Here is a 57,671-nt window from a genome sequence, read left to right on the forward strand (position 1 = left end):
TGAAGACAAAACGAGCGCAACCGATTGTCTTAGCGATGAGCGATTCTTGGGTTTTATTTGGATAGATACGAAAGTTATACGCTTTATGCCTCAACCTTTCCACCTCCTAATCAGGAACGTATGTTCTTACTTTAGGATATCACGGAAGGGAGAATATTCAAAGGCATTCGCCTTACGGCGACGGCATTCATCTCCCCCTTACCACCGGTCTTCGACACGGCGCTTGAAGAGGAAGTCTTCTGCCGATGAATGAAAAAATAAATACACCTAAAAAAAGGGTATCCACGAGCGATCGATGGATACCCTTACAAGAGAGAGGTTTTTTTATGGTTTTTGAAAATAGTTAGCATGCCTGGTGGTAAAACGACGATTACCTGGGAAGTGCCGGGCTAAGTCCACTTCCTTCAATTGTCTCCCACCGAATCTTAATTTATTGGGAAGAAAGTTTAAGATCTACTTTCATAGGTTCTCCGTCTCGGTAAACTGTCAATTCAACAGTTTCACCTTCTTTTACATCGTTATAAAGGATTTGACGCAGATCCATAAGTGATTCAATTTTGTTGCCATTGATTTCAGTAATTACATCGTATTTACTTAAGTTGGCTTTCTGGGCTGGAGATTTTTCAGCAACTGCCTGAACAATGACGCCTTTAGTTACATCAGAAGGCAGGTTTAAATCTCTCTGCAGAATAGAGCCAGGCACTTGACTGAGATCTTGAAGAGATACTCCCATGTAAGGGCGTTTTACTTCACCATTTGTCTCTAGATCTTTAATGACTGGTTTAGCTACATTCATTGGGATGGAGAAACCAATACCCTCGATTTCTTCTTTAGCGATTTTCATAGAATTGATGCCTATGACTTCGCCTTGAAGGTTGACCAGCGCGCCGCCGCTGTTTCCTGGGTTTATCGCTGCGTCTGTTTGAATAACCTCGGTCTGCCAGTCTGGCTGTTGGTCTCCGTTAATATCTACAGGGATATTGCGTTCAAGACCACTGACAATACCTTTTGTTGCAGAGCCTGCGAATTCCATGCCAAGTGGATTACCTATGGCTATGGCTGTTTGTCCGACCTCTACGTCTTCCGCTTTAGCTAAGTCGGCAACCTTATTGACATGTTCGCTATCTATTTGTAAAACGGCCAGGTCTGTTAATGGATCACTGCCTTTTAGTTCGGCTTCTACCTTCTTACCACCGCTTATGACAACTTCAAGACTGCTAGCCTTTTCTACCACATGGTGGTTCGTTACGACATAAGCTTGATCACCATCTTTTTTGTAAATGACCCCAGAACCTGTACCGGCTTTTTGAGTCCCTTGAGGTGTTTCTTGCATTTTACTAACTCCAACTACTGCTTCAGATGCTTCGTTGATCGCCTGGGTAGTAGCACTTTGAGATTCACCCAGATTTAATTCATCAGCTTGAGCGGTAGGCTCATTCGTATTAACGTTTATTGAAACGCCTTTCCATTGAAAAACTGTGGTCACAATGAAAACAGCTATTATAGCTCCTAATACACTAAATGCTAATCCTGTACGTTTATAACTACGCTTAGTTTGGTTTTTGTTTTCTTCGTCCAACATCTTATGCGGTGGCCTCCCTTTAAGGAATAAGTGTTGCTGACTGATCCTGCTGTGTTTTCTTTGTACAATTCTTATTCTACGACTCATATATGGAATGATTTTGGAGAAAATGTGGAAAAAGTGTGTAAAACGAGAGGAGAATAAAAAAATATGAGATGATAGAAAAAACCTGAGTTTTAGGAGGGCGATCCGATGAATCAATTCGTGGGATTGGTAGAAGATGATCCAAATATAAGAGATATCGTAGAAGGATATCTAAAAAAAGAAGGACTGAAAGTAACAGCAGTAGAAACAGCGGAGAAAGCATGGGAAATATTTGAAAGTGAATCACCTGATTTATGGGTGCTTGATATTATGCTTCCTGGAATGGATGGCTATGAATTTTGTAAAAAGGTAAGAGAGAGTTCCCAAGTTCCGATTATTATCATTTCAGCTAAGGATGAAGAGGTAGATAAAATCCTTGGGCTGGAGCTTGGCGGAGACGATTATTTGACGAAGCCTTTCAGTCCAAGGGAGCTTGTGGCACGAGTGAAGCGTCACTTGAAACGCTGGGAAGTGATGCAGCCAGAGCAGCATTCAAATGAAGATAGAATTGAAAGTGGAGAGCTCTTACTAAATGAAGGGGAGAGGAGAGCTTACTTTCAGGATGAAGAAGTAGAGGTCACCACAAAGGAATTTGAAATGCTGAAAATACTGGCAACGCAAGAAAACCGGGCATTTTCTCGTGAGGAATTATTAGTGAGAGTATGGGGAGAAGACTATTTTGGCAGTGACCGGGCCGTTGATGACCTTGTAAAGCGATTACGTAAAAAGATGAAGCAGCTTCCCCTCGAAACGGTATGGGGTTATGGCTATCGGCTGCGGGATAAAGGGCAGTCCTCATGAAACTTCTTTATCAATTGAATGCAGCATTTACCGCTTTAATTATCATCATCATGTCAATTACCGCCTTTTTCATCTACTCTCTTTTGATGGACATGCTTATTCAGGATGAACAAAGACAGCTAAAAGCGAGAGCTGAACTGTTGATTGATATTATTAACGAAGAAGATACTTCAAGGAGCCCGCAATTATCTCAACTGCTTCAGGATCGAAATTATCCCATTCTTTTGTTCAACCGGACTGAAAATACTATATTATTTCGTACGATGCCGTCTCAAATCGCGCGTACTTGGATGACCGAATACGAAAGTGAATTGAAAAACCAGGAAGTTTGGGAGAGCGGGGGAGAAAAATACGTCATCTATGACTTTCCATTATCAGAAGAAAATGATGAAGTTCTAGTGATGGCGACACCGCTCAATGATTTGCAGGCCGTTCAATCGGTATTTGCTTTTAGAATGGTGGTCGTTTTCTTAATTGGACTGGTTCTTGCCATTGTGGTCAGTTACTTCCTGACGCGTAGATTGGTGACACCTCTGACCAAATTAAAACAAGAAGTGAAAAAGATTGAGAAGCGGCAATTCAACGATGTGCGTCCTGTAGAATCTACCGGGGAAATTAAAGAAGTAGAACAAAGTGTACGTCACATGGCTGAGGAGCTGGCCCGCTATATTCACTCTCAAAAGCAATTTTTTCAAAATGCTTCTCATGAACTCAAAACGCCTTTGATGTCCATCCAAGGTTATGCAGAAGGGATCCGCGATGGTGTATTCGAAGGGGAAGCAGCTGAAAAAGGGTTGAGTGTGATGGTCAGTGAGACGGAGCGATTAAAAAAAATAGTGAATGAAATGATTCTGCTCGCCAAACTGGACAGTAGTGAAGATGTGTATCACCCTGAACGCACCGAAATTATCGAACTTGTGCATCAGGCGAAGGATCGGATCTTGCCATTAGCTCAGGAAAAGGGGGTGAAAATAGAGGTAGATACTAGTGATTCCTTTTACTCCAATGTAGATCAGGAGAGGGTACTGCAAGCCTTTATAAATATATTAAGTAATGCCATACGACATGCTGAAGATCAGATTGAAATTCATACGGTCTTAGACGATAAAGGTCTTCGAGTCCGCGTTAGTGATGATGGACAAGGAATTTCTGAGGATCTTCTGCCTCAATTATTTGAACGTTTCATTAAAGGAAAAGAAGGGGAAACAGGATTGGGTCTGGCTATTTCAAGAGCCATTATTGAACGAAGCGGCGGGAAAATAAGAGCCGCGAATAACCCGGAGCGGCCGGGGGCCTTATTCGAAATCCATTTGCCGCCTGCCGATTGATTTTAGACGTTCATGGTATACTATTATGAGAGAACGATTCCATAGAAAAGGAGAGACGAAACTAATGGACGCAAAACCATGTATCGATTCACTTACTGTTAAAAGCTCGCATGTACTCCCTCCTGACACGAATAGTCACGGAACTTTATTTGGAGGAAGGCTGATGGCCTACATTGATGATGTAGCTGCTATTGCTGCGGTGCGGCACTGCAGAAAGCCGGTGGTAACAGCTTCAACAGATTCTGTTGACTTTCTTCAGCCGGTTCAAGAAGGAGACACAATCTGTGTAGAGGCTTTTGTTACCTACACTCATAACACCTCTATGGAAGTGTTTGTCAAAGCGACAACAGAAAATTTACTATCAGGTGACCGTAAAGTTTGTACCACAGCCTTTCTCTCGATGGTTGCTGTTGACGAAAACAGCCAGCCATCTACTGTACCAGGGGTCTACCCGGAAACAGAAGAGGAACAGTGGCTGCATGATGGAGCAAAAAGGCGTCATGAATACCGTAAAGAGAGACGGAAAGAATCGAAAGAACTTGCGGAGAAGTTTGGTACCAAATTGCCTTGGAAACGAAAAAGATAAAAAAGCGCTGCTGCCCGCAGCGCTTTTTTATGGTCAGGAAAGATTGACGAACTCTTTCTCTTTCGTTTTTTGATCGTAACGTGAAGTACAAATGGAATCCCAATCATGAGCCGCTCCATTTCTCATCGTTATAATACGATCTGCTATAGCCCTTGAATCTTCACGGTCATGGGTTACAAAAATTGAAGTGATGCCTGTTTTTTTTATAATTTCTTTCAATTCATTGCGAATCTTGATTTGTAAATCCGCATCCAAGTTACTGAAAGGTTCATCCAGAAGCAATAAAGAAGGTTTAGGAGCAAGAGCTCGTGCCAGAGCAATTCGCTGCTGCTGTCCTCCGCTTAATTCATGCGGGTATCGCTTAGCAAAGCTTTCCATATTAACGAGCTTCAGAACTTCATGTACCCGCTGTTTCTTAGCTTTCCTCCCAAAACCTTTCAGTCCAAACTGAATATTTTCGCTCACGTTCATATGAGGAAAGAGAGCGTAGTCCTGGAACACCATCCCAATGCCGCGTTTCTCAGGTAATATAAAATGACGATCGTCTGTCATCACTTGATCATTAATCTCAATCTTTCCGCAGCTTGGGGTTTCCAGCCCGCAAAGTAATCGCAGTATAGTACTTTTACCGCTACCGCTCTCACCCAGAATCGAGATAATTTCACCCTGTTCAATCGTTAAATTGAAATTTTGGATGGTGTTATTTTTGGAATTTCCATAGCTAAAGCAAAGATCTTTGATTTGGACAAACATATCAATTCGGCTCCTTTTCTAATACTTGATGGAAAATATAGATTGCAATCCCGCTAATAAGAACAATGATAATGGAAGCAAGTGAAGCTTCATGGATTTGTTCGTCGCTTGCGTATTGAAAGGCTTTAGTGGATAAAGTATCAAAGTTAAATGGTCTTAAAATCAGAGTTAAAGGAAGTTCTTTTAGTATTTCAATAAAAGCAAGAATAAATCCACTGATCAATGGCCCTTTAACCATGCGCAGGTCTACTTTAAAGAAGGTTTTGGTTAAGTTCATTCCGAGCATTCTGGAAGCTTCCGTAAACTTGTTGCCGATTTTATCAAATCCAGATTCCATTGAGTTATATCCGACTGCCAGAAAGCGAATCACATAGGCTGAAACCAGCATGAATAAGCTGGTACTTAAGAAGAGGGTAGGTTCCATACCAATGGATTCATAGAAATTAAACAACACGTTATCAATCTGGATGAAAACAGTGCTAATTCCAACCGCAATAACTGCCCCAGGAATCGAGTATCCTAGTATGGTTACTCGTGCCGCTGACTTAGAAATAATACTTTGGTGCATACGTGAAAAATTCGCAATGATAACAGCAAAGATAATAATGACTGCTGCCCCTGTAAAGGATACGAGCAAAGAGTTCCAAATGAGCTGCATAAACTGAGGGGATGCAATTTTATCAAATGTTAAGAACATCCAATCTACTAATTGTATAAACGGGATCAAAAAACCGAGTAAGAATACGAGTAGACTGTAGCCGAAGGCGGACCAGGCTTTAGCTCCTTTTAATTTTATTGGAGTCAGCGGCCTTACTTTGGCTTGAGAATAGCTGTATTTCTTACGGCCTCTTAGCACTTTTTCGAGAATTAGGATACCAAACACAATAAACATTAGAGTAGCAGATAGTTTAATAGCTGAGTTTAAATCGTTCATTCCAAACCAAGTCTGGAAGATTGCCGTACTGAAAGTAGGGATTCCAAAGTATTGCACAACTCCGTAATCATTCAGCACTTCCAAGAGTACAAGACTTACACCTCCAACGACTGCACTACGTGAGATTGGCAGCACAACACGGAAATAAATTTCCCATGAATTCCTGCCGAGCAGCCTGGAATTCTCAACCAAAGAAGCTGATTGATTCATTAAGAACGCTCTTGTGATAGTGTAAACATAAGGAAACAGAAAGAGGGTGAAGATAAACACGGCACCTGGAAGGGTTAATATATCAAAGTAGGATTGGTTAACCTTCATTCCAAACTGATTGCGAAGGGTCGACTGGATGACTCCAGTATAATTCAGGATGCCATTATACGTGTAACCCGCAATATAAGGTGGAATAGCTAGGGGGAGAATAAGTCCCCATTTAAAGAATTTCTTCATGGGAAAATCATAGGCCGACACAAGCCACGCTAAACTCGTACCAATTAGAATCGTGAGAATGCCTGTAAATATGATTAGCAAACTTGTATTTTTAAGCAGGTCAGGAAGTATAAACTTCTGAATGTGAGCCCAGTTATCAGCTTCCTGAGTAAAGAAGTTGATTAATATGGTTATATTTGGAAGTAAGATGAGAATGACAATGATCAAACTAAACAAAGACCACACATTCATATATCCAGGCAGCTTACGGAACAGCTTCAATCGGAACACGTCCTTTAGGGCTTGGTTGCGTTCAGACCTCAATCAACCAGGCAGCAGGGTGTATGGTTGATTCAAGTTTGAACACTCATAAAGATGATAACAGTTCTCAATTGTTTTGTATATATACTAAATGCCGTACTCTTTCTCTAAGAGTACGGCATTTAGCCAATGGTTTTACTTCCAGCCTACTTCGTTCATAATTTTAACTGCTTTATCGTTGTTTTCACCTAGCTTAGAAAGATTAATGTCCTGCTCTTTGAAATCTCCCCAGCTATTAAGAAGCTCTGATGGCTCTACATCAGGATTCACAGGGTATTCATAATTCGCTTCTGCGAATTGTTTCTGCGCTTCTTCTGTGGTAAGGAATTCCATGAATTTCTGCGCGTTTTCTTTATTTTTACTGCTCGCGGTCATGCCGATCCCACTGATATTAACGTGAGTACCAGTTGAATCCTGGTTAGGGAAGATGACGCCAAGCTGTTCTCCAACTTTCACTTCTTCTGGATCTTCAGAGTTCAGAAGTTTACCAAGGTAATAGGTATTCATAACCGCTACGTCACCTTCTCCTGCTGCAACAGCTTTAGCTTGATCGCGGTCACCGCCTTTTGGTTCACGAGCCATGTTATCAAAGATTCCTTGGGCCCATTCTTTCGCTTTTTCTTCGCCTTCTAAGGCAATCATAGAAGCAAGAAGAGACTGGTTATAAATATTAGAAGAAGAGCGGATTAGCACTTTGTCCTGGAATTGATCTTTTGTAAGATCCATGTATGTTTGAATATCTTCTTCATTTACACGTTCTTTATGGTAGGCAATAACTCTAGCTCTTTTTGTAAGGCCAAACCATTGACCTTCTTGATCACGAAGTTTTTCGGGGATATTTTCATTTAGAATATCACTGTTTACTTCTTGAAGGAGGTCCTGAGATTTTGCTCTGTACAGACGGCCAGCATCAGCAGTCATTAACAAGTCAGCTTCAGAAGCCTTTCCTTCACGATCAAGTCGTGCGATCAGTTCATCGTCGTCGCCTTTAATAACATTCACCTTAATACCTGTTTGTTCTGTAAACGTATCATATAGCTCCTGATCGGTTTCGTAGTGACGACCCGTGTATAAATTAACTTCGCCACTTGATTCTTGAGAAGCGTTTTCTTCAGAAGAACCTTCCTCTGAAGAGTTCTCCTCAGTTCCTTCGCTTTCATTGGAAGAACCTTCATCGTTACCACTGCCACATGCAGCTAAAGCAAAGATTGATACAATCAACATTAGGCTTACTAAAAACCATTTGTTTTTCATTTCCTTCACCTCGTATGTAATAAATTATTACTTCCTTATTGAAAATGATTTTCAATCCCATTTACTATTCTAATGAAAATAATTCTCAAGTCAATAGATAATTTTTACATCTTAAAGTAGAATTTTCTTCTTAACTGCAAAATTCTCTATCTTAATTTCTGCAACTATGCTTCCAATAGAGCAACATTCCGATTTGATATTTGTAAAATATTTCATTTGAGTCTAACTGGGTTTATTGGTAGATTAATAAAGGTGATTTTAGCTAGAAAGCGGTTTAAATCTGCATGGAGTTGGGAAAAGTCCCATAATTGGCAATTATTTGAATAAAATATGGAGGTGGAAAAGCGTGGGTGCTTTACTTGAAACCTTGAATAATTACATGTGGGGTTACATACTTGTGGCTGCCCTGCTAGGTTGTGGGTTATGGTTTTCAATCAAACTTAATTTTGTGCAATTCCGCTATATTCCTGAAATGGTTAAGGTTCTTTTCGATAAGCGCTCAATCTCAGCAGAAGGGAAGAAAGGGACATCCCCATTCCAGGCGTTTGCTATTAGTACGGCTTCCAGGGTGGGAACAGGTAACTTAGCTGGTGTAGCTGCTGCAATAACGGTTGGTGGACCAGGCGCTGTGTTTTGGATGTGGCTTGTTGCGATACTCGGAGGAGCGTCCGCCTTTATTGAGAGTACATTAGCTCAAATATATAAGATCCCCGATAAAGATCAATACCGGGGCGGTCCGGCGTATTATATGGAAAGAGGGCTGAAGAACCGTAAGCTTGGTATTCTTTTTGCTATTACAATTACATTTACTTATGGGCTTGTGTTTAGTTCTGTTCAGTCGAATACAATCAGGCTTGCTTTTGAAAGGTCGTTTGATATCCAAAAGTGGGTAATGGGCGGAATCTTAACCTTGATTGTGGCTTTAATTATTTTTGGAGGCTTAAAACGTATAGCCCAGGTTACTCAGTACATTATTCCAATTATGGCAATCTTCTATATTATCCTTGCGGCTTATGTACTTTTCATCAATCTTGGTCAAGTTCCAACTATGATCGGGCAAATTTTCCAGGGAGCCTTCGGGTTTAGAGAAATAGCTGGTGGTACTTTTGGCGGTATGATTCTGATAGGGATTAAGCGCGGCCTGTTCTCAAACGAAGCAGGAATGGGTAGTGCCCCTAACGCGGCCGCTACCTCAGAGGTGACGCACCCTGTCAAACAGGGATTAATTCAAACCCTCGGGGTGTTTACAGATACTTTACTTATCTGTAGTGCTACTGCTGTTATTATTCTCTTTGCAGGGGATTATGTAGGTACCGACCTTGATGGGATCCAGCTCACTCAGTCGGCATTTGAATCTGAATTAGGAACATGGGCTTCGATCTTTATTGCGGTCGCTATATTCTTATTTGCTTTCAGTTCCATCATTGGAAATTATTATTATGGTGAAACAAATATTGAGTTTATTAAATCTAGTTCATCTAATATTTTCATCTATCGTATCGCTGTACTTTTCATGGTAATGTTTGGCGCTGTTGCAGAATTTGCTCTTGTCTGGTCGCTTGCAGATTTAACAATGGGTATTATGGCTTTAATTAACCTTTACGCCATTTTCCGATTATCCTCCGTGGCTTATGATGCACTTAAGGATTACAGGAAGCAGCGTATGGCGGGAGAAGATCCAGTCTTCTATCAGGATCACCTGCCAGGCGTCGAAGGAATGGAGTATTGGAGAAGGGATCAGCCGATTGAAGCAGAGGAAAAGGAAAGACAAGCTCAACAAAGGTAAGAATTGCCCCAGGACTTCAAGTCCTGGGGTTTTTAAGCTTTTACAAAGGAAACAGTTTCACACAGGAGCTTCACTCAGCACTCGGTTGAGCTCATGTGATATGATGGGAAAAGATTCGTGTGAAAAAGGATGAGCGTGATGAGTATTTTATCAATTGATCATATGAGCAAAAGTTTCGGAGATAAGGATTTATTTCAGGATATATCTTTTACTATAACCAACCAGCAGCGGATTGGCCTGATTGGAGTTAATGGTACAGGTAAATCTACCTTGCTGAAAATTCTAGCCAAACTGGAAACAGCGGACAGTGGCCAAATCGACCATGCTAAAGACTTTACGGTTGAATATTTACCTCAAGAGCCGGATCTGGCAGAGGATAAAACTGTGCTGGAACAGATCTATTACGGTGATTCAGACATAATGAGAGTGATGAGAAAGTATGAGCAGGTGATGCTTGAACTTTCTGAAACTCCTGAGAATCCTGAGGTGCAGCAGCGAATGTTGGACCTGCAGCAAAAAATGGAGGAGAAGAATGCCTGGGAAGCCAATACTGTGGCTAAGACTGTGCTCTCAAAGCTTGGAATTGAGTCGTATCAGAAAAAGGTGAAAGATTTATCCGGCGGCCAAAAAAAACGGGTGGCTATCGCAAAAGCTCTGATTCAGCCTGCGGATCTTTTACTGCTGGATGAACCGACCAACCACTTAGACAATGAAACCATTGAATGGCTGGAAGAATACTTGGCCTCCTATAAAGGTGCTTTAATGGTTATAACTCACGACCGATATTTCTTAAACCGAGTAACCAACTTAATCTATGAACTGGACAAAGGAAGTTTATATATTTATGAAGGAAACTACGAAACTTTCTTAGAGAAAAAAGCAGAGCGTGAAGAGTGGGAGCGTCAGGCTGAACAAAAGCACCGCAATACACTAAAAAGAGAGTTAGCCTGGCTTAAAAGTGGGGTGAAAGCCCGGACGACCAAACAGAAAGCTAGAAAACAGCGAGTGGAAGCAATGAAGGACGAGACGTTTGACACGCATAAAGAGCAGGTAGATATGGCCATCGGTTCGACAAGACTTGGAAATCAAGTCATTGAATTAGAGGATGTATCTCTCGCTTTTGGTTCCCAGCAAATTGTAAAGAACTTCGACTATCTCGTGGTACCAGGAGAACGCCTGGGCATTATAGGGGCTAACGGTTCCGGAAAAACGACACTGCTTAATATTATGGCAGAAAGAATTAGACCGGATGCTGGTGAGGTAAAGATTGGATCCACTGTAAAGATTGGTTATTATACTCAGGACCATGAGGAACTGGACGAATCCCTTAAAGTTATAGAGTATATTAAGGAAGTGGCCGAGGTTATTACCACGGCTGAGGGGGATGAAGTAACGGCAGAGCAGATGCTCGAACGTTTTCTATTCCCTAGACCCCAGCAGTGGACGTATATTAAGCGCCTATCTGGAGGGGAACGCCGCAGGCTTTACTTGCTGCGCGTACTCATGAGTGAACCGAACGTTCTGTTTCTGGATGAGCCTACGAACGACTTAGATACAGAAACACTTAGTGTACTTGAAGATTACCTCGACCAATTTCCTGGAGTCGTTATTACAGTTTCTCACGACCGCTACTTCCTTGACCGTACGATCGACAAGATCATTGCATTTGAAGGGGATAACATCCGGCGTTTTTATGGAAATTACTCAGAGTATTTAGAGGCGCGCCGTGAGGAAGCGAAGGAAGAGGATAGTAAAAGAAAGAGTACATCTACCCAGGAACAAACCAGAAGATCCAATAGGAAACGTAAGCTCACCTATCGTGAAAAACAAGAATGGGAAACCATTGAAGATGAAATTGCCACTTTAGAAACTCAGCTTGAGGAAACAGAAGAAGAAATTTCAGCTGCAGCTAGTGACTTTGATAAGGTGCAAGAGCTTTATAAAAAACAGGAAGAACTCGAAAACGAATTAGAAGCTAAGATGGAGCGTTGGGAAGAACTTTCATTAATTGTGGAAGAAATCGAAAACGATGGATAATACTAAGAGACCCGGAACGTCCCGGGTCTCTTATTGTGACACGAGAATGTAAATATGGAATAATGAATACGGATACAATTATTCGATAGGGAGGAAGTACAAGATGAGAATGCCAAGTCAAGATAAACTGGAAAAATATGCAGAACTGGCTTTAAGAACAGGAGTCAATTTACAAGAACAACAAAAATTGATGATCAACTCTACCATTGAAGGTGCTGAATTTACTCGTATCGTCGCAAAGAAGGCTTTCGAGATGGGAGCTGAAGATGTACATATTAATTGGAGTGACGATGAACTCACACGTATGAAATATGAGTATGCGTCACAAGAGACATTATCAGAGGTTCCAGAGTGGCAGCAGCAAAAGTTCACCTATTTTGCTGAACAAGGGGCGGCCATCCTTTCCATTCGTTCGACAGATCCTGATTTACTAAAAGGTATTGATGCAGGGAAAGTAGCAGCAGCTACTAAAGCAAGGTCAGAAGCCATGTCGACATTCAGAAATTACACTATGAATGACCGCATTCAGTGGTCGATTGTAAGCATTCCAATTCCTGCCTGGGCGCAAAAGATTTTCCCGGGAGAAAGCGAAGAAACGGCTCAGGATAAACTATGGGAGCAGATCTTCAGTATTGTGCGCGTCGATCAGAAAGATCCAGTAGCTGCGTGGGAAAAGCACAATAAAACTTTGATTAAAGCGCGTGAGTATTTGAATAAAAAACAATACAGCAAGCTAATCTATAAGGCGCCTGGCACTGATTTAGAGGTAGCACTTCCTAAAGGACATATCTGGAAAGGCGGACCTGCCACAACGGAGAAGGAAAACATTCAGTTCAATCCAAATATGCCTACAGAGGAAGTATTTACAGCTCCTCATAAATATGGAGTGAATGGTAAGGTAACATGTACGAAGCCTTTGAACTACGGTGGTAACGTAATCGATGGGTTTACTCTGACCTTTGAAGAAGGCAAAGTGACTGACTTTTCTGCCGAAGAAGGGGAAGAGACATTGAAGCATTTGCTTGATACGGATGAAGGCTCTCGTCGTTTGGGAGAATTGGCACTTGTACCTCATGAATCACCAATTTCGCAGTCCGGATTAATATTCTACAATACTTTGTATGATGAAAATGCTTCCTGTCACTTAGCACTTGGGAAAGCCTATCCGAATAATATGACAGGCGGATCTGATATGAGTGAAGAGGAACTTGATCAAAATGGAATTAACCATAGTTTGTCTCATGTTGATTTTATGATGGGGTCCGACAAACTAGATATCGATGGCATTATGGAAGACGGAAGTAAAGAAGCAGTAATGCGTCAAGGCAGCTGGGCTATATCATTCGAATAAAAAGAAGCAGAGAAGACGACCGGTAAAGAGCCAGGTCGTCTTCTTTTTTGATTGAGGTAATAACAGCTTTGTTAGAACGTGCTGATCTTAAAGATAAGCTCCCTTTTCTGTAAGACTTGATTTCGAGATAGTTAGGTCCGTTACGTAAGATGGACAAGGGTTGGTGGGAAATAACTCGCTTTCCTATGGGGGAACGGTAAGCTTCCTCGCTCGTTTCACTCCCTGCGGGATCTCACCTAGTTCCTTCTCCCATGGGAGTCTCGCCATTTCCCACCAACCCAGCGATATCTGGCGAACGGACCCTTCTATAGGAAAAAGGAGACATGGTAAATCTGCCTCAAATGCTTCTATAGCAGTGTCATTCACGTGGTAACGCTACAAAACCAATGTGTTCCGAATGTTATCTCTTTCTCGTACTATTGCTCTACTCCAAAGAGGTTGGAGACACAATTATCGCAAGGTCCGGAGGGGGACGATGAAGACTCCTGTGGGATGAACATGATCGGTAAGATTCCGGAAGGCGAAGCCTGAGGAAGCTTACCCCATGCCCACGGAAAGCGAAATCGTCCCCCGATGGACCTTCCTCATAACCAATATCTCGAAACTGAGTCTTCAATTATCCGGCCCTATAGTGAAATAACTTTATTGTTTTTTGCCTTTGGGTTAGCTTTTTATAAGTTTTGAGAGGCGAGTGTTAATAACTTATTTACGAGAAGTTAGGAGTCCAAAGAATCTTCAATAGGCTCATACTAATTTAAAATGAATAAAGAGAGGGAAAGTAGTAGGTAAAGGAAGGCGATGCCAATGAAGTATGATGTATGTGTAGTAGGAGCGGGTTTTGGAGGACTCGCTGCTGCAGCCGAGTTAACTCGGAATGGTTGGAGTGTAGCTGTACTGGAGGCATCTAATGAGTTAGGCGGCAGTGCAGGCAAATATGAACGCGAGGGCTATCGATTTCAATCGGGAGCAACCGTGGGGATGGGATTTGAGCCAGGCGGTGTTTTTGATCGTTTGTATTCATCCCTTGGTTTAAATAAGCCTTCTATGACATTGTTGAATCCGATCATGGATATCCATATGCCAGATCGAACCATCCATTATTACAGTGAGCGAGAACAATGGTATAAAGAAATTAAATCTCAGTTCCCTCAAGATGCCTCTAAGATTCAAGCGTTCTATGATGAAATTTTTCGAGTTGGGGAAATGGTAGATGCTATGGTTGAGAAACTCCCTGTTTTTCCGCCGAAAACCCTGGGTGACTGGATTCGGTTAACTCCTATGATCAATTCCAAGTCTCTTCAACTCCTTCCCTATATGAACCAGACGGTTTATGATCGGTTAAAAAAATATAATCTCCATCATAATCGCCTGTTTCGGATCTTTTTAAATGGAGAGCTTATGGACAGTGTACAAACTAGCGTAGAAAGGTGTCCGGCTTTTCTTGGATTTACGGCTTTACAAACGTTCCATAAAGGTGCATTTGCTGTTCATGGTGGATTGGCTTCGGTAGCTGAACAATTATCGAAGTATATTAAAGAAAACGGAAATGAGGTGTTTTTACGACACCCCGTCCACTTAGTAGAAAAGAAGGGGTCAGACTATCATTTGCATTCTAAACGAAACAAGGTTTTTGAAGCTGATTATGTCATTTTAAATAATTCAGTTCACAATCTACATGGTACATTATCCGAAGAATTAAGAAGCCAATCCTATATTAAGCCAGAAAAAGAAAAACAAAGAGAAGCATGGGGAGCATTCATCATTCATGCGGGGGTGCACGAAGAGGTGTTTAAAAATACCGACGTACTTTACCACCAATTCATCGATCCGAATCACCCGGACGACTTGCATGATGGAGGACAGTTCTTGCTTTCCCTTTCAGACCCTTCTGATCGTCAAATGGCACCCGAAGGCAGGCGGTCATTGACGATATCCACCCATACAAACGTGGCTCAGTGGTGGGAAAATGAAGATTATGATGTTGCAAAGCAAAAGATGAATCAACGATTGATTGAAACAGTAAACCATTACTTTCCTGGATTTGCCGATCATCTGGACCTTGTGTTACCCGGTTCACCGGTTACTTTTCAGAAGTGGCTGCGCAGAGATCAGGGAAAAGTAGGGGGATATGCACCTACTGGTAAGTACAGCTGGCTTGGAAGCTATTCTATTCGTACAGGGATTAAAGGTATTTATCAATGCGGAGATACCGTTTTCCCAGGTGCTGGGACACTTGGAGTGACGCTCTCCGGGTTAATGGCAGCCAAAGAACTTACCAGATGATTGAGAACAGAGAATTATGGGAATGAAAAAACATAAACAAAAACACGGAAAGGAGAGTTGAAAATGCCAGGTCCAGAGAATGAACTTCCAGGTTTCCAGGCAAACCCTAATGAGTTTGGAAAATGCAGCAATTGTGGTAAATTATTGACCTCTAAGAAAGAAGCTGAAGTTAAGCTTTGTAAAGAATGTCAAAAGCGTCACAAAGACAAAAATGTAGATTACGATGAAGCGGAATAAGCATTGACCACGACAACATTGTCGTGGTCAATTTGTGTTTAGAACTCCAACCAAACAATCATACGGCTAAAAGTTTAAACTTTACACCATAATAAGGATAGTGTTAGAGTATTTAATTGTGTTTAAAAGCATCCATCATACTATAAAGGAGTTCATCAATGAATAACAAACAAACAGGCCAAATTGATTGGCCGGTATTCGGGATCAGCGGAGGGATTTTAGTACTCTTCGTGGTTGTTGCACTTATTGATATTAATTTAATAGAAACAATGGTTAACGAAAGCTTTGCCTGGTCAGCGAAATACTTCGGGGCTTTTTGGCAGGTGCTTATGCTTGCCACGTTCTTCGTGGGTCTTGGGTTAGGCTTTTCTAAATACGGAAATATAAAGATGGGGAATATGGACAAGCCGGAAATTAGTCTTTATAAATGGTTGTCGATTATTATGGCAACCCTGCTTGCCGGCGGAGGAGTATTCTGGGCAGCAGCTGAACCTATGTATCACTTCCTTACTGTACCTCCTTATCAGTCAGGAATCGAAGCTGGGACACAGGCAGCTATTAACCCGGCACTTGCGCAAAGCTTTATGCACTGGGGCTTCTTGGCCTGGGCAATTCTTGGTACGATAAGTGCTGTTGTCATGATGTATGGCCATTATCACAAAGGTATGCCAATGAAACCGCGCACTCTCTTGTATCCGATTTTCGGTGAAAAGATCCGCGACAGCTGGTTTGGTACATTAATTGATGCTTTTTCTGTTATTGCAGTGGCGGCAGGCACCATTGGCCCGATAGGGTTTCTTGGACTGCAGGCAAGTTACGGGTTGCAGGAAATATTCGGTATCCCTAACCAATTCAGTACTCAGTTCACCATCATTTTTGCTGTAGTATTAATTTCTACCATATCTGCAGTAACAGGACTTTATAAAGGAATTCAATATCTAAGTAGTTTTAATGTTCGATTAGCGATTGGTTTAATGGCATTTATCGTGATATTTGGACCTGGAGGATTTATATTTAATCATTTTATCTCAGGTTTCGGGACTTATATTGACCAGTTTATCCCGATGAGTACCTTCCGAGGGGACGGAGGCTGGTTATCTGGATGGACGGTCTTCTTCTGGGGCTGGTTCATTGGGTATGGTCCAATGATGGCTATTCTTGTCAGCCGTATATCAAGAGGCCGGACAATTCGTGATATTATTATTGCGGTTTCCGTATTTGCACCAGTTATTTCAACGTTCTGGTTCACTGTATTAGGCGGATCCGGAATATTCTTTGAACTAAACAATCCTGGCTCTGTGTCTGACGCTCTTAATGCAGCAGGTAACCCTGCAGCCATGTTCGCTATCACAGAACAGTTTCCGCTTGCCAGCGTAATTTCACCGCTGTTTTTAATCTTAACGATTCTATTTGTTGTTACGACCAGTGACTCCATGTCTTATACGATTGCTATGGCTGTGACCGGTGAAGGCAACCCACAAGGCTGGCTTCGTATATTCTGGGCAGTTTTGATGGGCTCAGTAGCCGTTATCCTTCTAATTACAGGGGACAGCGGTATTACGCAACTTCAGAACTTTATCGTTGTAACTGCTGTACCAGTGTCGCTTCTTTTACTGCCAATGATTTGGCTTGCTCCTAAAGTGGCTAAACAAATGGCAAAAGAACAAAATATATTAAAGAAATAAGAAAAAACGCGAGCGCATATGGTCTTCATATGCGCTCGAGTTTTATTTTTGCCGTAAAATCGCTCGTACAGGGCTGCCATCTGCTTCTTCCATCCGTAATGGAAAAGCCATTAGCTCATAAACACCTGGTGCTGCATGGTCGAGTTCCAAACCTTCTATAATTAAAATATCATGCTTATACAAGGAGTGGTGAGCAGCTAATTCTTTACTCTCCAAAGGATCCACCGATGGAGTATCAATTCCAATCAGATCGATCCCCTGGGAATGTAAAAATTCAGCTGCATCACTGCTTATAACTGTATAATTGTCAGGAAATGCATTCCGATTGTTCCAGCTTGTCGTGCGGAATAAAAGCTTCGTTACACCGGTGTATTCAAAAGCACGGAGATCTTCTGCTTGAATAATTGTTTTCCCTTCCATATTTACGACGAGAGCGTCACCGATAAATCGTTCTGGCGGGAGATCAGCTATTTTTAATCCATTCTCATCATAGTGGAAAGGGGCATCCACGTGTGTACCTGTGTGGTTGCTTGCTTTAAATTGTCCGATGTTAACTGAACCCGTTTCCTCCATCGTCATCGTGCGTTTGTAATGGAAAGGTTCATCTCCCGGCCAGGCCGGTGTCTCGTTGTGTAATGGCATGGATATATCAATGAGTTTCATAAAATCCTCCTTAAGCAATTATATCCCGTTCATTTTTGAATTTCTTATAGGTTTCGTTAACCATAATTTCCTTTAAGATCATCATTACTTCATAGACTTCCTTATAAGTAGTATAAAGCGCTACAGGAGCAAGTCGAATTACATCTGGAGCTCGGAAGTCGGGAACTACATTCTCCTTCTTAAGAGCTTTGCAAATGCTCGCTGCTTCTGAATGTACTAGACTGATATGACCTCCGCGGCGCTCATTTTCTAATGGTGTGACGATTTGAAAACCTAATCCATCAAGTTCCTGATGAACCAAGTCGAGCATCAGCCGGGTCATATGCAGCGATTTGTGTCGTACGTTTTCGATTCCTGCTTCTTGAAAGAGATCTAAAGAACCCAGAAGAGGAGCGGAACTCAAGATGTGCGGGGTTCCCATTTGATAGGCACCCGCTGTTTCAGCATGGGTTAAGTCGTGAGACATGTCAAATTGCTTGTCTTTCTTTGAGCTGAACCATCCGGCAAGACCAGGTTTCTTTCCTAGATGCTTCTTATTTACATACAATCCACCAACGCCGCCAGGGCCGCTGTTTAAGTATTTATAGGTACACCAGACCGCAAAGTCGACACCCCAATCATCAAGGTTATGAGGGATAGCCCCGATAGAATGGGCTAAATCAAAACCAACTATAATCCCGTGTTCATGAGCAGCTTTTGTAATTTTTTCTACATCCAGAAGCTGCCCGCTTCGATAAAGAACGGAAGGGAGGAGGAGGAGGGCGATATCGCTTCTCATTTCCCTGATGATATCCTCTTCAGACAGCGTCGCCCCATTATCACTTTTTACTTGAATCAAATGTTCATCTGGATCCAGGCTGTGGAGCTCCAATTGGCTTTTTAAAGCATAGATATCGGAAGGGAAGTTCAGTTCATCGGCCAGAATTTTCGTCCGCTGCCCTTGCGGACGGTAAAATGTAGTTAGCAGCTGGTGAAGGTTGGAGGTTATTGAACCAGTACTGATAACCTCTTCAGGTCTGGCACCTAGCAGGGGAGCAGTTTTAGCTCCTAATTTTTCTGACATATAGAACCAGGGTTCTTTTCCATCTGTCCATCCGCCAATCGCATGGGTCTTCCAATCTTCAAGAGAGGCGAGTATAGCTTTTTCAGCTCTTTTGGAAAGTAAGCCTAATGAATTACCATCCATATAAAAGCGTTTATCATTAATATAGAACTCTTTTCTAAAGTTTTGAAGCACGTCATTTTGATCGAACTTTGCTGCTGTATCTAAGGTAATTTTAGACTTTGTCATCCTATCCCTCCGTGGAATAAAGTGAGTTACTTCATAAGTTCATGCTTGTTAAGTACTGCTTTAATCATGGAATACGTATAATCTTCAGGCAAAGCTTCTTTTAATGGTTTCAATTTTTTCTCTTCCATTTCTTCAAGTTTTTGAAGAATATTCGTCTCTTGCTCCTCATTAAACCAGCGATCCCAATCCACTTCTAATCCCTCCTGGGCACTTCGGAACAAGTGGTTTTCAACCGTTTGTGAACTTAAACCGCGTTCTTTGGCAATCTCTTTGATTTCTTTATGCTCTTCTTTCCACATCTCAAATGTAATTTGGTAACTTGGACGATCGTCCTTTGGGTCCTTTTTTCTTATGGAGAAAGACGGAGCATTGTCAGGAACTGGTTTAGAGTCCGCTTCTCTCGCCCATGGACGAATGGTTTCCAGAAACGTTTCTCCGTATTGTTCAAACTTCCGTTCACCGACTCCCTTAATGGCTAACATCTCACTCTGGTTTTCAGGTAGGTAGATGGTGAATTCTTTAAGGGTCGCATCAGAAAATATAACATAAGGTGGAAGTCCTGCTTCATCAGCAATTGTTTTCCGAACTTGTCGTAGCTCTTCAAAATAGTCTGCGTTATAGTTTTGTTCATGCTTAGTAGTGGTGGACTCTACGAGCATTTCCACAGGCTTATCACCTTTAAGGACAGCCAAGGATTCATCCGTCAACTGCAGAGCAGGGTAACGGCCTTTTCCGGGTGTGAGGTATCCTTCTGCTGTTAGAAAATGAATAAAGCGCGTCAATTCTTTCTCCGTATACTTGGACATAATGCCGTATGTGGAAAGGGTATGAAACTTAAATTGTTTTACTTTTTGATCGGAAGACCCTTTAAGTACTTTAGCGGTCAGACCTGCGCCAAACCGTTCCCCCATTCTTTTAACGCAGGATAAAACCATCTGGGCTTCGAGAGTCATGTCCTGAATGTCACCTACGAGTGTACAATTGGAGCATTTACCACAAGGTTCCGAAGAAAACGGGTCTTCAAAATAATCCAGAATATACTGCTGAAGACAGGTATGGGTATGACAATAGTTAATCATAGCCTGGAGCTTGGCGTATTCTTCTTTCTTTTTTTCTTCTGCAGGTGACTGGTCAATTAAGAAACGCTGAAGATTAATATCCTGACTGGAAAATAACAGGGCACAGTCACCAGGTTCACCATCCCGTCCGGCACGTCCAGCTTCCTGGTAGTAAGATTCGATATTCATAGGCATCGAGTAGTGGATCACATACCGTACATTGGATTTATCAATCCCCATGCCGAAAGCGTTGGTTGCAATAATCGTAGTAATTTCATCCTGGACAAAATCTACTTGAGCCTGCTTTCTCTGATTTTCTGTCAGCCCAGCGTGATACTTTCCGGCGGAAAATCCCTTGGTGGATAAGTAGTGTTGCAGGTTGTCCGCATCTTTTCTAGTAGCGGTATAAATAATGCCTGATTCATTAGGGCGGGTTTTTAAATATTCTTCTACAAACTCCCTTTTATCCCTGCCTTTTATGATGCGGAAGGATAAGTTGTCCCTCGCAAACCCCGTATTAACCACCGATTCATCTGGTACATCAATCAGATGTTTAATATCCCGGATTACCTCCTGGGTAGCTGTAGCTGTGAGTGCCATTAAAACTGGTAAGTTAGTGATTTGATACAGGGTGGGCACGATAGAACGATAACTCGGTCTGAAATCATGTCCCCACTGGGAAATACAGTGGGCTTCATCAAAGGCGATGAGAGATAAGGGAATACTCTGAATCGTTGCCAAAAACTGAGGAGAATCAAATCGTTCAGGAGCAACATAGACGAACTTGTAACGCCCTTGTCTTAAATCGTGAAGTCGCTGCCTCTGCTCTCCCGTAGAAAGTGAGCTATTAATATAAGTTGCAGCAATTCCATAGGAATCCAGTGCGTCCACCTGGTCTTTCATTAAGGAAATAAGCGGGGAGATAATAATAGCTGTGCCCTCAAGACTTAAGCCTGGAATTTGATAGCATAACGATTTACCTCCACCTGTTGGCATGACAGCCAGCGTATTGCGGTCGTGGAGCACATGACTGATCGCTTCTTTCTGACCTTTACGGAAAGAAGAATAGCCATAGTATTTCTGTAAATTTTCCTCAGCTTGCTGCATCATCATGATCATCCTTTTATATGAAAAAATATATATGAACTTTAGGTCGAATTGAATGTAAATTCTACAAAAAGTATGAGAATAAGAGTACCGTAACCCTTCCTCATCTTATCACGTTTTATTATTTATTATAGGGGAAAATAGATGGGTGTGTAACCCTTCATAATTAAGGAGTGTAACGTAATGAAAGCTATTGTAATTGAACAATATGGTGGTAAAGACCAATTAATAGAGAAAGAAGTAGATACCCCTGCACCGGAAGCGGGGCAGGTTCTGGTGGAAATGAAAGCAACTTCGATTAACCCGATTGATTGGAAAGTAAGAGAAGGCTATTTGAAAGACATGCTGGATTTTGATTTTCCGATAATTCTAGGCTGGGATGCAGCAGGAGTAATTAAGGAAGTCGGTAAAGGTGTGGAACAGTTCAAAGTAGGGGAACGAGTTTTTGCTCGCCCAGCTACCACGCGTCTAGGCACTTACGCTGAGTATGCGGTAATTGATGAAGAACAACTCGCCCGCATTCCTGAAAACATCCCTTACGATGAAGCAGCAGCGGTACCTTTAGCAGGGATGACAGCGTGGCAGTGTCTCGTGGACTTTGGTCAGATTAAAGAAGGTGACTGGGTGCTTATTCATGCAGGTTCCGGCGGTGTAGGTCATTACGCTATACAACTGGCTAAACAAATGGGAGCGTATGTAGCCACTACGGCAAGCGGTAAGAATCAGGACTGGGTAGAAGAGCTTGGTGTAGATCGCTTTATTAATTATAAACAGGAAGATTTCTCTGAAGTTCTTAGTGAAGTAGATATTGTACTGGACACGTTAGGAGGAGAAAACCAGGAGAAAAGCTTTGGTATTCTGAAAGAAGGTGGACGGTTAGCTTCCATTGTTCAGCCTCCAGATGAAGAAAAAGCTAAACAGCACGGAGTCAAGGCTGGATTTGTGTGGTTGGAACCGAACGGTGAACGTCTCTCCAAAATGGCAGAAATGATGGAAGAAGGCCAGTTAACCTCTGTCATAGGAAATCGTTTTAACCTTAGTGAAGAAGGAATTCGAAAAGCACACGAAGCAAGTGAAAGTCATCATGCTAAAGGAAAAATAGTTATTACTATGGAATAGGCTCATTCGAAAACCCGTCTCCCGCTGTTAATTATAACAGCGGGAGACGGGTTTTGTTTAAATTTTCTTACAATTTTTGTGTAGTTGCGGTAAACTTAGGGTAAGTAGTTAACATATCGTCAGAATGGAGGAGAGTTTTTTGCTAAACCAATATAAAACTGGAACATTTTTTGACGAAATGATGGGGGACAACGGGAATCCTAAACGTCACTACAGATCCTTCTACCAATTAATGGAAAATTTTTCCGAGAAGGAACTGCGTGAAAAACATGAAACAGCTCAGTTAAACTTCCTGAGGCAGGGAATTACATTTACAGTTTATAATCACACCGGAGGTACGGAACGAACGATGCCGTTCGATTTTGTGCCTATTATTATTCCCGAGCCTCAATGGAATAAGGTAGAAGAGGGAATGAAGCAGCGAATAAAAGCCCTTAATCTGTTTTTAGAAGACATTTACCACGACCAAAAAATTATAGAAGCAGGTATAATACCTAGAGACCTAATTGAGAACAATCCGTATTATTACAATAAACAAATTGGGGGAGTGAATGTCCCTTTAAATAATCACGTATTTCTTGCAGGCGTGGACTTGATTAAAGATGAAAACGGTGATTATCGGGTTTTAGAGGATAACCTGCGAAATCCTTCCGGGATGTCCTATGTCTTTCAAAATCGATATGTTATGAGACAAGTATACCCGGAATTATTTTTTGAACATTCAATTGAAACTCTTGAACATCAGGTTTCTGAGCTTCATAAGGCAGTTATAAGCCACACCCCGCCAAATGCAGAACCCCATTCTACCCCTACGGCAGTATTACTGACCCCGGGAATCTATAACTCTGCTTATTATGATCACGTATTTTTGGCGCAGCAAATGGGCATTGAGCTAGTAGAAGGAAGAGATTTATTTGTAAAAGATGATGTTGTCTATATGAAGACCATCCGCGGATTAAAAAGAGTAGATATTATTTATAGACGAATTGATGACGATTTTCTCGATTCGGAAGCGTTTCGTCCGGATTCAGCCCTGGGGGTTACTGGTTTACTCAGAGCTTATAAAAAAGGAAATGTCTCGATCTTAAATGGAATCGGAAATGGTGTCGCAGATGATAAGGCTATTTATGTCTATGTTCCTGATATGATCCGGTTTTACTTAGACGAAGAACCTATTATTCCTAATGTAGAAACCTACTTCCTAAGCGATCCCGAAAAACTTGAATATGTCCTGGAAAATATCGATCAATTGGTTATAAAAAATGTAGGAGCTTCGGGTGGATATGATATGTTAATTGGTCCACAATCAGAGGAAGAGGAACAAAATGAATTTAGACGGAAAATAATTGAATCTCCTCACCAGTATATAGCTCAGCCGACAATCAAACTCTCAAGAGCTCCAGCTTATCAGGATGGGCGTTTTTATCCTTGTCATGTAGATTTACGTGTGTTTGTGATGACCGGAGAATACACTCATGTCATTCCTGGAGGACTATCCAGAGTAGCTCTTAAAGAAGGATCGCTAGTCGTGAATTCGTCACAGGGCGGCGGCGGAAAAGATACTTGGATTTTGTCGGAAGGAGGAGAAACTCATGCTTAGTCGTGTAGCAGACTCCTTATATTGGATGGCTCGTAATATTGAGCGGGCGGAAAACAACTCCAGAGTTCTTGGTGTCCAACTGATCCACATGCTTGAGGCATCTGATCAAGAGATCATGGATCGTGATTGGGGTGAAGTTCTGGACATTTGTGCCTCTAAGCTCGATTATATGGAGCGTTACGAACGGATTGACCGGGAAACGATTATTCAATACTTGACCATTAGTCCGATCAATGCAAATTCCCTTTTGAATAGCATGAATTTTGCGAGGGGAAATGCGAGGGCTACGAGAGATATCATTCCTAATGAGTTATGGGAGGTTCTTAATGAATTTCATTTAGCTCAGAAAGATTGGCAGGAGCTGCCGAACACGAGACAGAATACTCAGGAGTACCTGAAGAAAGTAAAAACCACTTCTATGACTGCACAAGGAATTATTGAATCAACAATGAGCCGGGGAATTCCCTATACATTTATAAAAATCGGAAAATGGATCGAGCGGGCGGATAAAACAGCGCGTGTCTTAAATGTTATCTGTGAAAAAAACAGGAAAGAGGCAAGCTATGGAACGAATAATTATTATTATTGGCTTACAGCTCTTCAATTCCTGAATGGGTATGATGCGTACATTAAAGAACACCCGCCTACGATGGAATCCAGACATGTGCTTGATTTTATGATCAAGGAAAGATCATTTCCAAGATCTATTCGCTATTGCATGGATCACGTGATGGAAGCCGTTCAACGCCTTGAAGGCGGGAAGATTTCTCATTATTCAAAAGATCTCTTTCACATGCTTGAAACCATTCAAGAAGAATTAAAAGAAACTGATATTGAACATATGGATATGGAGGAACTGATGAGTTTTCTGGATCATTTTCAGGATCGTTGTCTTACTGTCAGCCGGATGTTCTCTGAAACATATTATTTGATTGAGCCCGTACACGTGAGATAGGGAAGAATTAGCAGGAGGAAAGTTCATGAAGTATGAAATCGAACATATCAACACGTTCTATTATGAAAATTTTGTAGATCAAAGTATGAATCATATCCGTTTAAAACCCACCACGGATGAATGTCAGCGACTATCTGCTTATCGTTCAGAAGTGGTCCCAAATTCGGTGATGAAGGAACATATCGATTATTGGGGAAACAATGTAGAAACCTTTTTTATTCCGGAAAAGCACCAGCATTTGACTGTCAAAACCCAGTCAACTGTCAGCATTCAAAAGAGTCCTCTCATTAAGATGATTCACTTCTCTGATGAGATGCGCACTATTTTTCATTCCGATTTATTTCGCAGTCATTACCTTGCTTTCTTAAATGAAACACCTTACACGTTTATGTACAAAGAACAAATCAAGGAAATCGAAGATGCTGTTGGAGATTCTTCCGATCCGATCCAATTCTCCCTTGATCTCATGGCCTTTATTCATCAATCCATTGTTTATGATGGCACAGTAACTCAAGTGAATACTAAAGCTTACGAATCCTGGCCTTTGAAGGCGGGGGTATGTCAGGATTATGCGCACGTTATGATCGCTGTACTAAGGGACAAAGGAATCCCGGCTCGTTACGTAAGTGGATATTTGTATGTGGGTGAAGGCTCAGCCTTAATTGGAGATGCAGCTACTCACGCCTGGGTAGAAGTTATGATCCCGGGGGTCGGCTGGGTAGGCTTAGATCCTACAAATAATGTAGAAGCCCTGGAAGAGCATATTCGCATAGGAAGCGGCCGGGACTATGCAGATGTAAGTCCTCTGCAAGGTGTCTATCGTGGAGGCGGCCAAAACCTTGACGTGAAGGTCAGTGTCACTCTGGTTGATCAATAAAAGTACAAAAAATCACCCTTCTTTAAAAAGAAGGGTGATTTTTATAAATTAGTTTTGATAGTTTTTAGAAGGTAAAGGATTTCGCTTAGCATAGTGGACCACTCCTCCGACGGCACCTCCAATAAGCGCGGGGAGAACCCAGCTTAAGTTGAGATCCGATAGAGGAAGATTTTGAACCAAAGGCTTAAAATCAGAAACATCGGCCCCAAAGGCGGCAAGCCCATCGTAGAGACTGATAAATGAAGTAAAGATAATAGCCCCTCTGTACACATAGGTGGAGTGATTAAATAATCTGCCTGCGAAAGTTAAAGCTACAAGCACAATAGTAATTGGATAAACAAATACAAGAACAGGTACAGAGTAGGAAATGATTTGACTGAGACCGATATTGGAAATACCAAAGCTGATCAATGTGACAATAATAATGACGTGTTTATAAGATAAAGCTCCGATGCGTTTAGAGAAAAATTGACCGCAAGCAACGGTGAGTCCTACACAGGTAGTAAAGCAGGCAAGACTTACAATGACACCAAGGAGAATGGTGCCAGCGGATCCATACATAATCTCAGCTGCACCAGATAGAATGGCGCTTCCATTATCATATGTGCCTTCTGTGGCCATTTTTGTACCGATCCATCCAATTCCCACATATACACTTGCAAGACCAACAGCCGTAACTAAACCAGCCTTTAGAGTGCGCATGGTCAGTTCTTTCTGATCTGTTACCCCGCGATCACGGAAAGACGTCACCACGATGAGGCCAAATGCCAGTGAGGCAATGGCATCCATAGTTAAATACCCTTCGACAAAGCCTGAGAAGAATGGCTGAGATGCATACTTTTCTCCCGCCGGCTGAACTGACCCATCCAATAGGAAGAAACTCCCTGCCACCAATCCTAAAATAGCGACAAACAGAGCGGGGGTTAAAATTTGTCCTATTCGATCAACCAGCTTGGAGGGATTAAGACTTACTAAATATACAATAGCAAAGAATATAATAGAGAATATCAATAGCGTTAAAGAGTTCCCATTCACAAATGGAACTACTCCAGTTTCAAAGGCAACGTTGGCAGCTCTTGGAATTGCAAAGAAAGGGCCGATTACTAAATACACCATGGAGGTGAACAATAGTCCGAATAAAGGGTGGACCCTTCCTGCAAGTTCAGTAGCTCCATTTCTAAAATATGAAATGGCCGCAACCGTGATAATAGGCAGGCCTACTCCTGTAAGTACAAAACCTGCTATAGCCGGAAGATAGGAAGTACCTGCTTCAATGCCCAGGGATATAGGGTAAATAAGATTACCGGCGCCAAAAAATAAGGCGAACAGGGTAAAGCCAATGAATACTGTATCTCTAGCTCTCATAAATATGGTCCTCCTAAGATGTCTGTCTATATTGTGCGTAAAAAAGACCTTCCTAACCAAGAATGAGCGTCTGAGATCATACTAAGGTATAGGAAGATCAATAATCGAATTCTTATACAACGCCGTAATACTATCAATGTCAAAAAATTATGTCAATACTTTTAATTTAAATAATGACTTTGCTAAATAATGGTTAGGTTTCTCATAAGAGTCATATTAAAGTATAGGGCCGTTTACTGTAAGACTCAGTTTCGAGATGTTGTGTGGAGAAAGGAGCGGAAGGGAACGGCTCGCTTTCCGGGATCTCACCTATTCATGTTCATCCCGCAGGAGTCTTCGCCGTTCCCTTCCGCCCCCTTGCGATCATTGAGAGCTCGAAAAATATCTGCATAAATAGCCTTCCCATGAACAAGGATCATCTATAATCCACCTTGGTTTTTACTGTCTGTTTACGTGTAGGAACCCTGTTATAGAAGCATTTGAGGCAGATACAGCTTGGCTCCTGTCTTCTATAGCAAGGTCCGTTCACTAAATATCGTTGGGGTGGCGGAGGAAACGACGAGACTCCCGCGGGAGAAGGAGCTAGGCGAGACCCCACAAGGAGTGTTAACGACTGAGGAGGCTTGCCAGTTCCCCCGCAGGAAAGCGAGTTGTTTCCGTAGCCGCCCCATCCTTTTTTTGGCAATGGACCCGAGTTATCTCGAAACTGAATCTTCAACAAACGGGAGCTAAACTGTTACATCAACACTAAGAGTTCGTAGATCCTAAAAGGGTAGATTTCCTATTGGAAGATCAGGTCTATCGAACAGGGTTGAGAAAGTCCAATTTAGTTTACAGAACTAAGTTCTGGATATAGAATATGGCTATGTCATGATGCGTATAACATACTGGAGATGAGGGAAACGTTAATGATTGATTCACTACTGTTGCAATTTATGTTAATAGGAAGTCTTGGAGTGGGGTCACAGTGGATAGCCTGGCGCTTTCGCCTGCCAGCAATTGTTGTGATGTCTATTGTAGGACTCTTAGTAGGACCGATCTTTGGTTTAATGAATCCAGAGCAGGACTTTGGAGAGCTTTATAAACCCATCATTTCTCTAGCGGTTGCCGTTATATTATTTGAAGGCAGCTTAAATTTGGATATGAAAGAAGTGCGAGGTCTAGGACGGCCTGTTTTCCGTATTGTTACGTTTGGAGCCTTTTTAAGCTGGATCCTGGGAGCTTTGGCGGCTCATTATGTAGCCGGACTTTCCTGGGCAGTAGCCTTTGTAATTGGCGGACTATTCATTGTTACAGGTCCAACCGTTATTCTTCCTTTGTTAAGGCAGGCTAAATTAAAACCAAGGCCTGCTAAGATACTGAAATGGGAAGGAATTATAGTTGATCCAATCGGAGCTCTGCTAGCTGTTTTTGCTTTTGAAATTATCGAGTTTATTATGGGGACAAATGTCAATCCTTCTCAACTTCTGCTATTCTTCCTGGCTTCCTTATTTGCTGTGCTCTTAGGCTGGGCATGCGGCAAGGGAGTGGGGTGGATGTTTGAGACTGGTTATGTTCCGGAGTTTTTAAAATCACCCGTAGTCTTTACCGTGGTGATTGCCTGTTTCACCATTGCCGATGAAATTACTCATGAAACGGGATTGCTCTCTGTTACGGCAATGGGGATGACGCTGGCTAACATGCATATTTCCTCTATAGCTGATATGAGGCATTTTAAAGAAAATATCTCTTTGCTGTTGATCTCAACGATATTCGTTATGCTGACGGCTTCACTGACGCAGGAGACTTTAATTGAAATCTTAAATTTACAAATTATTGGTTTTGTTTTATTAATGCTGTTTATTGTTCGTCCTCTTTCTATTTTTCTGTCTACAATGGGGACCGATTTATCGAAATCAGAAAAATTACTCGTCGGCTGGATAGCGCCGCGCGGCATAGTAGCCTTGACTGTAGCCAGCTACTTCGCGAGTATCCTTTTGGATTCTGGTTTTGAGGATGCTTCAATACTCATTTCTCTTACATTCGCCCTTGTTTTTACAACGGTTGTAGCCCATGGATTTACGATCGGATGGCTTTCTAAGAAACTGGGCCTTTCTATGGAAGGACCACCTGGCGTGCTTATTTCCGGCGGGAGTCAATTTGCAACAGGAATGGCTAAGACCCTGGATGATTTGAAAGTTCCTGTTCTTATTACAGACTCCTCCTGGGAGCGTTTGTCTCGGGCCAGAGCTGCTGGAATAAAATCTTACCATGGAGAGATTTTATCAGAACAGACGGAGTACTACTTGGATATGACACCGTATGAATACCTTATAGCTGCCACCGAGCTGGATTCCTATAATGCACTTGTATGTACTACGTTCGTTCCAGAATTCGGTCGCAATAATCTTTATCAATTGAGCTTAAGTGACCGTGAAGGAGATAACCTTGAAAATCTTGTTCATACAATCGGAGGGAGAGTGCTGTTTAAAGAAGGAGCCTCCTGGGAGGAACTGAACATTATGGTTGAAAGTGGTTACGTATTCCGAAAAACAAATATAACGGAACAGTATAAATACGAAAACTATTTGAATAACATTGATAGCGAAGCTGTAATCCTATTTATTAAAAAACCTTCAGGGAAGATTGAATTCTTCAGTCCAGAGGTAGAGAATAGGGCAGAAAACGGAGATGTGGTAGTAGCATTGACTCCTCCTAGTAAAGAATTTGAAAAAATACAAGAGAAACTTGAAGAACAAAGAAAAGAAAACGGAAATAAAAAACAGAAAAAGTAAGAGAAAGGGCCGCCATATGAGCGGCTCTTTCTCTTACTTTACAATCATCCGTGAACGTTTATTTAGGTTAAACGTTAGCTTCAGCCAACTGCACTTTTAAATCCTTCAACTCTTTTTCTATACGTTCTAATTGAGCTTCAGCATTCTCAACGTTCGCTCCGTTAGCTTCCAGTTTATCTAAATCTCCTTGAATTCTTACATAATCAGCTTTTAAAAAGGCGATTTGATCCTGAATTTCTTTCTTATTCATGAATTATCTCTCCTTTCTTCTATTGTAGTAGACTTCTCAAGAAAGTATAATAGTATTAATTTTCTAATTTGTCTAATTTTATTATATAGAAGCAAGAATCTAGTAGAAGGCGGGGAGCAAAATGAAAGTAATTCAAGAACAGAATGTAGAAGCATTTACGTCATCTATTCAAGATCTACTCCTGCAAAGAGAAGCTGAAAATAACCTTCCTTTAGGGATTTTACAGAGGCTACAAGAATCACCATCAAAAGAACCACCTTTCCTAATCAAAATTGAAGAGGAGGGGTCTCCTGTATTTATGACGATGAGAACCCCGCCACATCTTTGGATTTTACCTTCCATACCGTCCACTACGTCTAACCATATTCAGAAATTAACTCGGTACTTATTTGAAAATCAATTCGAAGTTCCTGGAATTCTTGGGGAAGGGGAGACTGTTCAGCAGTTCATTAATGAATGGGTCAGCATTACTGGGGCGAATCCAATTATACATATGCGCCAGGGCATCTACCGCTTGAAGGAGCTGCAGCCCATTCATAGGACGGAAGGGGAATTGATTAACGCTGGGGAGCATCACCTCGAACTTGTTAGCAAATGGTTAACACGGTATGGAGAAGAAACAAATGAAGTATCGGTAAAAGAGCGTGCCGGTGAACTTGCAGAAGAGATGATTCGCACACAGCGGATGCACCTTTGGATAGTTAATGGAGAAGCAGTCTCTATGGCTGCCAGAGCCCGCGTGACCCCTCATGGAGCTACTATTAATGCCGTATTCACACCTGATGAATTTAAGAGAAGAGGGTATGCTACGCAAGCAGTTTGGACACTTACAAAGAAGTTACTGGACAATGGTTACCAGTTTTGTTCTCTCTATACGGACCTTGATAATCATGCATCTAATTCGATTTACAAAAAAATTGGTTATGAATGGATTGGAAGTTCCATCGTTTATCATTTTATTAACGAATAGTATTGTTAAATTGAGTATTTTAATAATTTTACTTGGCTTCCAAACCGCTCTTACATAAAAAATATCTGGAAAGGAATAACTACTTATCATTATTAACTAATAAAAATAGGAAATTTGAAGAAAATATTATCTATAGAAAGCTAAAATGAATATAAAATAGAATTTCCATGACAAATTCATTACAATGTAAAATTTGGACGTAATATACAAAAAATTCTGTATAAGTTAATTTGTGCGTTCTCTTTTAGTTCGGTATGATGTTTAGTAAGTGAGCTTCAAAAACCTCACTTATTGCCAATTTAGGAGGCTAAATGAGTTGAATCCATTAAAGATCGTCGACAAAATCATACTTAAGGTTGAAGAGTTCATTCTTAGTTATGCGATAATCATCATTGCCTTAATGGTAGTAGGCAAGGCTTTAAGCCGAGCGATCTTTACTTACACTCCGCCTTTTGCAGATGAGGTTAGTCAAATCGCGATTGTAGTCGCTACTTTTATGGGGATCAGTTATGCGGCCCGGAAAGGAAGACATATCAGCATGTCTGCCTTCTATGATCTAGCTCCTTTTAAGGTCAGAAAAATTCTAGCCATATTTATACCGCTGGTTACAGCACTTGTATTATTTGTACTTACTTATTTTTCCGCTCTTTATGTTTACGATGTATATGAGTCAGGCAGGGTTACTTCAGCGCTTCAAATGCCCTCTTACTATTTATACATTTTCATTCCGATCGGTTTCTTGCTAGGCGGAATACAATTCCTTAGAAATATGTGGGTGAATATTAAGCACCGTGATGAGGTTTATCTTGGAACAGATGCTAAAGACTACAATGATCAGGATAAACACGAAATCCATGAAGGCACGCACTTATAAAAAAAATACAACAGAAGAAAGGATAACGATATGGTAGCCACACTACTAACGATCATGGTGGTCCTTTTATTATTGAATTTTCCGATGATGATCCCGCTTATGGCGGCTCCATTAATTGTATTGTTCATTTATTTTCCCAACTTGGATCCTATGATTTTAATGCAACAATTTTCTACAGGAATTGAGCCGTATGTCCTTCTAGCGGTTCCGCTCTTTATTTTTGCGGCGGATATTATGACGACAGGGAAAACGTCAAACCGGCTGCTTGATTTCATTGGCTCATTTATCGGCCATATTCGCGGTGGGTATGCCGTTACAACAGCTGCTGCCTGTACGTTATTTGGTGCTATCTCAGGTTCAACACAGGCTACGGTCGTAGCAATTGGTAAACCTATGCGTGAACGTCTTTTGAAAATCGGTTACAAGGATCCAACTGCCATGGCATTAATCATTAATTCCAGTGATGTTGCTTTGCTCGTTCCACCGAGTATTGGCATGATCATCTACGGTCTTGTATCTGGTACGTCTGTAGGTGACTTGTTCATTGCAGGTATTATTCCTGGTATTATCGTATTTTTAAGTTTTTCGATTTACAGTATCATTTACGCCAAGGTAGCTGATATTCCTTTGGCAAATAAAGTTTCATGGAGTGAACGCTGGCGATTGACCCGTAAGGCTCTTTTACCGCTAGGGTTTCCGATTATCATTATTGGTGGTATTTATACGGGGATCTTCAGTCCTACTGAGGCTGCCGGAATGTCAGTACTTTATGCTTTTGTATTGGAAGTGCTCATTTATCGTTCCATTCATATTAAAGAATTACCTAAAATCGCCAGATCTACAGGATTGGTCACTTCTGCCGTCTTCGTGCTAGTAGCAGGCGGGCAGGCATTCACGTGGGTGATCTCTTTCGCCCGCATACCACAGATGATCACAGAAACAGTTCTTGGAACAGAGCCTAGTGCGATTTTTGTATTACTTATGGTTACGGTTTTCTTCTTTATCGGATGTATGTTTGTCGATCCGATTGTTGTGATCCTGGTATTAACTCCAATCTTTTATCCGGCAGCGATGGATGCCGGAATCGATCCTATTCACTTGGGAGTCGTCATTACCTTCCAGGCTGCGTTAGGTTCGGCTACACCACCGTTTGGAGTGGATATATTTACGGCGAGCGCCGTATTTAATAAGCCATATCTGGAAGTGATTAAGGGCACTCCGCCCTATATCATTATGATGGTAGTTATTTCATTTTTACTCATATTCTTTGAGGAGCTTTCCCTTCTATTGATTTAACAAGAAGAGGGAGTTTATATAAAAAATTGGGAGGTCATTATCATTATTAAAAAGAAACGTATGGTTGGATTAGCCATGATGTTTGTATTAGGTATCTTGTTAGCTGCCTGTGGCGGCAACGGCGATGGCGGAGACAACGCCAGCGGCGGAGAAGGACAGACTTACAATTGGAAGTTTGTTACGGAAGAAGTAGATGGACAAGTTCAATATGAATATGCAGAAGAATTTGCTAAACGCATGAATGAGAAATCTGATGGGGCTGTAAACATTGAGGTCTATGAATTCGGAGGACTAGGAAGTGAAACCGACCAGGTGGAGCAGTTGCAAAGTGGAACGGTTGAAATGGCGGTTATGTCCCCAGGTTTTACTGGTAATATGGTAAAAGAAGGACAGATCTTTGCTCTGCATTTCTTGTTTCCAGACAGTGTTGAGAAAACACAGCAAATTTTGAACGATAGTGAAGCTTTAAACACAGATCTGCGTGAAAAGTATGAAGAGCATAGTATTTCACCGCTATCTTTCTGGACAGAAGGTGCGATGCAGTGGACATCCAGTAAAGAAATTACAGAGCCAGCGGATTTCGAGAATTTCAAAATGCGTACGCAGACCTCTCCTTTAATTCTTGAGTCTTATAAAGCTTATGGAGCGGAACCTACTCCAATGAGCTGGTCAGAATTATACACCGCGCTTGATCGTGGAACAGTAGAAGGACAAGAGAACCCGATCTTCTTTATTGGAGATGCTTCTTTCCACGAGGTACAAGACTATATGACATTGTCTAATCATAACAACTACGTTGCGATGACGACCGTTAATACCGATTGGTATGAAGGTCTGAATGATGAAATGAAAACCATGGTAGATGAAACTACGCAGGAAATGCAAGAGTGGGTATTTGAAGAACAGAAGTCACAGAACGAAGAGTATTTACAAACGATTAAAGAAGATACAGAAAATCCAACAGAGATTGTGGAGTTGACGGATGAGCAGCGTCAAATGTTTAAAGATAAGGCGATGCCTGTACGTGACTACTATCGTAACGAGGTTTCTACGGTGGATGGACAAATCCTGGATAAACTTCAGGAAGAGATTGAAGCAGCTGGAGAATAATTGTTTATAAGCAAAAACCATCATGTCCTTATAGGACATGATGGTTTTTTAATGTATCGGCTCCCACGGATCCGTCTGTTTGCGATAGTCCATATAAGTAAGGATGAGCACAAGAATGAACAAGAAGCTTGAAAGCTTAAACAACGTGGCTGTATCGACAAATTGGTAAATAAAACCCAGGATAATGGCGCTTGACCCTATGCCAAGATCAATACAGGAATAATACATGCCGTTTGCGATGCCGCTTCGTTCCGTGGTGGTCTTAGAAATAACCCAAGCCTGGAGAGCGGGCATCATAGAACCGAATCCAATTCCGAAGATCGCCCCTGCTATAATCAAGTGAACATTCGTGCTCGCAAGCGATAGGATCCACATGGCAATAAAGGATAAGACCGAACATACCATTATCAGCTTCCAGGGCCCCTTGCGGTCGAAGTATTTTCCAGTGATCGGTCGGGAAATGGTAGCCAGTACCGCGTTGAAAAAATAAAATAGGAAGGTCCCGGATAACCCTTGCTCGTTGCCGAAAATAACGAGGTAGGTAACTACCGCTCCGTAGCCGAAAGTATTCAGGAAGGTTACAAGGGCAGGGTACCGGCTTCTGCTTTCCACTAAAGAACCTACAAAGGAGAAGGGAGGCGGCTGCTTCTGATTTTGGTAGACACTTTCAGGGGTTACAAAGCTGGTCACGGAAAGTAAGATAAGTGCCACAGCTCCTAAGGCTGCCGCAATCCAGACGAGAAGCTGAAAAGTAAAGTTTTGATAAAGGTAAATACCTAAGCTTGGGGCCATGATCATTCCTACCGTAACAGACAAACCAAAATAACCCATTCCTTCACCAACACGTCTTCGAGGAATTAAATCTACTGCTGCTGTTCCGTTAACTGTCGTGGACCACCCCCAGGCCAGACCATGAATAAAGCGGATGATTAAAAGGACTACGACTATCTGGGTGATCGGATACAATGTCGTCATAATCAGCAGGGAAATCGATCCAATAATAACGAGTTTTTTCCTTGCGCGTGTCATAAGCAGGTGACCAATGAAAGGGCGGATAAGGATAGCTGCAAAGGCAAACATCGTCGTGATTAAACCAATTTGCAGACTGCTGCCGCCTATCGATTCTATGTAAGGTGGTAAGTTTGGCAATAGCATTTGAAAACTCATAAATGTAAATAAGTTTCCAAGTATTAAAAATATAAAGGGCCAGGTCCATAGCCTGGGGAGCGACGACTGCATTAAGGCTTCCTCACTTTCTATAGAATTCATAAGAAACCCCCACTTCTTAAATGAATGTGTGGGGGAAGGTTAATAGAATGTTTTCTAATCATGTGTTTCTTTTCTTCTCTCCAGCCATTCTTCGTAAAAGTGGGTAGTGATGGCTTTTAAGACAGCGTAGGTAGGGATTGCAAACAAGAGACCAAGAAAACCCGCTAAACTTCCAGCTGCTAGAATTAATGTAATGATTGTTAAGGGGTGAATACTTAAAGCTTTCCCCATCACGTTAGGAGAAACAAAATTTCCTTCCAATTGTTGAGCAATGACCATAATTATAGCTACCCATAAGGCTAAGATCGGTTCTTGAAGAAGTCCTACAAGCATCGCAGGGATGACAGCCAGAAAAGGACCTACAAAAGGAATGACGTTCATAAGCATGGCGAATAAAGAAAGCGTTAGAGAGTAGTCCAGGTCAATAATTAAATAGCCTACTAGTAACAATAGACCCACTACAATACTTACAGTCATCTGCCCAAGAATAAAAGCGTTAAGTGTATGATCAACCGAGTGAGCTAATTTTCCAAAGCTTCTAGCTGCACGTTTACTTAGAAACTTTTGGATAAAAGGAACAAACTTATCCCCGTCCTTCAACATAAAAAATAGGAAGAAAGGAATAAGTACAAGGGCAAAGACAAATCCAATCAATTGGCTGATGACATTAATAATAATTTTGGAAGCATCCTGTAAATAGCTTTGAAGGTTTTCCACGACATTGTTAATTGTACTGTCAAACTGGCTTGGTATGATATCCTGATTTTGCTGCCAGTAACTAATTGTATCCCCGAACATATCAATCATGCCTGGGAGGTTATTGATCAATCTCGTAAATTGCTGCTGAGCAATAGGAGCGATAAATTGAACGATTAAAAAACCTAGTAAAATATAAAGTAAGAAGATGACCAGAATGGCAATCAATCTGTGAACCTTATATCTTTCAAGGAAATGCAGAACAGGCCGTGAAATATAAAATAAAATCCCTCCGCCGATCAAAGGAAGCGCAATGGCGCCAATATACGTAAATACGGGTTCAAAAAAGAACTGGATTTCATGAAGGAGAAGAATAAGAAGCGAAATTAAGATACCTGCGACAATGGTTTGGAACCAACGTTTATGGATCAAAGACGACACACCTTTATGTAAATTTAAATGCTCTAATAAATATTCGTTACTGGAAGGGACGATCCCTTCTTAAATAAAAGGCTCTATTAAATCATAGTTGATGTTAGCCCTTACAGATAAGCTCCCTTTAGTTGAAGACTCAGTTTCGAGCTATTATGGAGCGGAAGATCCTCCGGGGGACGATTTCGCTTTCCGCGGGCATGTGGTGAGATTCCTCGGGCTTAACAGCCCTGCGGGATCTCACCGATCATGTTCATCCCGCAAGAGTCTATATCGTCCCCCTACGGACATTACCTTAATAGCAATTCGAAACCACTCAACCCACCGTTTTCTTGGTGAGAAAAAAGCATGGGATAAGGCGTTTATTTTTATACTAGAACGATGTGAAAAGCTTTTCATAGGAGCATTTAGGACCTATTTAGAAAGAGAGAGTTCTCTCTTCTGAAAGGGTCCGTTCGCCATAATAAGGCTGGGTGATGGAACAAGCCGAGTTATTTCCCCACCAATCCTATACCTTTTAAGTAACGGACCCAATTTATCTCGAATTCGAGTCTTCAACAATCCGGCCCTATAGATGAAGAACGAAATCAACGATAACGTTTATTAAAACCAAACAAAAAAAGGAAAGGTCTAGTTAAGGATACCAGAACTAACGGATAATAGTCATACATTTACATCATTTAACCAATTATACTTATAATGGAATAGAGTTTTTATAGGATGTCAAAGGAGGATAAAAAATGAAAGATGAAATTTTAAAGCGATTCTGTTCTTATGTAAAAGTAAATACCCAATCAGATGAAAATAGTTCAGAGACGCCATCAACGGAGGGGCAGTGGGCCCTGGCCCGTCAATTGGCAGAAGAGCTTGAGGAGATTGGTATGAGTGAAGTTTCTATTGATGAGAATGCCTATGTTATGGCGACGCTTCCGGCTAATACAGAGAAAGATGTACCGGTTATCGGTTTTCTTGCCCATATAGATACTGCTGTCGACTTCACAGGGGAAAATGTGCAGCCCCAGGTAGTCGAGTCTTATGATGGAGGAGACATCTCTCTAAACGAAGAAGTGAACCTTTCTCCTTTGGATTTTCCTGAATTAAACAGCTACAAAGGACAAACATTGATCACCACAGACGGAACGACATTGCTGGGTGCAGACAATAAAGCAGGCATTACTGAAATCATGACCGCATTACCACTTGATCAGACATCCGGAAATCAAGCATGGGAAAATCCGGGTAGCTTTCACACCGGATGAAGAAATCGGCCGTGGGCCTCATAAATTCAATATAGATAGATTTGCTGCTTCTTATGCTTATACAGTCGATGGGGGACCACTTGGAGAACTGCAATTTGAGAATTTTAATGCGGCAACTGCAAATATTGACTTCTACGGCAATAGTGTACATCCTGGTACCGCAAAAGATAAAATGATCAATGCCGTCAAATTGGCTATCGAGTTTCAAGAGAATCTCCCCAAAAAAGAGGCTCCTGAGTACACTGAGAATTATGAAGGGTTCTATCACTTAAATTCTTTTCATGGGGATGTAGAACATGCTTCGCTCACTTACTTAGTACGGGACCACGATCAGGATTTATTCAAAAAGAAAAAGGACAGACTTGATCATCTAGTAGAGGAGATGAAAGATAAGTATGGGTCAGAGCGTATATCTATAGATATGAGTGATCAATACTATAATATGGGAGACAAAATCACACCTGTTAAACAAATAGTGGATACTGCCTCAGAAGCGATGGATAATCTGGGTATCGAACCGCTGATTAAACCTATCCGGGGAGGAACAGATGGTTCCCAGCTGTCGTACATGGGGCTGCCAACACCTAACATCTTTACGGGCGGACAGAATTTCCATGGCAAGTACGAATATATTTCTCTCGATCATATGGAAAAGGCCGTGAACGTTATTGTTGAAATTGCTCGGCTATTTGATGAAAAAGCCTGATTTAGATCCATTCTGTCTGTTAATTGAACGTTTGTTTAATGGGGTTAAGGGAATGCTTACTCGTAAAGGAACTTGAATTTCCCATTATTTAAAATAAATGTAATTAATGATTGCGAGTAGAGCGGTCGGCATGCAGTTGATAAATCAAGGCTGAATGCTAAGTAAAGGGAAGATGAACAATAAAGGCCTTATGCTGGGACAAATCCCCATATTTACGGGCAACAGTCATTGCTTACGATAACCTTTACCCGCTAAGATGTGGTTTTCACCCATATGATAGATCATTTTGTATAATGAAGGGGAAGAGAAGCATGGATGCACAGTTGTTACTTGAATATGGATGGGTATTGATCGTATTAGTGGGACTGGAAGGTATTTTAGCTGCAGATAATGCACTGGTTCTAGCTATTATGGTTAAACACCTGCCTGAGAAAAAACGTAAAAAAGCCTTATTTTACGGGTTATTTGGTGCTTTTTTGCTCCGTTTTGGCTCTTTATTCATTATTTCATTTCTAGTGGATGTATGGCAGGTTCAAGCACTCGGGGCCGCTTATCTATTGTTCATTTCAGGGAAGCATTTATGGGATAAATGGCGCACTAAGGATGAGGAGGAGCAATCAGAGGAAGACGAGCAGGATGAGGAAACCCAAAAAGGAAAAGGGTTTTGGGCAACTGTGTTAAAAGTAGAGTTAGCCGACCTTGCTTTTGCGGTCGATTCTATATTAGCAGCTGTTGCTCTCGCGGTTGCTCTACCTGAGACAGGGCTTCCTAATGTAGGAAGCCTGGATGGCGGTCAATTTGCCGTTATTCTAACCGGTGGTATGATCGGAATTATTATTATGAGGTTTGCAGCCAATATATTCGTCAATCTGCTGCATTCTAGACCCGGTCTGGAAATAGCGGCTTTTGTTATCGTAGGCTGGGTAGGGGTGAAATTAGTTGTTTCTACCCTGGCGCACCCTAATGTTCAAGTCATTGATGAACATTTTGCTCATTCAGCACTTTGGAAGGTAAGCTTCTATGCTGTTCTGGTCATTATTGCAGCTCTGGGGTGGTTCTTATCACCCAAAAAAAATCAACAATAAATTGAAGGCCTGTAAGACTCCGTTACAGGTCTTTTTTTAAGCTTGGCTATAGCTTGAAGCAACAAAATTGATTTCCCTTAGTACCCTTAAGAAGAGAGTTATATAAGCCTTAAAAGTTTTCCTTATGTTCAGAGAAAGGTAAAATAAAAGTAAATCATTAGGGGAGGGGAAAGGTATGGGGAAAGCTGCACAGCATCCATCAGATCAGTTCCATTACATAAAGAACAGAATCAAAATGTTAAATCAAGTTGTGTCTTCCATGGACGCTGATGAAGTAGATATGGACGACTTCAACAGAATATTGGAGATGATTCAACAGCTGCAAATTAAAATGGAGCGTTTCAAAAAAGACTGGGATCAGGAATGAAGATAAGGCAAATCGTGTTTTTTCTGGTTTGGACAGGGTTTATTCTATATGCTTGGGTGGTTGCTCCAAACGGGAATGATGGTTACTTGAATCAGTTAATCCGTATGAATGATCCTGATCCATTGCTATTGGCTGTTTTCAGCCTTCTTGGTCTGTTTCCAATAACGTTTATGATTCTTTTGCTGACTCACGATAACAGCCGTATACCGGCCTGGCCATTTGCTGCTGGTTCGTTTATATTGGGGGCATTTTCACTCCTCCCTTTTTTCTTCTTATCTACTGCAGAGAAGAAACGCAGCGACAGAACACCCAGCATATTAAAAAGAGTGTTAAATGCTTTTTATTTTCATGTATTATTGATGGTCGGTACTACTATCCTTATCATTTACGGACTTCTGCAGGGTGATTTCACTGTGTATGCTCAAGCCTTCAAAAGCTCTCAATTTGTACATGTTATGACCATTGATTTATTTGTCCTGACAGGACTGAGTATCTTTACGCTTCATTGGGATCAACAGAAAACAGGCGTGCAAAACAACAGCTACTTATGGGGGGTTCTTCCCGTCATTGGAGTAATGGTTTACTTACTGCATAATAAGGATCAAAGGAGGCGCAAGGTTGAAGGTTAAGCCAATGTTGCAAATAGAAGCGGAAATCATTGCTAACTGGAAATACTCTGGAATTTATAGTTTTTATGACATGACAGCAGATGAAGAGGACTACCAGGAGTTCATTAATGAGGAAACGAGAGGAGAGCATGCCTTTAGTGTGTATGAAGGGGAAAAATTAATTGGTTTTTATTCCCTAACTCCCGTTGAATCAGAAACCGTCGACTTAGGTTTAGGCTTGCGGCCTGATATGACAGGACAAGGAATAGGCGGGCCATTCCTGCAAAAAGCTCTTGATTATGCGGAGATGCATTATGGAGCCCGCTCGTTTACTCTGTCTGTAGCCGCTTTTAATGAAAGGGCAATCCGAGTTTATAGAGATGCTGGTTTTAAAGTTATTCATACGTTTATGCAACCGACAAATGGAAGTGAGTATGAATTTGTAAAGATGAGAAGAATTAGCTGACTACTCTGTCATAGGAGGAAATCCATTGTAAGGCTTCAAGTGTAAGTACACCCTGCCATTCCTGTTTCGCTTGAGGCCAAACATCATTTGAGGTTTCCCACTTCCAGGCTGGTTCAATATAAGGCTGTGCCTCAAGACATTCTATTATGTAATCGAGATGCCCCGCTATCGCGTTTGAAGAGATACCTACATCCAGACTATTTGGTGTAGGCTTAAACTGCAAAGGGAGTGGAACATAGTTTTTCCAGTCTTCTTGATTTAAAGTCACTAGCTGACTTACTCCCTCCTTTAGCTTTGCATGAATTTCCTGATTCATGCAGGAAGGATGCATTCTGAAAAAACGCAGATAACAAAAAACTTCATGTTCCGATTCAAAACTATCAAGGGAGAGTAAGTGCTTTATTGATAAACTGACGAGCTGGTCTACATTCAGCTTTGAGACTTCATCTTTATATGCCAGAAGATAACCGATAATCTCAGCGGATGGATTTCCCCAGTTGTCATCGATCCAAGAGGTTCCATTTTCGTGTACCGTCCACCAGAAGGCATGAGGATAAAGATTCACTTCAGGAGGCACAGCAAGCCATCCTTGACGTTCTCTATTGAAAGACTGTTCAAGGTATTTGAGCACTTCACTGATCATCTCCTTAGCTTCAGGGTTATGATCTATGGAAGATAACATCTGCAAAGCTACAGAAGAAGCCATGGGGGAGGAACCGGGAAGCCGGAAATCTGCCTCCAGTCCGTGACCGAAGCCTCCATCTTGATTTTGATAGTTACCTAAAGCTTTTATTATTTCTTGCTCCGTCCCTCTACCAAAGAGATAGGAGCAGCGTGCTTGTTCAAGATCACGAGCGTTTGTTAGGATATAATTTTTAGCAGCCTCGAATGCAGTTATAGATAGATATCTCATATAGAATTCCTCCTTTATTGTATTTATTCGTCCTAAAAAGGTGGTATTCCTATGTGAGCATAATGGTTACATGTTGTAAGATGTATCTTTTACAATTGATTCTAGTACCTTGCTGTTAATTTCTTATATAAAATCGCTTCTCCCTAATCATAATGGAAATATTTTCTCATAAAAAGTTAACCATAACGTTTAAACATCCTTACAATAGAAAGGAGAGGGACAAAATGACATGGCATCATTTTCACTTGAAAGCCGAATGGCCTGGAGGTCGTAATGAAGTAGGCACGATAGAAGCAGACAAACTTAAAACTCAAATATCCATTCCCAAAGAAATGGACGGGCCAGATGTAGGTACAAACCCTGATGAAATGCTGCTAGGCGCTGCGGCGACTTGTTATATCATTACGCTTGGTGCAATGGTTGAGAGAGCAGGGTTACCACTTAAAGAAATGAGCATGGACTCGGAAGGAATTGTGGACGTAACTGACGGAGTCATCACGTATAACAAGATCATTCATAAGCCGCGTGTGCTTTTGAAGGCTGAAGCTTCTGATAAAGACTTGGATAAGTTGAACAAGCTGGTTGAGAAAGCTGAGAAGAGCTGTATGATTTCAAGAGCCATAGAAGGAAACGTAGCTCTTGAATTGCAACCATCCACCGGAAGAGAATCATAAATTAAAGAAAAGGGTGAACCTGTACAGGTTCACCCTTTTCCTTGTTTATTGATTCATAATATAAACTCTTGCCTCAAAAGGACGGAGAGTAAATGACTTTTCACCATCGTGAGCTTTCGTGTCGTAATTCGATAATATTAAGTGATCACTGGAAAGAGAGTAATTCGATTCAAAGTCGGCTTTTTCTGAGGTTAAATTTGTAATAATCAGTGCCAATTTATCTTCCAGGGTTCTTGTATAAGCATAAATTTGAGTATCTTCTTCCAACAGTAAATCATATGTCCCATAAGTAAATAGGGGGTATTGTTTTTTTAGAGAAATCATTTGTTTATAATAATTAAGAACTGAATCTGAGCGCCCTAACTGGTCTTTTACGTTAATTTCCTTGTAATTTGGATTGATTTTCATCCAGGGGGTTCCGCTGGTGAAGCCCGCTCTGGGCTGGTCATTCCATTGCATAGGCGTTCGGCTGTTATCACGGGAGGTGCTCCAAAGAATTTCCATAATTTCTTCATGAGAGGCTCCCTGAGCCTTTTTCTTTTTATATAGATTTTTAGCAGCCACATCATCATAGTCTTCAATAGAAGGGAAGGCGACGTTGGTCATACCAATTTCCTGTCCCTGATAGATAAAAGGAGTGCCTTGCATCAAAAAGTACATGGTACCAAAAGCAGTGGCACTTTCTTTCCAATACTGTTCGTCATCTCCCCATGTGGAAACCACCCGGGCTTTATCGTGATTTTCAATGAACAGAGCATTCCATCCGTCATCTTCCAATGCTTTCTGCCAACGGGTCAAAGCTTGCTTTAAACCTACTACGTCTAGCTTGTCATCTCCATCTTTATTCCAGAGATCTAAATGTTCAAACTGGAATACCATATCCATTTTTCCGTTTTCACCGACCCATAGGTTTGCTTCTTCGGCACTTACTCCGTTTGCTTCACCAACTGTCATAACATCATAGTTAGCATACGTTTTATTTTTGAACTCTTCAAGGAATTCATGGATCCCTTCCTGGTTCATATGCATATCAAAAGAAGACACATATTCATCGCCATCCGGGTTAGGCATATCCGGAAGGTCCGGTCGTTTTTTAATATGGCTGATGGCATCGATACGGAATCCATCAATTCCTTTCTCAAGCCACCAGTTCACCGTTTCATATAACTCTTCGCGTACTTCTTCATTCTCCCAATTTAAGTCCGGCTGTTTGGTGGAAAACACATGAAGATAATATTGACCTGAAGCTTCATCATATTCCCAGGCCGAGCCTTCGAATATACTTTCCCAGTTGTTCGGCTCCTTGCCGTCTTTAGGATCGCGCCAAATATACCAGTCACGTTTTGGGTTGTTTTTAGACTGGCGGGATTCCATGAACCAAGGGTGTTCATCACTAGTGTGGTTGAGTACGAGATCAATAATTAATTTCATATCCCGTTTATGAACTTCTTGTAACAGCTGATCAAAATCGTTCATGGTGCCGAATTCTTCAAGGATATCTTTGTAATCGGATATATCGTATCCGTTATCGTCCTTAGGGGATTTATACATGGGGCAAATCCAAATGAAGTCGATACCTAAATCTTTTAAATAATCCAGTCGTTCAATCATTCCCTGTATATCACCGATCCCGTCTCCATTTGAGTCTTGAAAACTTCGCGGGTATACCTGATAGCCTACAGCTTCCTTCCACCATACGCGTTCCATATGAATCCCTCATTTCTTCTGTAATATTTTACGTTCATGAAGACAGGTTCTTTAAAAACTATTGTACATGAAAAAACTAAAATGGGTAATTAAAGCAATTAGTAGTGCAACCGCTCGCACTACTAATTAGCACACTTGTTAATTTTTATTAAACCATTCTCTTACGTAAAAATGGAATCGAAATTTGCGCAAACGTTTGCCTTATTATAAATTATATAGTATCTGATTTTTCTTGCTTTGACAATAGCATGAATATAAGCTCGTGGATTGTTGTTGGTCAATTTAGGGGAGAGGTCGGCTCATTGCCATCCTGAAGTTTGCATAGAAAGAATACATACGTAAGGACATGCTGTATTTAAAAATAGACATTATAAAACAAGATTTAAATGCTGCCAATATGAGCCAAGAAGGGCTGTGTGAAAGCTGATAGATTGGGCTTCCAGGCGGAACAGTTATTGGTAAATTTGGAAAAGTTTTTTGTTCGTAGCTATTATTAAGCATCTTCTAGTACTTTGTCAGGGTTAATCCTTGTAAAGTAATTGAAGATGCTTTTGTGCATTTATTGTGATTCAGTTAAGTAAGTATGACTTTTCTCATTCTTCCTTCTATAGCATATTGATTCGTATGAAGGCGGAAGAATTGCCTGGCCCCGTTATAGGTGGTGTACCAAAGGTTATTAATGATGAAGAACTCTTCATTATCTTCTGGAGAAAGTTTGATGGGGTGATAACACGTACCAAACACATCGTCTTTTACCTCTATAATGCCTAAGTATTCATTTCCATCTACCCACATATTGATTGTTTTTTGCATGTACTTGGCTCCTTACTGAGTAAAATCTCACCAAAAGTTTAAATTAAGTAAAAGTATATTTTTGCTGTACGGTTTGTTTGGTCTAAATAGAACTTCAGACATTGTTTTTTACTCCTTTTTAGTATTTATCACATCGGGTTGTAAGCCTACTTCAAAATAGGTTAGGAAATAACAGCGAAGTGATGAATATTCTTTTATATTAACAAAATGGCATAATTTTTAAAATATATAGGCAATTATAATTCTTTACATCCTGATCGTATTTCCTTATAATAAGAACAAACGTTCGTGTTGAGGTGATGGCAGTGAATTATCAAGGATATCCGCGAAACGATGTGCTATGTATCGATATGCGCAGCTTTTATGCAAGTGTAGAATGTATGAAAAGAGGACTGGATCCTAAAAAAGCGTTATTAGCAGTGGTAGGAGACACTACGCGAAGAGGGAGTATTGTTCTCGCAGCTTCTCCGACGTTAAAACGCAAATATGGAATCAGTAATGTCAGTAGGTATTTTGAACTGCCGGACGACCCAAGCCTGATTATTGCCCCTGCGCACATGGGGGATTACCTCGAAGTATCTGTGGAGATCACCAAAATGATCAGAAACTATGTGCCTCAGCAGGCTATCCACGTGTACTCGGTGGACGAATTATGGGTCACAATTAACGGATTGAATAAATTGTATGGAAACCCTTATGAAATAGCAAATATGCTTCAATTTGAGATAAGAGAGCAATTTGGCATTGAATCTGTGATTGGGGTTGGGGATAATAAATTTCTTGCCAAAGTCGTAATGGATATTCATGCAAAAAAAGCAGAAGATGGAATTGCAGAATGCCGGTACGAAGACGTAGAAGCAAAGCTATGGCCGTGTGATATTCATGACGTATGGGGAATTGGTTCAAGAATGACAAAGAATTTAAATCGAATGGGGATTTTGACGCTTGGAGATTTAGCGCACCATCCATTAAAGTATCTGAAGAAAAATTTCGGCATCATGGGTGAGCAATTATATTGGCATGCGTGGGGGGTTGACCTGAGTCCTGTCTATGGAAACTTTGTGAAAACGGAGCAGAAATCTTATGGTCATGGAATTACGTTATTAAGAGATTATGAAAAAGAGGAAATTTATGCCTGCCTGCTTGATTTATGCGAGGAGGCTTGCCGCCGCGCAAGAACAGATGAAAAGGAAGGCAGGACGGTCCACCTGGGAATAGGGTATTCCAGTGAAACAGGAGGAGGTTTCAGCCGCTCCATGTCTGTCCAGTCTCCCACTAATATAACAGAGGATATGTATAATGTATGTTTGAAGCTTTTTCATCGTTTTTATGATGGAGAAAGTAAGATTCGGCGAGCATCTGTTGCTTTAACCAACTTAGGAGCAGGGCTGGATGTTCAACTCAGCTTGTTTGATAACGAACCGAAGAAGAAGGATTTAGCGAAGGTGATGGATCGCATTCGTGATGAGTATGGATCTACCGCTCTCCTTAGAGCGAGCAGTTACACGAGTGGAGGAATCACCATCGAGAGGAGCAAAAAAATAGGCGGTCACTATGCATAGACACCCTGGACTTTCAATCCATTGTTTTTTTTGAATATAGATAACCAATAGTTAGTTAATCTATGTCAGTATATGTAGAGCCATGAAGCTGTTTTTTCATTCCAGGTAGGCGTAGTTATTACGCGAAGTAGATTATTCAGCGTATACTACCTTAAACCTTTTAAGGAGTGAGAAAATAATTATGTATTATAAAGATTATAATTATGAAAGCTATGATCAAGACTGGAAAGACGATCATAAAAAAGAGTGCGGCTATCACAAAAAAGAAGATAAGAAAAAAAGTAAGCACTATGAAAACTGTGTGGCCGATGTATTGGAAGCTATACTAGCTGCTCAGAGGAAAGCGGATAAAGATAATGGCTGTCACACATCCTGTAAACAGTCTATAGAAGATTTACTTGGGGAAGAGAAGAAAGTAAAGAAAAATACAATTCCATTTATTTTGTATTGTGGATGTGAACCTTATAAAGGTACAGGGGTTACCACCTATGACTGCCACTCGAAAAAAACCAAATTCAAATGTGTAAACTCTTTTATTTTCAAGATTAAAGACATCGAAAAAGAGTGTGCTGTGCTCGAATTACTCGTATTCAAATCAGATCTAAAGCATTCCAAAGATCATGGAGAGAAATGCCATAGTAAAGATGATCATTCTGCTTGCAGTCAGATTGATCATAAAGAACTGGATGACTTAGTAGGCACGGGTATTTGCATTACGGTCGATTTGTCATGCTTCTGTTCGATCACTTGCCTGCCAGCCATTCATTTACGTCACTAAATAATGGTTTTATAAAACAAATAAGAAGGTAATCCTTATCAGAATACCTTCTTACATAAAGAATTATCCTCCAAATGCTTCTAAAACATCTTCAATTTCCTTTGATCCCACTTCTCTTGGTGAAAAGAACTTATTCCCGGTTTTATCAGTGTTATGACTTCCACCATTTCCAACTTTAAGCATCCTTTTTATTTCTAATAATTCCTGCAATACTTCGTCCGTATGACCTTGAAGATTTGGAGGGGCGCTCAAGTAGCTGGTCAGAGCTGAAATAACAAAGTGTTGGAGTGTGTTATTTCTGGAATGGTAATCAAGTTGCTCAATGATTGAAGGAGCAACCAGGCGTGTTTCTCCTGTTTTAACATCAATAAAATTGTCAGGAATAGTTAGAACAGTTTGATTAAAATAATCTCTGTATATTCTTGACATCCTATCACCCTCTATTTTTTAGCGGTCGCATATTCCTTTTCCTTACTGAGCAAACTCATTTTTGCAAGGATCATTAATCCTTGAACGTTTAACTTAACCATATCTTCCGGGAACAATAAGTCAATCGGACGTCCTCGCTCACTCCATTTAACAGCAGCTTCTTTAATTTGCCTTTGAGCAATGTCAGCTGCACCTCCTACAGCGATATATCTTACAGCTCCATTAATTTCATTTGAACTGCTTCGAACCCGGTCAAAGTGTTCCAAATATTTAATGGCCATGGATTTGAGCTGGGGAATAATGTATTTACTAATATCTTTTTTAACGCCAGCAAAAGGCTCTACATACCATTCCGACTGTCCAGCCGCTAATTTCTCCTCAAGCTCTGATCGTGAGTTAAATTTGTAGAGCTCATTTTTACTAACTTTTTGAATGATGTTATCAAGAAATTGATTGATCCCAAACTGTTCGCCTTCCACAGATGCGACAGGTTTACCATTTTTAATTCCTACAAAGTCAACGGAATCCCCGCCTAAATCTCCGATAAGAATACCTTTTTGGGAGTCTTTAGCAAGCGATTCATTGGAAACATTTAATGAATGGGGGTCACGTGTCAAACTCAGGTAGGCAAGGGCTCCCTCAGCACCTACAATGACATCTTCAATGTGCACTTTTACAGCTACTTCTTTTGGCTCGAGCATCCCGGGGACTTTATGGAATATTACCGTGTGAACACCTTTTAAGCGTTCTTTGAAAACATCCTTTTTCTCCTTATACTGTGTTGTTGGAAGGGAAACAGCTAATTGGTCAATGTGGTAATTAATTTCCCCTTTAGTCGGGTTAGAGATCAGGGCATGATAAGCAGCTATTGAATGTAAAAGAATATAAGTACGATCTTCCTCAATTTTTTGGTTGTTAAAAGAAGTAAGGCTCACATTTCTCTGTTTCATGGCTGACTTGCCGATGTAGTAAATTTCGCGTCTGTCTACGACGGCAGGACTTTTAATTTCTACAATTAAATTTTCCTCAAAGTCTACATCTTCTTCATCGTAGGGCTTTTCGTAATATTCTTCATCAAATAAGGCAAGTGCGTTAGGTAATTGATACTCCACCAGTTCTCCATCATCTGAAGCCATAACCTTATACCAGCTGTTCCCTAAATCAACCGCAAAGATATTGTTTCGCGTCATTTAATCAACCTCCTGATGGGCTAGCCTATGCCAATTGGGCAGGTAAGGGTGCGCGTACAACCGAAACTTCTTAAAAAAACCAAAGTAGCAGACGGTTTCCTATTACTTTTAATTTTACTTTTTCTATCATTCCTATTAAATTCCACGTTTTGACTGATTCATCTATCTATGCTTAGCAAATAGAAATGCATAGAATACAGGGAGGTAAAAATTAAAGGAGGAAAAAAAGTGAGTAAAAAAGAACATCACTACCACGATTGTGTGGACCTTAATACGTCCGCCTCTATTGAACAATGTATGAATGAGGATACGGACACACCTGTCACACCTGCAGGTACACGTTTAGTTAGGATTCCTGTGAATTTAGGAAATTTCAATGTTACTACGAACATGGTGGCTAACATTGAGTTTCCACACCCAGTTTTAGAGATTAAAGATATTAAGAAAAGAGTTGTTATTCTTCAGTGCCGTCTTATGACTCGTACATCTACCGGAGGAGATGACCAATTCGCCGCGGGACCATTCCCTTTATTCATTAAAGGGTATGTACGTAAAAACATTCAATATGCATCTCCTTGTTTCAATAAATCAGGAGAATGCGTGTCCTCAAAATTGAAATCATTAACGGTAAAAATTCCATTTGAATGCATGACGAGTGTAACTCTTGAATCACCTGTTCAACTGCCTGTTACGAATACGCGAAGCGAGTTCGACTTTTTCAGAGCGCAGGATCTTGGAAAAGGCTATCCTGAAAAAGATCAGTTTCTATCTAGTGATATCTCCCAGTTCCACCAAACAAGTACAGCTGCCTATAATGCTCTTCCGTATTGTGAATTATTGGCACACGAAATAATTGAATGGGATGAAGCTACAGACAGACGCTCTCATCATTATGACTATGATCACAGCCCTGTAGACGAAGGATACTTCCATCACGTAGTTGAAAAAATGATGGTTACTTTTACAGTAAGCGTTTTACAGGAACAGCAAGTTCGCATTACAGCCGGCTAAGCCAAAATAAAACCATCCTTAGACTTGTATAAGGATGGTTTTATTTTTTGATAACTCTTATTATACTCCAGCTGTAACATTCAAATGAGCCGTTAACGTGGGGCATTCATCTCATAGTCATGATGGACAAGTATAATAAAAAAATCTCACCAAATAATTTCCTTTCGAATCAAGGGCTATAGCCTATACACCAAATCAGAATTCAGCCTTTCGCCCAAACATAGTGATCTGCCCCACATACGATGTACTATAATTTTTGAGGAGGAAATCAAATGACTGATTCACACAAAGATTTACACAAGGGTGCTAACCATTATGATTGTAAGGGGTCTTCCAATATCAACTCTTGTAACAACCAACCGGTTACACCAAGCGTAAGTATTGGAAAGATTTTCACCAAGGTTCCGGTGGTGCTGGCAGAACTTGATTTACAGATAAATATAAATGAAACCATTACTTTTCCGGAACCAGTACTAGAGATCAAAGATATTAAAAAACGAGTCATCCTTACTCAATGTCGATTATTGCTTCCTACTCACAAGTTATTTGTTAAAGGGTTTGTGCGAAAAAATATTCAATATGCCAGTCCGTGTCGTGAAATTGAACATAGTACACATCAATCAGTTGCTTCTGATTTACATTCTTATACCGTCGACCTTCCGTTTGACTGTGTAACAGAAATCAAAGATTTTCTGTCGATGCCGGTTATGCCTAAGCTGAATGATCGCCAGGAATTTGACTTTGGAGTATCGAAGTCATTACCTTCAGGCTACCCGGAAAAAGATCAACTGCTATCTAGTGACATCTCCCAATTTCATCAGGAGAGCTCCCAATTTTACAATGAACTTGCGTACTGTGAACTTGTATCCAGTAAGATTATTGAGTGGGATGAAGCAATAGATCGACTGCCTCTTCACGGCCCCGCTTCTTTTTACGAAGGGTCTTTCACCAAAGTAGAAGAAAAAATGGTGTTGGATGTACGCTTGAAAGTTCTACAAGACCAGCAAATACGTGTCGCTTCTACTACTAATGATCCTTGCTGAACTCATTTCTTCGAAGTATAAAGAAAGGAGGGCTGGAAAGGATGCTCTGAATAAAGCACCTTTCAAGGGTTTATGAAAAGGGATAAGAACACGTTCATTCAGAAACAATGGAGAAACCCTCATCTTTCAGGAAGAAAACTTAAAACTTCTTCAAGTGAAAATTTTGAAGGTGATCTTACGGAAGCACATCGTGAGCCCCAACCTGAAGAGAAAAAGCAGGAAGCAAAGAACCTCTCAAAAAAGAACAGAATCTATTCTCCTCAAAAGAAAGCAGAAGAACTCTGTCCAGTTATTTCTTCACCGCCAGAGGTATTTGACCAAGAGTTAAAGAGAGTGGCTGAGGATGAAAAGGCGCCTGAACTAAAGACTAAAAGTAAAAAGAAAAAAGCAGACAGTGCTGCTGAAATGAGAAAGCGTCTTTCATCAAACAGAAGAAAATATTTTAACAACCTAAAAAAAACTGCGGGCTTGAATGATCATGAAACCGCGCCGCCTATGCAAGAAGATCTAGCTGCTCGCTCAAATGAAAATGAATTCGGCTGGAGGGGGAAGGTGGATCCAGCAGAAGAGGGATATTTTGATGATAGTGATCACAACGGGTCTCTCTTAAAAGAATTTATCTCGATGTTAGGTGAATCCTCGTCAATGGAAATAGGTCATCAGTCATATGAACAGAGCGATCCCCAGCACGAACCATTCTTTGGAGAAGATTACTCAATGTTAAAGGATATTGTTTCGTCGATTGAAAAAGAGTCCTCCAATGAATACGGTGATTTTAAGAAATATTATGTATCTCAAATGGAAAGCAGTCAGTCTGTCATGTTTTCTGAAGAGTCTTCTGAGATATCCCATGATGCAGACCCAGATTTATACGACAATTCTTCTAATATAAGTGAACCGGACCTCTATAAAGAAATTTCTTATATGCTAAACGAATCTTCATCAGAGAGTTTGGATGAAATTGAAGATTCCGATTTAGAATCCTCTCTCATCCAAGCTCAGGAACCCTTATCTTCCCTGGATGAATATGAGGAAGATCCAGTCATTTATTTAAAGGAAGTCCTACCACTATCAAATAAGTTCTCAGACATTCTTGAGCACGAGTTCTGCTCTCACTTTCTGACTCCAAAACAAAAAGAAAAGCCGACTTTACCAGAATACTGTCATTATGAGGTTTCGTTAGAAGAAAACGAAGAGAAAATTGCACAGGATTATTCAATAGTTCAGGAAGAAAAACCACCTCTTATCGTCAAGGTGCCTGTAGTGCTGGCTCGGCTAAACTTTGACTTACACATATTAGAATCTTTGGACCTGGTGGATAATATCGTTGAGGTATTAAACTTAGACTGGAAGCTTCAATCTTTAAAAACTCATGTACTTCCGCACTCATCTACGGTGTTTTTAAGCGGGGTACTTGTGGTTGATGTTCATTATGTAAATGATTCTCAAAATCGTACAGTCCAAATATTAAAACATCCAATTTACTGGGATGAAGTAGTGGAGGTAAACTGGCTGAAGCCACCTAAACTTTCCAAAATGGAAAGAGAATCGTATTCTTTTAGTTCTGATAAAGGTAATGAGTCCACTCACTATGAATACTATCAAGATTATGGGAGCCCCATAACAGATCAATTACAAAATATTTATTTTGTTTGGCACACGGATAGTGATGAGAAACATACCGCTCGCAAACGATCTTTACAAGGAAGTGCACAAATAAGGATCGATTTATTACAGGAGCAATACATTCCTATTTATTTATAATCAATGCTTACACAACTAAAGAGGGGCTCTGTTTAGATCCCCCTCTTTTTTATTTCGTTCGAAAATAGATGCTTCTTTTTAGACAGATGTTTTTTTATGTCCTTATGTAGAAGTGATTAATTTATCGTGGCCAGAATTAAGGACTTTACTCTTTTAAGACGGATCTGAAGAAGGTCAACTGCTAAACTTTCATTTCATGGATATACGTGGACAGGGCATGATTAAATGAAAAATGATTTCTAATGGGTAATTGATGAAATGATCTGCTGATCATGACGCTTTTCATGTGCGGCAAGTATCGTTGATAAATTTTTAAATAAGGTCGGATATGGCTAAATTGTCCATATAACGTGAGAACAGGAAAGTCCATAAGGTTCAATAGGTTTGTACAATTATAGTTCATGCTATTTTCGTAATAACTTAGGGACGTTTGTACATCTGCCTTTATGCATTCCTGATAAAGTAATGTTTGATCTTTTTCTTGAACTTGATGAGATTTAGCCAAATGCTTACATAAAAAATTGTTATATCCACCTTTTAATAATGCTAATCCTAGTTGGAACTGGTTTCTTAAAAGAAAGGTACTCACTTCTGGGAACCCTCCTGAAAGAACAAGAGCTTTAATTCTGCCTGGGTGGTTGAGTGCAAACTCTTGAGCAATAGAACTGCCCGCAGAATACCCTACGATGACGGCTTGTTCAATACCTAAGCGATCAAGGAGAAGCTGTAAGTCATCAGCAAGCTGTTGGATCGTTGGGTGATCACCATTTTTTCCGCTGTTTCCATGACCTCTTATATCGTAGGTAATAATTCTGAATTGATTAGACAGGTCATTCTGGTATTTAAAAACATGATGTCCCATGTGGGGTGGATGAATAAATACGATCGGCATCCCAGCTCCTGAAGATGTATAATACATATGGAACGAAGAATCTGTCTCTATATATGGCATGGTACCTAACCTCCGATTTTCTTTTATTATTTACATATGAATGATTAACATACAGACGAATAGGGAGGGAGGCTGGAAGGCTTCAACTAACCAGCAGACTCAATTGGTGAGTAAATAAATGAAGGATCTTAGGAATACAACTTTGGGTGAAAGCACTTTGAAATGTGCTGATCAAAAAGCTACAAAATCTGATACACCAAGGTTTATGACTCTCTTCTGGGAAATTAACTAATCCTGATAATAACAAGTACACAAGTAAACTCTATTCCCCACTTTACGATACTTTAAATAATGAGTCGTAGGATTAGAAGAGTCCTATTCACATCTGTGTTATTCGTCATATTAAGAGATATGTTAGTTTTAAGGTGAAGCAATTTTACTGCTTCATCTTAATCTACATGGGGAGGGTTTGGAATGAAGAAAAAACCATCTTACAAGTCGTCAATTATTCTTCTTCTATTAATTATAATTGCTTTAAGTGTGACCCTTTATGTTACTTTTAACAAGTCCAACTCTTATCACGATTATGTTGAAAATAGGGTATTCAATACTACCTTTAAATGGTTTGATATTGATTTTGATTTATACAGTCAATATATCGATGAGGCCATAAGTCAAGAAACAATTGATTTAAAAACCGTTAAAGAATTAAATAGTACATATACTAATGGACATGAAAATTTTCGGGAGTTATCTCGGATAGCCAAAACCTTAAGAGGCACTGAGTTAGATAGTGACAGGATTCTTACTAAGTTATATGAGATCTCAATTACTCTAAAATTACTAAAACAACATGTAGAGGAAAGTGGAACTAGTACACTGAAGCTATCTGAAGATCAGATTAAGTTCTTAAAAAATATCAATGCATTTAACTCAATACTTAAAGGTACAAGAGAAGAGTATTCAGAGATAGATGATGAAGAGTTTTTCGAATATGATAATAGATATTGGATTGAATATCTATCCGAAATAAGCAAGCGTTCGAATAGCGTTACCATATATGAGGTGTACTAAAGTATGTATTTTTTCCTCCCTCTTACTTAAATAATTAATCAATATTTGAATGAATTATTATGGGAGTCTCCCTTCTGGCTTATCTGGCGCGAGTCACTCAACTTTTTCTAGCTATAAATTTAATCCATACTTTTGGGGATTCTTAGAAAAGAGATTTAACCTAATTCCCTTCTATGTTATTTCTCAATATCTGAAGTTGTTGACGAAATTCGTCTATAACGGTCAGAATTAATCCTAATTAAACTGAAAAATGGTCCGTTATGAACCTAAAGAATTGCGAGTTCGCGTTATTTCATATATATTTATAGTAATACAACAGAATACAGAGTCCTTCGGGGTCGGGTGAAAATCCCAGCCGGCGGTGATGAACGACGATCGTTCTAAGCCCGCGACGGGGAAGAAGTGTAAAGCACTCTTCCTCCTGATTTGGTGAGAAACCAAAGCCGACAGTTACAGTCTGGATGGGAGAAGGATGTGGAGCGCACCAAGGTACTAGTAGAATAGACTCGTACCGTGTATTTGGTGTACGCAAATCAAAAGTGATAAATAAACCCTGGGGAAGTATGTCTTCTTCAGGGTTTATTTTTTTATTCATCGTAAGGAGGCGGGAACATGAGCCGTGATGAGAGATATATGAAGATGGCGATTCAGATGGCAGGCAAAACGGTGGGCCAGACAAGTCCCAACCCATCTGTGGGAGCCGTTGTTATCAAAGATAATGAATTGGTAGGACTCGGCGTACATGTGAAAGCTGGAGAGTCCCATGCCGAAGTTCATGCTCTGAAGATGGCCGGAGAAAAAGCGAAGGATGCAGAAATCTATGTGACGCTTGAGCCTTGCAGCCATTACGGGAAGACCCCTCCTTGTGCGAAAACGATTATTGATGCTGGTATTAAGCGGGTGATTATTGCATCTCATGACCCTAATCCAGAGGTGTCGGGAAAAGGTATAAATATGATGAGGGAAGCCGGAATTGAAGTTAGAGCTAATGTTTTAAAGGAAGAAGCAGATCAACTTAATCTGGACTTCTTTCATTTTATCCAAACTGGTGAGCCTTTTGTCCGCTTAAAGACGGCGATGAGCTTAGATGGGAAGATAGCGACCCATACGGGAGAGAGTCAATGGATTACGGGGAAAGAAGCACGAGAGGATGGGCATACCTATCGCCATTTATCAGATGCCATTCTAGTAGGGATAAAGACCGTACTTGCGGATAATCCAAAATTGACTACGAGAATAGAAGGTAAGGGGAGAAACCCCATTCGGGTGGTCTTCGATTCTAAACTAAGAATTCCGAGGTCATCCTCCCTTATTCAAAATGAGGAAGCCCCAACCTGGGTTTTCACTGGTAATCAGGCTTCCAAAGAAGCGGTGCAGGAACTGCAAGCGATCGATCATATCGTAGTGATCCAGCAGGAAAGTGAGCAGGTAGACGTTCACCAGGCGCTTCAGTATTTAGGGGAGCATAAGGTAACTTCTCTGCTGGTAGAAGGTGGGGGAACAATTGCGGATGCTTTTGTCCGTGCTGGGAAAGTTGAAGAAATAATTACTTACCTTGCACCTAAACTGATAGGAGGAAAAGATGCCTCTACCCCAGTATCAGGGAAGGGGATCAGCGAATTAAAAGATGCACCTGAATATCAAGTCGTATCTCATGACCAAATTGGTGAAGATATAAAAATTGTTTCTGTACGAAGGAGAGAAAACGATGTTTACAGGGATTATTGAAGAGATTGGTTCATTAAAATCCATTAAAAGCAAGACGGAATCTCTGGAACTTAGTATTTCAGCAGAAAAAGTTCTTTCTGATGTTCGTTTAGGAGACAGCATCTCCATTAATGGGGTGTGTTTAACGGTGACCAGTTATACAGACCAAACCGTAGAGTTTGATATTATGCCGGAAACGTATAGAGCTACCAATCTAAGTGAATTAAAACAGGGGAGTCGCGTCAACCTTGAGAGGGCCATGGCTGCCGGTGGCAGATTCGGCGGACATCTCGTATCTGGTCATATTGACGGGACGGGAACCATTGTTTCAAAGAAACCTGAATCAAATGCGGTTTATTATGAAATCGAAATGTCAGAAGAGCTTATTCATTATTTTGTTTATAAAGGTTCAATTGCGGTGGATGGTACGTCTTTAACCGTATTTGGAGTGGAAGAGAACCGAGTGACG

At 40.8% G+C, this 57,671-nt stretch carries 49 protein-coding genes, 1 pseudogene and 1 riboswitch (1 of these 51 running past the window's edge); of the genes and pseudogenes, 32 read left to right on the forward strand and 18 right to left on the reverse strand.

Features of this window, described 5'->3' with window-relative positions:
• Both ACTWPM_RS10785 and ACTWPM_RS10790 read right to left on the reverse strand, forming a co-directional pair.
• A partial coding sequence (locus ACTWPM_RS10785) for a helix-turn-helix domain-containing protein (RefSeq protein ID WP_443133138.1) occupies positions 1–103 on the reverse strand: 103 nt, incomplete at its 3' end.
• 327 nt (positions 104–430) lie between these two features.
• Positions 431–1,582, reverse strand: coding sequence for a S1C family serine protease (locus ACTWPM_RS10790; RefSeq protein WP_443133047.1), 1,152 nt, complete (start codon positions 1,580–1,582; stop codon positions 431–433).
• A gap of 192 nt (positions 1,583–1,774) precedes the next feature.
• On the opposite strand from ACTWPM_RS10790, the gene ACTWPM_RS10795 reads away from it, so the two are divergent.
• The 3 genes from ACTWPM_RS10795 to ACTWPM_RS10805 all read left to right on the forward strand — a co-directional run bounded on the left by ACTWPM_RS10795 (position 1,775) and on the right by ACTWPM_RS10805 (position 4,381).
• Positions 1,775–2,467: a response regulator transcription factor gene (locus tag ACTWPM_RS10795; RefSeq protein ID WP_443133048.1), complete on the forward strand. Its 693-nt coding sequence runs from the start codon at positions 1,775–1,777 to the stop codon at positions 2,465–2,467.
• Positions 2,464–3,795, forward strand: coding sequence for a sensor histidine kinase (locus tag ACTWPM_RS10800; RefSeq protein ID WP_443133049.1), 1,332 nt, complete (start codon positions 2,464–2,466; stop codon positions 3,793–3,795). The genes ACTWPM_RS10795 and ACTWPM_RS10800 overlap by 4 nt, the downstream gene beginning before the upstream one ends.
• A 64-nt stretch (positions 3,796–3,859) precedes the next feature.
• Complete coding sequence (locus tag ACTWPM_RS10805) at positions 3,860–4,381, forward strand: acyl-CoA thioesterase (protein ID WP_443133050.1); 522 nt, start codon at positions 3,860–3,862, stop codon at positions 4,379–4,381.
• 33 nt (positions 4,382–4,414) lie between these two features.
• On the opposite strand, the gene ACTWPM_RS10810 is transcribed toward ACTWPM_RS10805, so the two are convergent.
• From ACTWPM_RS10810 to ACTWPM_RS10820, 3 genes are all read right to left on the reverse strand, one after another.
• Positions 4,415–5,134, reverse strand: a complete 720-nt coding sequence (locus tag ACTWPM_RS10810; RefSeq protein WP_443133051.1) for an ABC transporter ATP-binding protein — start codon at positions 5,132–5,134, stop codon at positions 4,415–4,417.
• Between the two features lies 1 nt (position 5,135).
• Entirely contained in the window at positions 5,136–6,746 is a 1,611-nt protein-coding gene (locus ACTWPM_RS10815) for an ABC transporter permease (protein ID WP_443133139.1), read from the reverse strand.
• A 204-nt stretch (positions 6,747–6,950) separates the two neighbouring features.
• Positions 6,951–8,069, reverse strand: coding sequence for a Fe(3+) ABC transporter substrate-binding protein (locus ACTWPM_RS10820; RefSeq protein ID WP_443133052.1), 1,119 nt, complete (start codon positions 8,067–8,069; stop codon positions 6,951–6,953).
• A gap of 379 nt (positions 8,070–8,448) precedes the next feature.
• On the opposite strand from ACTWPM_RS10820, the gene ACTWPM_RS10825 reads away from it, so the two are divergent.
• The 6 genes from ACTWPM_RS10825 to ACTWPM_RS10850 all read left to right on the forward strand — a co-directional run bounded on the left by ACTWPM_RS10825 (position 8,449) and on the right by ACTWPM_RS10850 (position 17,448).
• Entirely contained in the window at positions 8,449–9,855 is a 1,407-nt protein-coding gene (locus tag ACTWPM_RS10825; protein WP_443133140.1) for an alanine/glycine:cation symporter family protein, read from the forward strand.
• A 138-nt stretch (positions 9,856–9,993) separates the two neighbouring features.
• Positions 9,994–11,892 carry an ABC-F family ATP-binding cassette domain-containing protein gene (locus ACTWPM_RS10830; RefSeq protein ID WP_443133053.1) on the forward strand — a complete coding sequence of 633 codons (1,899 nt, stop codon included), beginning with the start codon at positions 9,994–9,996 and terminating at the stop codon, positions 11,890–11,892.
• Between the two features lie 103 nt (positions 11,893–11,995).
• Positions 11,996–13,243: an aminopeptidase gene (locus ACTWPM_RS10835; RefSeq protein WP_443133054.1), complete on the forward strand. Its 1,248-nt coding sequence runs from the start codon at positions 11,996–11,998 to the stop codon at positions 13,241–13,243.
• An 804-nt stretch (positions 13,244–14,047) separates the two neighbouring features.
• A complete protein-coding gene (locus ACTWPM_RS10840; RefSeq protein WP_443133055.1) occupies positions 14,048–15,526 on the forward strand; it encodes a phytoene desaturase family protein in 1,479 nt (492 codons plus the stop codon).
• A 63-nt stretch (positions 15,527–15,589) separates the two neighbouring features.
• The gene (locus ACTWPM_RS10845) at positions 15,590–15,763 is read left to right on the forward strand and encodes a hypothetical protein (protein ID WP_443133056.1); all 174 of its coding nucleotides are present in this window, start codon (positions 15,590–15,592) and stop codon (positions 15,761–15,763) included.
• A 158-nt stretch (positions 15,764–15,921) separates the two neighbouring features.
• Complete coding sequence (locus ACTWPM_RS10850) at positions 15,922–17,448, forward strand: BCCT family transporter (RefSeq protein WP_443133057.1); 1,527 nt, start codon at positions 15,922–15,924, stop codon at positions 17,446–17,448.
• 42 nt (positions 17,449–17,490) lie between these two features.
• On the opposite strand, the gene kynB is transcribed toward ACTWPM_RS10850, so the two are convergent.
• The 3 genes from kynB to recQ are packed head-to-tail and all read right to left on the reverse strand — an operon-like array spanning position 17,491 to position 21,570.
• Entirely contained in the window at positions 17,491–18,111 is a 621-nt protein-coding gene (gene kynB / locus ACTWPM_RS10855) for an arylformamidase (RefSeq protein ID WP_443133058.1), read from the reverse strand.
• A 10-nt stretch (positions 18,112–18,121) separates the two neighbouring features.
• Complete coding sequence (gene kynU / locus ACTWPM_RS10860) at positions 18,122–19,402, reverse strand: kynureninase (RefSeq protein WP_443133059.1); 1,281 nt, start codon at positions 19,400–19,402, stop codon at positions 18,122–18,124.
• A 26-nt stretch (positions 19,403–19,428) separates the two neighbouring features.
• A complete protein-coding gene (recQ, locus tag ACTWPM_RS10865; RefSeq protein ID WP_443133141.1) occupies positions 19,429–21,570 on the reverse strand; it encodes a DNA helicase RecQ in 2,142 nt (713 codons plus the stop codon).
• Positions 21,571–21,750: 180 nt separating this feature from the next.
• Here recQ and ACTWPM_RS10870 point away from each other — a divergent pair, with 180 nt between their 5' ends.
• The 4 genes from ACTWPM_RS10870 (at position 21,751) to ACTWPM_RS10885 (ending at position 26,118) form a co-directional block, all read left to right on the forward strand.
• Positions 21,751–22,686, forward strand: a complete 936-nt coding sequence (locus ACTWPM_RS10870; protein ID WP_443133060.1) for an NADP-dependent oxidoreductase — start codon at positions 21,751–21,753, stop codon at positions 22,684–22,686.
• A 139-nt stretch (positions 22,687–22,825) separates the two neighbouring features.
• A complete protein-coding gene (locus tag ACTWPM_RS10875; RefSeq protein WP_443133061.1) occupies positions 22,826–24,286 on the forward strand; it encodes a circularly permuted type 2 ATP-grasp protein in 1,461 nt (486 codons plus the stop codon).
• A complete protein-coding gene (locus ACTWPM_RS10880) occupies positions 24,279–25,241 on the forward strand; it encodes an alpha-E domain-containing protein (RefSeq protein WP_443133062.1) in 963 nt (320 codons plus the stop codon). The genes ACTWPM_RS10875 and ACTWPM_RS10880 overlap by 8 nt, the downstream gene beginning before the upstream one ends.
• A 25-nt stretch (positions 25,242–25,266) precedes the next feature.
• Complete coding sequence (locus ACTWPM_RS10885; RefSeq protein WP_443133063.1) at positions 25,267–26,118, forward strand: transglutaminase family protein; 852 nt, start codon at positions 25,267–25,269, stop codon at positions 26,116–26,118.
• Positions 26,119–26,166: 48 nt separating this feature from the next.
• Here ACTWPM_RS10885 and brnQ read toward each other — a convergent pair whose 3' ends face one another.
• Positions 26,167–27,483 carry a branched-chain amino acid transport system II carrier protein gene (gene brnQ / locus ACTWPM_RS10890; RefSeq protein ID WP_443133064.1) on the reverse strand — a complete coding sequence of 439 codons (1,317 nt, stop codon included), beginning with the start codon at positions 27,481–27,483 and terminating at the stop codon, positions 26,167–26,169.
• Positions 27,484–28,391: 908 nt separating this feature from the next.
• Here brnQ and ACTWPM_RS10895 point away from each other — a divergent pair.
• On the forward strand, positions 28,392–30,257 hold the full coding sequence (locus ACTWPM_RS10895) for a cation:proton antiporter (RefSeq protein ID WP_443133065.1): 1,866 nt from the start codon (positions 28,392–28,394) through the stop codon (positions 30,255–30,257).
• A 67-nt stretch (positions 30,258–30,324) separates the two neighbouring features.
• On the opposite strand, the gene ACTWPM_RS10900 is transcribed toward ACTWPM_RS10895, so the two are convergent.
• Positions 30,325–30,507, reverse strand: coding sequence for an SE1832 family protein (locus ACTWPM_RS10900; protein WP_443133066.1), 183 nt, complete (start codon positions 30,505–30,507; stop codon positions 30,325–30,327).
• 121 nt (positions 30,508–30,628) lie between these two features.
• Between ACTWPM_RS10900 and ACTWPM_RS10905 the strand changes: the two genes are divergently transcribed.
• From ACTWPM_RS10905 to ACTWPM_RS10920, 4 genes are all read left to right on the forward strand, one after another.
• A complete protein-coding gene (locus tag ACTWPM_RS10905) occupies positions 30,629–31,477 on the forward strand; it encodes a GNAT family N-acetyltransferase (RefSeq protein ID WP_443133067.1) in 849 nt (282 codons plus the stop codon).
• 316 nt (positions 31,478–31,793) lie between these two features.
• A complete protein-coding gene (locus ACTWPM_RS10910; protein ID WP_443133068.1) occupies positions 31,794–32,351 on the forward strand; it encodes a TRAP transporter small permease in 558 nt (185 codons plus the stop codon).
• 30 nt (positions 32,352–32,381) lie between these two features.
• Positions 32,382–33,647 carry a TRAP transporter large permease gene (locus ACTWPM_RS10915; protein WP_443133069.1) on the forward strand — a complete coding sequence of 422 codons (1,266 nt, stop codon included), beginning with the start codon at positions 32,382–32,384 and terminating at the stop codon, positions 33,645–33,647.
• 75 nt (positions 33,648–33,722) lie between these two features.
• Positions 33,723–34,757, forward strand: coding sequence for a DctP family TRAP transporter solute-binding subunit (locus ACTWPM_RS10920; RefSeq protein WP_443133070.1), 1,035 nt, complete (start codon positions 33,723–33,725; stop codon positions 34,755–34,757).
• A gap of 48 nt (positions 34,758–34,805) precedes the next feature.
• On the opposite strand, the gene ACTWPM_RS10925 is transcribed toward ACTWPM_RS10920, so the two are convergent.
• Both ACTWPM_RS10925 and ACTWPM_RS10930 read right to left on the reverse strand, forming a co-directional pair.
• Positions 34,806–36,026, reverse strand: coding sequence for an MFS transporter (locus ACTWPM_RS10925; RefSeq protein WP_443133071.1), 1,221 nt, complete (start codon positions 36,024–36,026; stop codon positions 34,806–34,808).
• Positions 36,027–36,080: 54 nt separating this feature from the next.
• Positions 36,081–37,154 (reverse strand): AI-2E family transporter, encoded by a 1,074-nt coding sequence (locus ACTWPM_RS10930; RefSeq protein WP_443133072.1) that lies wholly within the window; start codon positions 37,152–37,154, stop codon positions 36,081–36,083.
• Positions 37,155–37,894: 740 nt separating this feature from the next.
• Between ACTWPM_RS10930 and pepT the strand changes: the two are divergent.
• The 5 genes and pseudogenes from pepT (at position 37,895) to ACTWPM_RS10955 (ending at position 41,645) form a co-directional block, all read left to right on the forward strand.
• Positions 37,895–39,119: pseudogene (gene pepT / locus ACTWPM_RS10935) on the forward strand (peptidase T).
• A gap of 311 nt (positions 39,120–39,430) precedes the next feature.
• A complete protein-coding gene (locus ACTWPM_RS10940; protein ID WP_443133073.1) occupies positions 39,431–40,204 on the forward strand; it encodes a TerC family protein in 774 nt (257 codons plus the stop codon).
• A 175-nt stretch (positions 40,205–40,379) separates the two neighbouring features.
• Complete coding sequence (locus ACTWPM_RS10945; protein ID WP_443133074.1) at positions 40,380–40,571, forward strand: SE1561 family protein; 192 nt, start codon at positions 40,380–40,382, stop codon at positions 40,569–40,571.
• A complete protein-coding gene (locus ACTWPM_RS10950; protein ID WP_443133075.1) occupies positions 40,568–41,200 on the forward strand; it encodes a hypothetical protein in 633 nt (210 codons plus the stop codon). The genes ACTWPM_RS10945 and ACTWPM_RS10950 overlap by 4 nt, the downstream gene beginning before the upstream one ends.
• Positions 41,201–41,204: 4 nt before the next feature.
• Entirely contained in the window at positions 41,205–41,645 is a 441-nt protein-coding gene (locus tag ACTWPM_RS10955) for a GNAT family N-acetyltransferase (protein WP_443133142.1), read from the forward strand.
• On the opposite strand, the gene ACTWPM_RS10960 is transcribed toward ACTWPM_RS10955, so the two are convergent.
• Positions 41,638–42,558 (reverse strand): hypothetical protein, encoded by a 921-nt coding sequence (locus ACTWPM_RS10960; protein ID WP_443133076.1) that lies wholly within the window; start codon positions 42,556–42,558, stop codon positions 41,638–41,640. The genes ACTWPM_RS10955 and ACTWPM_RS10960 overlap by 8 nt on opposite strands.
• Positions 42,559–42,782: 224 nt before the next feature.
• Here ACTWPM_RS10960 and ACTWPM_RS10965 point away from each other — a divergent pair, with 224 nt between their 5' ends.
• Positions 42,783–43,232: an OsmC family protein gene (locus ACTWPM_RS10965; protein ID WP_443133077.1), complete on the forward strand. Its 450-nt coding sequence runs from the start codon at positions 42,783–42,785 to the stop codon at positions 43,230–43,232.
• 45 nt (positions 43,233–43,277) lie between these two features.
• Here ACTWPM_RS10965 and ACTWPM_RS10970 read toward each other — a convergent pair whose 3' ends face one another.
• A complete protein-coding gene (locus ACTWPM_RS10970; RefSeq protein WP_443133078.1) occupies positions 43,278–44,939 on the reverse strand; it encodes a glycoside hydrolase family 13 protein in 1,662 nt (553 codons plus the stop codon).
• Between the two features lie 573 nt (positions 44,940–45,512).
• Complete coding sequence (locus ACTWPM_RS10975) at positions 45,513–45,752, reverse strand: hypothetical protein (RefSeq protein ID WP_443133079.1); 240 nt, start codon at positions 45,750–45,752, stop codon at positions 45,513–45,515.
• A gap of 305 nt (positions 45,753–46,057) precedes the next feature.
• Here ACTWPM_RS10975 and ACTWPM_RS10980 point away from each other — a divergent pair, with 305 nt between their 5' ends.
• Positions 46,058–47,314 (forward strand): DNA polymerase IV, encoded by a 1,257-nt coding sequence (locus ACTWPM_RS10980; RefSeq protein WP_443133080.1) that lies wholly within the window; start codon positions 46,058–46,060, stop codon positions 47,312–47,314.
• Positions 47,315–47,495: 181 nt separating this feature from the next.
• A complete protein-coding gene (locus ACTWPM_RS10985) occupies positions 47,496–48,092 on the forward strand; it encodes a CotY/CotZ family spore coat protein (RefSeq protein WP_443133081.1) in 597 nt (198 codons plus the stop codon).
• A gap of 63 nt (positions 48,093–48,155) precedes the next feature.
• Here the strand turns inward: ACTWPM_RS10985 and ACTWPM_RS10990 are convergent, their stop codons facing one another.
• Both ACTWPM_RS10990 and ACTWPM_RS10995 read right to left on the reverse strand, forming a co-directional pair.
• Positions 48,156–48,521 (reverse strand): hypothetical protein, encoded by a 366-nt coding sequence (locus ACTWPM_RS10990; RefSeq protein WP_443133082.1) that lies wholly within the window; start codon positions 48,519–48,521, stop codon positions 48,156–48,158.
• 11 nt (positions 48,522–48,532) lie between these two features.
• Entirely contained in the window at positions 48,533–49,711 is a 1,179-nt protein-coding gene (locus ACTWPM_RS10995) for a ParM/StbA family protein (RefSeq protein WP_443133083.1), read from the reverse strand.
• Positions 49,712–49,939: 228 nt separating this feature from the next.
• Here ACTWPM_RS10995 and ACTWPM_RS11000 point away from each other — a divergent pair, with 228 nt between their 5' ends.
• The 3 genes from ACTWPM_RS11000 to ACTWPM_RS11010 all read left to right on the forward strand — a co-directional run bounded on the left by ACTWPM_RS11000 (position 49,940) and on the right by ACTWPM_RS11010 (position 53,529).
• Positions 49,940–50,722 carry a CsxC family protein gene (locus ACTWPM_RS11000; protein ID WP_443133084.1) on the forward strand — a complete coding sequence of 261 codons (783 nt, stop codon included), beginning with the start codon at positions 49,940–49,942 and terminating at the stop codon, positions 50,720–50,722.
• A gap of 272 nt (positions 50,723–50,994) precedes the next feature.
• Positions 50,995–51,765 (forward strand): CsxC family protein, encoded by a 771-nt coding sequence (locus tag ACTWPM_RS11005; protein WP_443133085.1) that lies wholly within the window; start codon positions 50,995–50,997, stop codon positions 51,763–51,765.
• A 72-nt stretch (positions 51,766–51,837) separates the two neighbouring features.
• The gene (locus ACTWPM_RS11010) at positions 51,838–53,529 is read left to right on the forward strand and encodes a hypothetical protein (RefSeq protein ID WP_443133086.1); all 1,692 of its coding nucleotides are present in this window, start codon (positions 51,838–51,840) and stop codon (positions 53,527–53,529) included.
• Between the two features lie 181 nt (positions 53,530–53,710).
• Here ACTWPM_RS11010 and ACTWPM_RS11015 read toward each other — a convergent pair whose 3' ends face one another.
• On the reverse strand, positions 53,711–54,481 hold the full coding sequence (locus ACTWPM_RS11015) for an alpha/beta hydrolase (protein ID WP_443133087.1): 771 nt from the start codon (positions 54,479–54,481) through the stop codon (positions 53,711–53,713).
• Between the two features lie 414 nt (positions 54,482–54,895).
• Here ACTWPM_RS11015 and ACTWPM_RS11020 point away from each other — a divergent pair, with 414 nt between their 5' ends.
• The 3 genes from ACTWPM_RS11020 to ribE all read left to right on the forward strand — a co-directional run.
• Complete coding sequence (locus tag ACTWPM_RS11020) at positions 54,896–55,495, forward strand: hypothetical protein (protein ID WP_443133088.1); 600 nt, start codon at positions 54,896–54,898, stop codon at positions 55,493–55,495.
• Positions 55,496–55,819: 324 nt separating this feature from the next.
• Positions 55,820–55,972, forward strand: a riboswitch (FMN riboswitch).
• A 135-nt stretch (positions 55,973–56,107) separates the two neighbouring features.
• Entirely contained in the window at positions 56,108–57,223 is a 1,116-nt protein-coding gene (ribD, locus tag ACTWPM_RS11025) for a bifunctional diaminohydroxyphosphoribosylaminopyrimidine deaminase/5-amino-6-(5-phosphoribosylamino)uracil reductase RibD (RefSeq protein ID WP_443133089.1), read from the forward strand.
• A protein-coding gene (ribE, locus tag ACTWPM_RS11030) for a riboflavin synthase (protein ID WP_443133090.1) crosses the window boundary here: on the forward strand, positions 57,204–57,671 show its 5' portion. The gene runs 183 nt beyond the window's last position; only the first 468 of its 651 coding nucleotides appear in the window; it begins with the start codon at positions 57,204–57,206; its stop codon lies off the right edge, out of view. Before ribD ends, ribE begins: the two co-directional genes overlap by 20 nt.

The organism is Halobacillus sp. K22 (assembly GCF_052246795.1).
GTDB lineage: Bacteria > Bacillota > Bacilli > Bacillales > Halobacillaceae > Halobacillus.

Bases quoted from the DNA above. Each gene is read 5' to 3' on its own strand.
- kynU (WP_443133059.1), bottom strand. From the start codon at position 19,402: ATGACAAAGTCTAAAATTACCTTAGATACAGCAGCAAAGTTCGATCAA.
- ACTWPM_RS10810 (WP_443133051.1), bottom strand. From the start codon at position 5,134: ATGTTTGTCCAAATCAAAGATCTTTGCTTTAGCTATGGAAATTCCAAA.
- ACTWPM_RS10920 (WP_443133070.1), top strand. From the start codon at position 33,723: ATGATGTTTGTATTAGGTATCTTGTTAGCTGCCTGTGGCGGCAACGGC.
- ACTWPM_RS10915 (WP_443133069.1), top strand. From the start codon at position 32,382: ATGGTAGCCACACTACTAACGATCATGGTGGTCCTTTTATTATTGAAT.
- ACTWPM_RS10870 (WP_443133060.1), top strand. From the start codon at position 21,751: ATGAAAGCTATTGTAATTGAACAATATGGTGGTAAAGACCAATTAATA.
- ACTWPM_RS10880 (WP_443133062.1), top strand. From the start codon at position 24,279: ATGCTTAGTCGTGTAGCAGACTCCTTATATTGGATGGCTCGTAATATT.
- ACTWPM_RS10830 (WP_443133053.1), top strand. From the start codon at position 9,994: ATGAGTATTTTATCAATTGATCATATGAGCAAAAGTTTCGGAGATAAG.
- ACTWPM_RS10990 (WP_443133082.1), bottom strand. From the start codon at position 48,521: ATGTCAAGAATATACAGAGATTATTTTAATCAAACTGTTCTAACTATT.
- ACTWPM_RS10905 (WP_443133067.1), top strand. From the start codon at position 30,629: ATGAAAGTAATTCAAGAACAGAATGTAGAAGCATTTACGTCATCTATT.
- ACTWPM_RS10790 (WP_443133047.1), bottom strand. From the start codon at position 1,582: ATGTTGGACGAAGAAAACAAAAACCAAACTAAGCGTAGTTATAAACGT.
- ACTWPM_RS10895 (WP_443133065.1), top strand. From the start codon at position 28,392: ATGATTGATTCACTACTGTTGCAATTTATGTTAATAGGAAGTCTTGGA.
- brnQ (WP_443133064.1), bottom strand. From the start codon at position 27,483: ATGAGAGCTAGAGATACAGTATTCATTGGCTTTACCCTGTTCGCCTTA.
- ACTWPM_RS11010 (WP_443133086.1), top strand. From the start codon at position 51,838: ATGAAAAGGGATAAGAACACGTTCATTCAGAAACAATGGAGAAACCCT.
- ACTWPM_RS11020 (WP_443133088.1), top strand. From the start codon at position 54,896: ATGAAGAAAAAACCATCTTACAAGTCGTCAATTATTCTTCTTCTATTA.
- ACTWPM_RS10945 (WP_443133074.1), top strand. From the start codon at position 40,380: ATGGGGAAAGCTGCACAGCATCCATCAGATCAGTTCCATTACATAAAG.
- ACTWPM_RS10885 (WP_443133063.1), top strand. From the start codon at position 25,267: ATGAAGTATGAAATCGAACATATCAACACGTTCTATTATGAAAATTTT.
- ACTWPM_RS11005 (WP_443133085.1), top strand. From the start codon at position 50,995: ATGACTGATTCACACAAAGATTTACACAAGGGTGCTAACCATTATGAT.
- kynB (WP_443133058.1), bottom strand. From the start codon at position 18,111: ATGAAACTCATTGATATATCCATGCCATTACACAACGAGACACCGGCC.
- ACTWPM_RS10850 (WP_443133057.1), top strand. From the start codon at position 15,922: ATGAATAACAAACAAACAGGCCAAATTGATTGGCCGGTATTCGGGATC.
- ACTWPM_RS11015 (WP_443133087.1), bottom strand. From the start codon at position 54,481: ATGCCATATATAGAGACAGATTCTTCGTTCCATATGTATTATACATCT.
- ACTWPM_RS10800 (WP_443133049.1), top strand. From the start codon at position 2,464: ATGAAACTTCTTTATCAATTGAATGCAGCATTTACCGCTTTAATTATC.
- ACTWPM_RS10795 (WP_443133048.1), top strand. From the start codon at position 1,775: ATGAATCAATTCGTGGGATTGGTAGAAGATGATCCAAATATAAGAGAT.
- recQ (WP_443133141.1), bottom strand. From the start codon at position 21,570: ATGATGCAGCAAGCTGAGGAAAATTTACAGAAATACTATGGCTATTCT.
- ACTWPM_RS10960 (WP_443133076.1), bottom strand. From the start codon at position 42,558: ATGAGATATCTATCTATAACTGCATTCGAGGCTGCTAAAAATTATATC.
- ACTWPM_RS10995 (WP_443133083.1), bottom strand. From the start codon at position 49,711: ATGACGCGAAACAATATCTTTGCGGTTGATTTAGGGAACAGCTGGTAT.
- ACTWPM_RS10985 (WP_443133081.1), top strand. From the start codon at position 47,496: ATGTATTATAAAGATTATAATTATGAAAGCTATGATCAAGACTGGAAA.
- ACTWPM_RS10970 (WP_443133078.1), bottom strand. From the start codon at position 44,939: ATGGAACGCGTATGGTGGAAGGAAGCTGTAGGCTATCAGGTATACCCG.
- ACTWPM_RS10845 (WP_443133056.1), top strand. From the start codon at position 15,590: ATGCCAGGTCCAGAGAATGAACTTCCAGGTTTCCAGGCAAACCCTAAT.
- ACTWPM_RS10820 (WP_443133052.1), bottom strand. From the start codon at position 8,069: ATGAAAAACAAATGGTTTTTAGTAAGCCTAATGTTGATTGTATCAATC.
- ACTWPM_RS10965 (WP_443133077.1), top strand. From the start codon at position 42,783: ATGACATGGCATCATTTTCACTTGAAAGCCGAATGGCCTGGAGGTCGT.
- ACTWPM_RS10900 (WP_443133066.1), bottom strand. From the start codon at position 30,507: ATGAATAAGAAAGAAATTCAGGATCAAATCGCCTTTTTAAAAGCTGAT.
- ribD (WP_443133089.1), top strand. From the start codon at position 56,108: ATGAGCCGTGATGAGAGATATATGAAGATGGCGATTCAGATGGCAGGC.
- ACTWPM_RS10815 (WP_443133139.1), bottom strand. From the start codon at position 6,746: ATGAATGTGTGGTCTTTGTTTAGTTTGATCATTGTCATTCTCATCTTA.
- ACTWPM_RS10975 (WP_443133079.1), bottom strand. From the start codon at position 45,752: ATGCAAAAAACAATCAATATGTGGGTAGATGGAAATGAATACTTAGGC.
- ACTWPM_RS10925 (WP_443133071.1), bottom strand. From the start codon at position 36,026: ATGAATTCTATAGAAAGTGAGGAAGCCTTAATGCAGTCGTCGCTCCCC.
- ACTWPM_RS10835 (WP_443133054.1), top strand. From the start codon at position 11,996: ATGAGAATGCCAAGTCAAGATAAACTGGAAAAATATGCAGAACTGGCT.
- ACTWPM_RS10825 (WP_443133140.1), top strand. From the start codon at position 8,449: ATGTGGGGTTACATACTTGTGGCTGCCCTGCTAGGTTGTGGGTTATGG.
- ACTWPM_RS10940 (WP_443133073.1), top strand. From the start codon at position 39,431: ATGGATGCACAGTTGTTACTTGAATATGGATGGGTATTGATCGTATTA.
- ACTWPM_RS10950 (WP_443133075.1), top strand. From the start codon at position 40,568: ATGAAGATAAGGCAAATCGTGTTTTTTCTGGTTTGGACAGGGTTTATT.
- ACTWPM_RS10805 (WP_443133050.1), top strand. From the start codon at position 3,860: ATGGACGCAAAACCATGTATCGATTCACTTACTGTTAAAAGCTCGCAT.
- ACTWPM_RS10955 (WP_443133142.1), top strand. From the start codon at position 41,205: ATGTTGCAAATAGAAGCGGAAATCATTGCTAACTGGAAATACTCTGGA.
- ACTWPM_RS10840 (WP_443133055.1), top strand. From the start codon at position 14,048: ATGAAGTATGATGTATGTGTAGTAGGAGCGGGTTTTGGAGGACTCGCT.